At 66.8% G+C, this 56,616-nt stretch carries 52 protein-coding genes and 1 pseudogene (1 of these 53 only partly in view); 25 read left to right on the top strand and 28 right to left on the bottom strand.

Annotated elements, in window-relative coordinates:
- On the top strand, window positions 1-3,396 hold a 3,396-nt coding region (locus DIE13_RS24380; RefSeq protein ID WP_124829664.1), incomplete at its 5' end, for a GLUG motif-containing protein.
- Between the two features lie 176 nt (window positions 3,397-3,572).
- Window positions 3,573-6,626 carry a GLUG motif-containing protein gene (locus DIE13_RS24385; RefSeq protein ID WP_124829665.1) on the top strand — a complete coding sequence of 1,018 codons (3,054 nt, stop codon included), beginning with the start codon at window positions 3,573-3,575 and terminating at the stop codon, window positions 6,624-6,626.
- A 140-nt stretch (window positions 6,627-6,766) separates the two neighbouring features.
- On the opposite strand, the gene DIE13_RS24390 is transcribed toward DIE13_RS24385, so the two are convergent.
- From DIE13_RS24390 to DIE13_RS24420, 7 genes are all read right to left on the bottom strand, one after another.
- Window positions 6,767-9,802: a hybrid sensor histidine kinase/response regulator gene (locus tag DIE13_RS24390; protein ID WP_124829666.1), complete on the bottom strand. Its 3,036-nt coding sequence runs from the start codon at window positions 9,800-9,802 to the stop codon at window positions 6,767-6,769.
- Between the two features lie 81 nt (window positions 9,803-9,883).
- Window positions 9,884-10,543, bottom strand: a complete 660-nt coding sequence (locus DIE13_RS24395) for a response regulator (protein WP_124829667.1) — start codon at window positions 10,541-10,543, stop codon at window positions 9,884-9,886.
- Between the two features lie 336 nt (window positions 10,544-10,879).
- Entirely contained in the window at window positions 10,880-11,068 is a 189-nt protein-coding gene (locus tag DIE13_RS24400) for a hypothetical protein (protein WP_124829755.1), read from the bottom strand.
- 121 nt (window positions 11,069-11,189) lie between these two features.
- The gene (locus DIE13_RS24405; protein WP_124829668.1) at window positions 11,190-14,270 is read right to left on the bottom strand and encodes an ATP-binding protein; all 3,081 of its coding nucleotides are present in this window, start codon (window positions 14,268-14,270) and stop codon (window positions 11,190-11,192) included.
- A 404-nt stretch (window positions 14,271-14,674) separates the two neighbouring features.
- Entirely contained in the window at window positions 14,675-15,691 is a 1,017-nt protein-coding gene (locus DIE13_RS24410) for a hypothetical protein (RefSeq protein WP_124829669.1), read from the bottom strand.
- A 117-nt stretch (window positions 15,692-15,808) separates the two neighbouring features.
- Window positions 15,809-16,636 (bottom strand): hypothetical protein, encoded by an 828-nt coding sequence (locus DIE13_RS24415; RefSeq protein WP_124829670.1) that lies wholly within the window; start codon window positions 16,634-16,636, stop codon window positions 15,809-15,811.
- Between the two features lie 120 nt (window positions 16,637-16,756).
- Window positions 16,757-17,344 (bottom strand): tetratricopeptide repeat protein, encoded by a 588-nt coding sequence (locus DIE13_RS24420; protein ID WP_124829671.1) that lies wholly within the window; start codon window positions 17,342-17,344, stop codon window positions 16,757-16,759.
- A gap of 360 nt (window positions 17,345-17,704) precedes the next feature.
- On the opposite strand from DIE13_RS24420, the gene DIE13_RS24425 reads away from it, so the two are divergent.
- The 3 genes from DIE13_RS24425 to atsR are packed head-to-tail and all read left to right on the top strand — an operon-like array spanning window position 17,705 to window position 20,947.
- Window positions 17,705-18,577 (top strand): helix-turn-helix domain-containing protein, encoded by an 873-nt coding sequence (locus DIE13_RS24425; RefSeq protein ID WP_124829672.1) that lies wholly within the window; start codon window positions 17,705-17,707, stop codon window positions 18,575-18,577.
- 42 nt (window positions 18,578-18,619) lie between these two features.
- On the top strand, window positions 18,620-19,120 hold the full coding sequence (locus DIE13_RS24430) for a molybdopterin-dependent oxidoreductase (protein WP_124829673.1): 501 nt from the start codon (window positions 18,620-18,622) through the stop codon (window positions 19,118-19,120).
- Between the two features lie 15 nt (window positions 19,121-19,135).
- Window positions 19,136-20,947, top strand: a complete 1,812-nt coding sequence (gene atsR, locus DIE13_RS24435; RefSeq protein ID WP_124829756.1) for a hybrid sensor histidine kinase/response regulator AtsR — start codon at window positions 19,136-19,138, stop codon at window positions 20,945-20,947.
- 59 nt (window positions 20,948-21,006) lie between these two features.
- On the opposite strand, the gene DIE13_RS24440 is transcribed toward atsR, so the two are convergent.
- Window positions 21,007-21,426: a secondary thiamine-phosphate synthase enzyme YjbQ gene (locus DIE13_RS24440; RefSeq protein WP_124829674.1), complete on the bottom strand. Its 420-nt coding sequence runs from the start codon at window positions 21,424-21,426 to the stop codon at window positions 21,007-21,009.
- A gap of 10 nt (window positions 21,427-21,436) precedes the next feature.
- A complete protein-coding gene (locus tag DIE13_RS24445; RefSeq protein WP_124829675.1) occupies window positions 21,437-21,763 on the bottom strand; it encodes a thioredoxin family protein in 327 nt (108 codons plus the stop codon).
- A 300-nt stretch (window positions 21,764-22,063) separates the two neighbouring features.
- Here DIE13_RS24445 and DIE13_RS24450 point away from each other — a divergent pair, with 300 nt between their 5' ends.
- The 5 genes from DIE13_RS24450 (at window position 22,064) to DIE13_RS24470 (ending at window position 24,959) form a co-directional block, all read left to right on the top strand.
- On the top strand, window positions 22,064-22,396 hold the full coding sequence (locus DIE13_RS24450) for a DUF2322 family protein (protein ID WP_124829676.1): 333 nt from the start codon (window positions 22,064-22,066) through the stop codon (window positions 22,394-22,396).
- A gap of 50 nt (window positions 22,397-22,446) precedes the next feature.
- A complete protein-coding gene (locus DIE13_RS24455; RefSeq protein WP_124829677.1) occupies window positions 22,447-23,307 on the top strand; it encodes a PASTA domain-containing protein in 861 nt (286 codons plus the stop codon).
- A 176-nt stretch (window positions 23,308-23,483) separates the two neighbouring features.
- Window positions 23,484-24,116, top strand: a complete 633-nt coding sequence (locus tag DIE13_RS24460) for a LysE family translocator (protein WP_124829678.1) — start codon at window positions 23,484-23,486, stop codon at window positions 24,114-24,116.
- Window positions 24,117-24,316: 200 nt separating this feature from the next.
- Window positions 24,317-24,685 carry a type II toxin-antitoxin system RelE/ParE family toxin gene (locus DIE13_RS24465; protein WP_233410065.1) on the top strand — a complete coding sequence of 123 codons (369 nt, stop codon included), beginning with the start codon at window positions 24,317-24,319 and terminating at the stop codon, window positions 24,683-24,685.
- Window positions 24,672-24,959, top strand: a complete 288-nt coding sequence (locus tag DIE13_RS24470) for a helix-turn-helix domain-containing protein (protein ID WP_124829679.1) — start codon at window positions 24,672-24,674, stop codon at window positions 24,957-24,959. Before DIE13_RS24465 ends, DIE13_RS24470 begins: the two co-directional genes overlap by 14 nt.
- A 204-nt stretch (window positions 24,960-25,163) precedes the next feature.
- Here DIE13_RS24470 and DIE13_RS24475 read toward each other — a convergent pair whose 3' ends face one another.
- Both DIE13_RS24475 and DIE13_RS24480 read right to left on the bottom strand, forming a co-directional pair.
- Window positions 25,164-25,733, bottom strand: coding sequence for a hypothetical protein (locus DIE13_RS24475; RefSeq protein WP_124829680.1), 570 nt, complete (start codon window positions 25,731-25,733; stop codon window positions 25,164-25,166).
- A gap of 214 nt (window positions 25,734-25,947) precedes the next feature.
- Entirely contained in the window at window positions 25,948-26,406 is a 459-nt protein-coding gene (locus DIE13_RS24480; RefSeq protein WP_098554569.1) for an Lrp/AsnC family transcriptional regulator, read from the bottom strand.
- Window positions 26,407-26,529: 123 nt separating this feature from the next.
- Here DIE13_RS24480 and DIE13_RS24485 point away from each other — a divergent pair, with 123 nt between their 5' ends.
- The 3 genes from DIE13_RS24485 (at window position 26,530) to surE (ending at window position 28,548) form a co-directional block, all read left to right on the top strand.
- The gene (locus DIE13_RS24485) at window positions 26,530-27,267 is read left to right on the top strand and encodes an AzlC family ABC transporter permease (protein ID WP_124829681.1); all 738 of its coding nucleotides are present in this window, start codon (window positions 26,530-26,532) and stop codon (window positions 27,265-27,267) included.
- Window positions 27,257-27,559: an AzlD family protein gene (locus DIE13_RS24490; RefSeq protein ID WP_390679495.1), complete on the top strand. Its 303-nt coding sequence runs from the start codon at window positions 27,257-27,259 to the stop codon at window positions 27,557-27,559. Before DIE13_RS24485 ends, DIE13_RS24490 begins: the two co-directional genes overlap by 11 nt.
- 209 nt (window positions 27,560-27,768) lie before the next feature.
- Entirely contained in the window at window positions 27,769-28,548 is a 780-nt protein-coding gene (gene surE, locus DIE13_RS24495; protein ID WP_124829682.1) for a 5'/3'-nucleotidase SurE, read from the top strand.
- Window positions 28,549-28,665: 117 nt separating this feature from the next.
- Here the strand turns inward: surE and DIE13_RS24500 are convergent, their stop codons facing one another.
- The 3 genes from DIE13_RS24500 to DIE13_RS24510 form a co-directional block, all read right to left on the bottom strand.
- Window positions 28,666-29,487, bottom strand: a complete 822-nt coding sequence (locus DIE13_RS24500; RefSeq protein WP_124829683.1) for an SDR family NAD(P)-dependent oxidoreductase — start codon at window positions 29,485-29,487, stop codon at window positions 28,666-28,668.
- 144 nt (window positions 29,488-29,631) lie between these two features.
- Window positions 29,632-30,099 (bottom strand): cupin domain-containing protein, encoded by a 468-nt coding sequence (locus DIE13_RS24505; RefSeq protein WP_124829684.1) that lies wholly within the window; start codon window positions 30,097-30,099, stop codon window positions 29,632-29,634.
- A 127-nt stretch (window positions 30,100-30,226) separates the two neighbouring features.
- Entirely contained in the window at window positions 30,227-31,450 is a 1,224-nt protein-coding gene (locus tag DIE13_RS24510) for a Zn-dependent hydrolase (RefSeq protein ID WP_124829685.1), read from the bottom strand.
- Window positions 31,451-31,545: 95 nt separating this feature from the next.
- Between DIE13_RS24510 and DIE13_RS24515 the strand changes: the two genes are divergently transcribed.
- The gene (locus tag DIE13_RS24515; RefSeq protein ID WP_124829686.1) at window positions 31,546-32,469 is read left to right on the top strand and encodes a LysR family transcriptional regulator; all 924 of its coding nucleotides are present in this window, start codon (window positions 31,546-31,548) and stop codon (window positions 32,467-32,469) included.
- 57 nt (window positions 32,470-32,526) lie between these two features.
- Here DIE13_RS24515 and DIE13_RS24520 read toward each other — a convergent pair whose 3' ends face one another.
- Window positions 32,527-33,879: a pyridoxal phosphate-dependent decarboxylase family protein gene (locus DIE13_RS24520; protein WP_124829687.1), complete on the bottom strand. Its 1,353-nt coding sequence runs from the start codon at window positions 33,877-33,879 to the stop codon at window positions 32,527-32,529.
- Window positions 33,880-33,899: 20 nt separating this feature from the next.
- A complete protein-coding gene (locus tag DIE13_RS24525; RefSeq protein ID WP_040139054.1) occupies window positions 33,900-34,199 on the bottom strand; it encodes an ArsR/SmtB family transcription factor in 300 nt (99 codons plus the stop codon).
- 161 nt (window positions 34,200-34,360) lie between these two features.
- Between DIE13_RS24525 and DIE13_RS24530 the strand changes: the two are divergent.
- Window positions 34,361-35,182 (top strand): annotated as a pseudogene (locus DIE13_RS24530) (aldo/keto reductase); the annotation flags it as partial.
- Between the two features lie 38 nt (window positions 35,183-35,220).
- On the opposite strand, the gene DIE13_RS24535 reads toward DIE13_RS24530, so the two are convergent.
- The gene (locus DIE13_RS24535; protein WP_124829759.1) at window positions 35,221-36,699 is read right to left on the bottom strand and encodes a PLP-dependent aminotransferase family protein; all 1,479 of its coding nucleotides are present in this window, start codon (window positions 36,697-36,699) and stop codon (window positions 35,221-35,223) included.
- Window positions 36,700-36,826: 127 nt separating this feature from the next.
- On the opposite strand from DIE13_RS24535, the gene DIE13_RS24540 reads away from it, so the two are divergent.
- A complete protein-coding gene (locus DIE13_RS24540; RefSeq protein ID WP_124829688.1) occupies window positions 36,827-37,303 on the top strand; it encodes a GNAT family N-acetyltransferase in 477 nt (158 codons plus the stop codon).
- Between the two features lie 31 nt (window positions 37,304-37,334).
- Here DIE13_RS24540 and DIE13_RS24545 read toward each other — a convergent pair whose 3' ends face one another.
- Window positions 37,335-38,015: a bifunctional 2-polyprenyl-6-hydroxyphenol methylase/3-demethylubiquinol 3-O-methyltransferase UbiG gene (locus DIE13_RS24545; RefSeq protein WP_124829689.1), complete on the bottom strand. Its 681-nt coding sequence runs from the start codon at window positions 38,013-38,015 to the stop codon at window positions 37,335-37,337.
- A 218-nt stretch (window positions 38,016-38,233) separates the two neighbouring features.
- Here DIE13_RS24545 and DIE13_RS24550 point away from each other — a divergent pair, with 218 nt between their 5' ends.
- Window positions 38,234-39,247 carry a hypothetical protein gene (locus DIE13_RS24550; protein WP_124829690.1) on the top strand — a complete coding sequence of 338 codons (1,014 nt, stop codon included), beginning with the start codon at window positions 38,234-38,236 and terminating at the stop codon, window positions 39,245-39,247.
- Between the two features lie 221 nt (window positions 39,248-39,468).
- Window positions 39,469-40,278 (top strand): TlpA disulfide reductase family protein, encoded by an 810-nt coding sequence (locus tag DIE13_RS24555; protein ID WP_124829691.1) that lies wholly within the window; start codon window positions 39,469-39,471, stop codon window positions 40,276-40,278.
- Between the two features lie 113 nt (window positions 40,279-40,391).
- On the opposite strand, the gene DIE13_RS24560 is transcribed toward DIE13_RS24555, so the two are convergent.
- Both DIE13_RS24560 and leuA read right to left on the bottom strand, forming a co-directional pair.
- On the bottom strand, window positions 40,392-40,796 hold the full coding sequence (locus DIE13_RS24560) for a peptide ABC transporter ATPase (protein ID WP_098554555.1): 405 nt from the start codon (window positions 40,794-40,796) through the stop codon (window positions 40,392-40,394).
- A 281-nt stretch (window positions 40,797-41,077) separates the two neighbouring features.
- Window positions 41,078-42,787, bottom strand: coding sequence for a 2-isopropylmalate synthase (leuA, locus tag DIE13_RS24565; protein WP_175751160.1), 1,710 nt, complete (start codon window positions 42,785-42,787; stop codon window positions 41,078-41,080).
- 935 nt (window positions 42,788-43,722) lie between these two features.
- Between leuA and DIE13_RS24570 the strand changes: the two genes are divergently transcribed.
- From DIE13_RS24570 to DIE13_RS24580, 3 genes are all read left to right on the top strand, one after another.
- Complete coding sequence (locus DIE13_RS24570; protein WP_124829693.1) at window positions 43,723-44,112, top strand: fucose-binding lectin II; 390 nt, start codon at window positions 43,723-43,725, stop codon at window positions 44,110-44,112.
- 170 nt (window positions 44,113-44,282) lie between these two features.
- A complete protein-coding gene (locus tag DIE13_RS24575) occupies window positions 44,283-45,017 on the top strand; it encodes a fucose-binding lectin II (RefSeq protein ID WP_124829694.1) in 735 nt (244 codons plus the stop codon).
- Window positions 45,018-45,378: 361 nt separating this feature from the next.
- The gene (locus DIE13_RS24580) at window positions 45,379-46,584 is read left to right on the top strand and encodes an NAD(P)/FAD-dependent oxidoreductase (RefSeq protein ID WP_124829695.1); all 1,206 of its coding nucleotides are present in this window, start codon (window positions 45,379-45,381) and stop codon (window positions 46,582-46,584) included.
- A gap of 85 nt (window positions 46,585-46,669) precedes the next feature.
- Here DIE13_RS24580 and DIE13_RS24585 read toward each other — a convergent pair whose 3' ends face one another.
- From DIE13_RS24585 to DIE13_RS24595, 5 genes are all read right to left on the bottom strand, one after another.
- Complete coding sequence (locus tag DIE13_RS24585; protein ID WP_096500723.1) at window positions 46,670-47,191, bottom strand: RrF2 family transcriptional regulator; 522 nt, start codon at window positions 47,189-47,191, stop codon at window positions 46,670-46,672.
- A gap of 270 nt (window positions 47,192-47,461) precedes the next feature.
- Complete coding sequence (locus DIE13_RS33005; RefSeq protein ID WP_175751121.1) at window positions 47,462-47,599, bottom strand: hypothetical protein; 138 nt, start codon at window positions 47,597-47,599, stop codon at window positions 47,462-47,464.
- Window positions 47,600-47,784: 185 nt separating this feature from the next.
- A complete protein-coding gene (locus DIE13_RS33510; protein WP_233410064.1) occupies window positions 47,785-48,099 on the bottom strand; it encodes a hypothetical protein in 315 nt (104 codons plus the stop codon).
- The gene (locus DIE13_RS24590; RefSeq protein WP_233410063.1) at window positions 48,089-48,688 is read right to left on the bottom strand and encodes a DUF6402 family protein; all 600 of its coding nucleotides are present in this window, start codon (window positions 48,686-48,688) and stop codon (window positions 48,089-48,091) included. The genes DIE13_RS33510 and DIE13_RS24590 overlap by 11 nt, the downstream gene beginning before the upstream one ends.
- A gap of 503 nt (window positions 48,689-49,191) precedes the next feature.
- Window positions 49,192-50,562 carry a M23 family metallopeptidase gene (locus tag DIE13_RS24595; RefSeq protein ID WP_124829696.1) on the bottom strand — a complete coding sequence of 457 codons (1,371 nt, stop codon included), beginning with the start codon at window positions 50,560-50,562 and terminating at the stop codon, window positions 49,192-49,194.
- A 296-nt stretch (window positions 50,563-50,858) separates the two neighbouring features.
- On the opposite strand from DIE13_RS24595, the gene DIE13_RS24600 reads away from it, so the two are divergent.
- The gene (locus DIE13_RS24600) at window positions 50,859-51,740 is read left to right on the top strand and encodes a mechanosensitive ion channel family protein (RefSeq protein WP_124829697.1); all 882 of its coding nucleotides are present in this window, start codon (window positions 50,859-50,861) and stop codon (window positions 51,738-51,740) included.
- A 30-nt stretch (window positions 51,741-51,770) separates the two neighbouring features.
- Here the strand turns inward: DIE13_RS24600 and DIE13_RS24605 are convergent, their stop codons facing one another.
- Entirely contained in the window at window positions 51,771-52,916 is a 1,146-nt protein-coding gene (locus tag DIE13_RS24605) for a branched-chain amino acid ABC transporter substrate-binding protein (protein WP_124829698.1), read from the bottom strand.
- A gap of 72 nt (window positions 52,917-52,988) precedes the next feature.
- Window positions 52,989-54,026, bottom strand: coding sequence for a histone deacetylase family protein (locus DIE13_RS24610; protein ID WP_124829699.1), 1,038 nt, complete (start codon window positions 54,024-54,026; stop codon window positions 52,989-52,991).
- 125 nt (window positions 54,027-54,151) lie between these two features.
- Between DIE13_RS24610 and DIE13_RS24615 the strand changes: the two genes are divergently transcribed.
- Both DIE13_RS24615 and DIE13_RS24620 read left to right on the top strand, forming a co-directional pair.
- Entirely contained in the window at window positions 54,152-54,640 is a 489-nt protein-coding gene (locus DIE13_RS24615) for an Lrp/AsnC family transcriptional regulator (protein WP_124829700.1), read from the top strand.
- Between the two features lie 61 nt (window positions 54,641-54,701).
- On the top strand, window positions 54,702-55,022 hold the full coding sequence (locus DIE13_RS24620; RefSeq protein WP_124829701.1) for a hypothetical protein: 321 nt from the start codon (window positions 54,702-54,704) through the stop codon (window positions 55,020-55,022).
- Between the two features lie 200 nt (window positions 55,023-55,222).
- Here the strand turns inward: DIE13_RS24620 and DIE13_RS24625 are convergent, their stop codons facing one another.
- Window positions 55,223-55,501, bottom strand: coding sequence for a hypothetical protein (locus tag DIE13_RS24625; protein WP_124829702.1), 279 nt, complete (start codon window positions 55,499-55,501; stop codon window positions 55,223-55,225).
- Window positions 55,502-55,553: 52 nt separating this feature from the next.
- Between DIE13_RS24625 and mqo the strand changes: the two genes are divergently transcribed.
- Window positions 55,554-56,616, top strand: partial view of a malate dehydrogenase (quinone) gene (mqo, locus tag DIE13_RS24630; protein ID WP_124829703.1) — the 5' portion only. The gene runs 584 nt beyond the window's last position; 1,063 of the gene's 1,647 nt are visible here — the first part of the coding sequence; the start codon lies at window positions 55,554-55,556; its stop codon lies off the right edge, out of view.

Below are 56,616 nucleotides of genomic sequence, written 5' to 3' on the forward strand. Positions count from 1 at the left end.
TGGAACCCGACTCAGGGATGCTGGCGCGCCGTTGGGGAAACCGCGCGCCGGCGCGCCAAGCCCGGTAGCGCCAAGCGCGCCGCCGCCGCCCTCTCCCTGCTCGGCTTCACCGCCCTGCCCGCCTTCGCACTGCCCACCGGCGAGAACATCACCGCCGGCAAGGCCGACATCATCCGCGAGAACGACGGCAAGTCGATGTCGATCAACCAGCACACCGACAAGCTCATCACCAACTGGAACGACTTCAGCATCGCCGGCAACGAGCGCGTAGCGTTCCATCAGCCCGGCAAGCAGTCGATCGCGCTGAACCGCGTCGTCGGCAACAACGGCAGCCAGATCCACGGCCAGCTCGACGCCAACGGCAAGGTCTTCCTCGTCAACCCGAACGGCGTGCTGTTCGGCTCCGGCGCGCAGATCAACGTCGGCGGCCTCGTCGCATCCACCCAGAACATCGCCGACGCCGACTTCCTCGCCGGCAACTATCGCTTCTCCGGCAACTCCACCGCCTCCGTCGTCAACGACGGCCACATCACCGCCGCCGACGGCGGCAGCGTCGCGCTGCTCGGCGCGCGCGTATCCAACAACGGCGTGATCCAGGCGAAGATGGGCCGCATCGCGCTCGGCGCAGGCAACACCTTCAAGGTCAACTTCGACGGCAACGACCTGCTCAGCCTCCAGGTCGAAGGCGGCGCGGTCGACGCGCAAGCCAGCAACGGCGGCCTGCTCAAGGCCGACGGCGGCGAAGTGCTGATGACCGCGCGTGCGGCAGGCAACCTGCTGAACGCCGTCGTCAACAACACCGGCACCATCGAGGCCAAGGGCCTCGCCAGCCGCGCCGGCAAGATCACGCTCGACGGCGGCACCGTCAAGGTCGCCGGCACGCTCGACACGAGCGCGGCCGAAACCGGCGCGCCGGCCGGCTCCATCGTCACACGCGGCGAACGCGTCGACGTCGCCGCCGACACGCGCGTCGACACGCGCGCGGGCGACACCGCCGGCACCTGGACCATCGAAGCCGCCAATGCGGGCGTGAACGGCGATCGCTCGATCGGTGCCGACACGCTGTCGCGCAACCTCGGCACGACCAGCGTCGCATTGACGAACACGCAAGGCGACCTGACGGTCGGCGGCCCGGTGTCATGGAACAGCGATCGCTCGCTCACGCTCACGTCGCAGAAGGGCAACGTCGATCTGCAGCAGACGGTGTCGTCGACCGGTGCGAACGCGAGCCTGACCGTCAACGCCGCCGACAAAATCCGCATCAACGACGCGGTAAAGCTCACCGGCCGCAACGCGCACCTCGAGCTCAACTCGAAGAACGGCCACACGCTTTCCAACCGCAACGCCGTCGTCACGCTGTCCGGCGAGAACGCGTCGTTCCGCTCGAACGGCGAGGACTACAAAGTGCTGCACACGGTTGCCGACCTGCGCAGTGTCGATGCGAACCGGGGTGGCCGCTACGTGATCGGCAACACGATCGACGGCGCGAACACGAACTTCCGCAGCATCGGCGGCGACCAATCGTTCTACGGCAAATTTGACGGCCTCGGCAACACGATCACGCGTCTGCGGATCTCCAATCCGGGCAAGTTGGCCGTCGGCCTGTTCTCGCACAACGCAGGCAGCATCGCCAACCTCAACCTGAACGACATCGTGACGACCGCGTCGGGTCTGCCGTATGGCTGGCCGATTTCGGTCGGCACGCTCGCCGGCAGCAACTCGGGCCTGATCTCGAACGTGACGGCCACGAACGTGTCGGTCTCGGCCACGGGGCCGGCGATCATCGGCGGCCTCGTCGGCTCGAACTACGGCGGCACGATCGAGCGCGCCAGCGTGTCCGGCCGCATCGACGGCGATCGCTACGCGCAGGCGATCGGCGGCCTCGTGGGCGAGAACCTGACGCTGCTGAACAAGCCGCCGGTATCGGCAACGATCCGCGACAGCCATGCCGACGTCCGCATCAGCGCCGCGCACGACGGCGCCACCGGCGGCCTGGTCGGTCACAACACGGGCATGATCGAGCGCTCGTCGAGTGCGGGCTCCATCAACGCGACGGGCGCCAATTCGATGGTCGGCGGACTCGTCGGCTTCAACGACGGCAACGGCATCGTCAAGCAGTCGTCGTCGACCGCGAGCGTGACCGCGCGCAACAACGCCATCGCGGCCGGGCTCGTCGGCCTGAACCTGGGCACCATCGCGCAGTCGCGCTCCAGCGGCAAGGTGAGCGTCGGCGAGCGCAGCGTCGCCGGCGGCCTCGCAGGCGTGAACCTGGGCGAAATCGACGATTCCACATCCGACAGCGACGTGTTCGCAGCCGCGTCGAGCACGGTCGGCGGTCTCGTCGGCACGAACAGCGGCCGTATCCTGAAGTCGCAGGCCAACGGAACCGTGACGGCGGGCAACAAGACGGTGGCCGGCGGCCTGGTCGGCTACAACGACGGCGACATCGACCAGTCGACCTCGACGGGCAACGTCATTGCTGGCACCGAGAGCGTTGCCGGCGGCTTCGTCGGGCGCAACGGCACGGCGGGCCGCATCCATGCATCCAACGCGCAAGGCCATGTCCGCGCCACGGGCAAATCGACGCTCGGCGGCTTCGCGGGCGCGAACGACGGTTTCATCGAGACATCCCTGGCCAGCGGCAACGTGGCCGGCGACGACAACAGCACGGTCGGCGGTTTCGTCGGCGCGAATGCCGGCACCATCGAGGCATCCGACGCATCCGGCGACGTGGCCGCGGGCCACAACAGCACGGCGGGCGGCTTTGCCGGGACCAATGCCGGCACGCTCGACTCCTCCAACGCGTCGGGAAGCGTCACCGTTCTGAACGGCAGCACGGCAGGCGGCCTCGTCGGGCTCAACCAGGGCATCGTCCGCACGTCGAGCGCCAACGGCAAGGTCCGGGCCGGTCAATCCAGCTACGCGGGCGGGCTCGCAGGCCGTAACACGGGGACGATCGCCGATTCCCGCGCCACGGGCGAGGTAAAGGCAGGCGACTTCTCGTCGGCCGGCGGCCTCGTCGGCAGCAACGAGAACGGCACCGTCGCACGGTCGACGGCGTCGGGCAACGTCGAAGCCGGCATGCAGAGCAAGGTCGGCGGCCTCGTCGGCATCCTGACGGGGAAAGTCGATCAGTCGCGCGCGACGGGCTCCGTCAAGGGCGGCGACGCGAGCTACGTCGGCGGCCTCGTTGGCAGCAACGGCGGCACCATCACCGCCTCGTCGTCGAGCGGCACGGTATCCGGCGGCCGGTACGCGCGACTGGGCGGGCTCGTCGGCGGCAATTTCGGCTTCGTCTACGGCTCGTCGAGTACCAGCGTCGTCGATGTGAAGGCGGGCTATGACCAGTCCTACGGCGCGCTGGTCGGCGTGAACTATGGTCAGGTGAAGCCCTGACGTGAACCCGAACGGTTCCGGCTGCGCCGCCTGAACGGCAGACTGGATCCGTCGCCTGATACGAGCGGTCCGACCGCTCGTCGCCGGCGGCCGCGAGGCCGCCGGTTGCCTGCCTCCGGCCGATCTGCCGTCAAGATCGGCCGGACTTCCCGCAAATCAACCAGGAAGACCAAACGATGAACAAGACCTACGCACTGGTGTGGAACCCGACTCAGGGATGCTGGCGCGCCGTTGGGGAAACCGCGCGCCGGCGCGCCAAGCCCGGTAGCGCCAAGCGCGCTGCCGCCGCCCTCTCCCTGCTCGGCTTCACCGCCCTGCCCGCCTTCGCACTGCCCACCGGCGAGAACATCACCGCCGGCAAGGCCGACATCGTCCGCGAGAACGACGGCAAGTCGATGTCGATCAACCAGCACACCGACAAGCTCATCACCAACTGGAACGACTTCAGCATCGCCGGCAACGAGCGCGTAGCGTTCCATCAGCCCGGCAAGCAGTCGATCGCGCTGAACCGCGTCGTCGGCAACAACGGCAGCCAGATCCACGGCCAGCTCGACGCCAACGGCAAGGTCTTCCTCGTCAACCCGAACGGCGTGCTGTTCGGCTCCGGCGCGCAGATCAACGTCGGCGGCCTCGTCGCGTCCACCCAGAACATCGCCGACGCCGACTTCCTCGCCGGCAACTATCGCTTCTCCGGCAACTCCACCGCCTCCGTCGTCAACGACGGCCACATCACCGCCGCCGACGGCGGCAGCGTCGCGCTGCTCGGCGCGCGCGTGTCCAACAACGGCGTGATCCAGGCGAAGATGGGCCGCATCGCGCTCGGCGCAGGCAACACCTTCAAGGTCAACTTCGACGGCAACGACCTGCTCAGCCTCCAGGTCGAAGGCGGCGCGGTCGACGCGCAAGCCAGCAACGGCGGCCTGCTCAAGGCCGACGGCGGCGAAGTGCTGATGACCGCGCGTGCGGCAGGCAACCTGCTGAACGCCGTCGTCAACAACACCGGCACCATCGAGGCCAAGGGCCTCGCCAGCCGCGCCGGCAAGATCACGCTCGACGGCGGCACCGTCAAGGTCGCCGGCACGCTCGACACGAGCGCGGCCGAAGCCGGCGCGCCGGCCGGCTCCATCGTCACACGCGGCGAACAGGTTCGTGTCGCACGCGGCACCACGGTCGACACGCGTGCAGGCGACACCGCGGGCACCTGGACCATCGAAGCCGCCAATGCCGGCGTCGCAAACAACAACGCCGACAGCCTCTATCCGGCCGACGCGTCGATCGATGGCGACACGCTGTCACGCAACCTCGGCACGACCGACGTCGCACTGACCAACACGCGAGGCGACCTGACGGTCGGCGCCCCGGTGTCGTGGAACAGCGATCGCTCGCTCACGCTCACGTCGCAGAACGGCAACGTGGATCTTCGGCAAACGTTGTCGTCGACCGGCGCGAATGCGCGCCTGACCGTCAACGCCGCCGACAAAATCCGCATCAACGACGCATTGAAGCTCACCGGCCGTAACGCACACCTCGAGCTCAATTCGAAGAACGGCCATACGCTGAACAACCAGGCTGTCGTCACGCTGTCCGGCGAGAACGCGTCGTTCCGCTCGAACGGCGAGGACTACAAGGTGCTGCACACGGTTGCCGACCTGCGCAGTATCGATGCGAACCTCGGCGGCCGCTACGTGATCGGCAATACGATCGACGGCGCGAACGCGAGCTTCCGCAGCATCGGCGGCGACCGCGCGTTCTACGGCGTATTCGACGGCCTCGGCAACACGATCAGCCGGCTGTCGATCACCAATACCGGGCCGAACATCGGCCTGTTCGGGCAAAGCAGCGGCACGCTCGCGAACCTGACGCTCGATTCGCTCACCGTCGACGGCACGTCGGCCGCGCGCGCCGCGTACGTCGGCGGTCTGGTCGGCGACAACCTGGGCGGACGCATCACCAACGTCACCGCGAAAAACATGAGCGTCTCGTACCACGGCAGGAGCGCGGTCCTGATGGGCGGCCTCGTCGGCCGGAACCTCGGCGCGATCGACCGCGCGAGCTTCACCGGGCGGGTATCGGGCAGCAACAACACCGTCTCCGTAGGTGGCCTGGTCGGCAGCAACGCCGGCACGATCGCCGACAGCCAGGCTTTCGCCGACGTCACGTTGTCCGGCCGCCCCGGCACGCCGCTCGACGAATCGTTCAACCCCGAGGTCCAGAGCGCGGGCGGACTCGTCGGCATCAACCATGGGCTGATCGTTCGCTCATCGAGCAGCGGGCGCGTGTCCGGCCGCGACAATACGAGCACCGGCGGCTTCGTCGGTGTCAACGCCGGCACGATTCGCGACGCGTCGGCCAACGCCACGGTCACGGCAGGCAAAGGCGGGTACGTGGGTGGCTTCGTCGGCAAGAACCGCGACGGCGGCAGGATCGCGAACGCATCCGCATCCGGTCCGGTCTCGGCCAACGGTGCAATCGCCATCGGCGGCTTCGTCGGCGACAACGCGAGCGGCACGCTGGACGACGTGCAGTCGAACGGCGACGTAACGGATCTTGCCAGCGCCCATGTCGGCGGTCTGGCAGGCAGGAACGGCGCCACGATTCGGAACGCGCAGGCCAGGAGCACGGTAACGGCAGGCCGCCACAGCCACGCCGGCGGGCTCGTCGGCACAAACGACGGGACCGTGTCGAACGCAAGCGCGACCGGCAAGGTCAGCGCGGGCGATGGAAGCGATGCCGGCGGACTCGTCGGCCTGAATGCCGGCGTGCTGGATACCGTACGCGCCGCCGTCGACGTGACGGCCGGCAACGGCAGCCGCGCCGGCGGACTGGTCGGCGCGAACCGCGGCAACCGAGCGATCGTGCGCCATGCGTCCGCGTCCGGCAATGTCACGGCGAACGACTCGAACGTCGGCGGCCTGGTGGGGCTGAACGATCAGGGTGCCGTCATCGACGACGCGTCGTCCACCGGCACGATCGCGGGCCTGCGTTCGAACCTGGGCGGCCTCGTCGGCGAGAACGCCGGCACGATCCGCGCGTCGAAGTCGAGCAGCCGTCTCGACCTGGTATCGCCGATATACGGCCCGTTCTACTGGGGTACCCTGGTCGGGCTGAATACGAACACCGGCAACATCGAAACCAGTTCGGCCGAAGGTGCCGCCCAACCCTACACCACGGTCGGCATGAGTTTCGGCAAGATCGACGGGCAGTGGCGTTTCGGTCCGGTCAACTGGTAATGACGCGTTGAACCCGTCGGGTTCGGCATGACGACTCCCGCTCGCCGAACGAGCGGGAGCCGGAAAGACGATGGCGCTCGGCCAAGGCCGAACGGGGAAGCCCCATCTTGCCGATCGCCGCCCAATTCCGCGCGAACCGTTCAGATCTGGTCGCGCGACGTTCCCGAGCCGCTTCCGGCAAGCCGGTCGAGGGCGTCCTCGATCGCCGCCCGGCATGCGGGCCACGCCGGCATCAGTGCGTGCGCCCCGTCTCGCGACAACGCATGCTCGACTTGCGCACAGGCGTCGCACGCGTCGGTGTCGCCCACCAGCGCGAAACCTCCGCGCATCGAATGCAGTTCGATCCTGACCGGATCGATATCGCCGCGCGGCAGCGCGTCGTCGATCAAGGCGAGTGAGCGCAGCGTCGCGGTTCGCAACTTCTCGTGCATCTCGTCCGTGATCGCCGGGGCCGGCGAAGCCCCGCGGCCGGCCGAAGGCAGCGCAGCAGCCGCCCCGCGCGGCGCGTGCCGCCGCAACACCGCATCGAGCGCATCGATCGACAGCGGCTTGAGCACCACCTCCACCGCCCCCACCTGCGCACAGCGGTGCCGGTCCTGGTCGGTCGCATGCGCGGTCATCGCGATCACCGGCACGTTCGCGCCCTGCTCGCGCAGGAAATTCGCGAGCGCGAAACCGTCGAGTTCCGGCATGCCGAGATCGGTCAGCACGACGTCGAACGGCTGAGTAAAGAATGCGCGCATCGCTTCGATCCCGTTCGCGACGAGCGTCGCGCTGCAATGCAGCACCTCGAGCTGATCGCGCAGCAATGCGCGGCTCGCCGGATGATCCTCGGCAACGAGCACGCGTAGCGGCGTATCGCCGGCATCGCACGCCTGCGGCGCCGGGATCCCGGATTCCGGCTCGTCGAGCGCGGCCCGCCACGCGGACGGCGCCTCGGGCATCGGCAGCGATGCCACCAGCGTCGTGCCCGCGCCCGGCTGGCTCTCGACCGTCAGATCGCCATGCATCAATCGCGCGAGGCGCCGGCACAGCGGCAGCCCGAGCCCCGTGCCGCCGAAGCGCCGATAGATCGACGCATCGGTCTGGACATACACGTCGAACAGCGTCGGCAGGCTCTCCGGCGCGATACCGATACCGGTATCGCGCACCGCGATTTTGACGCCGCGCGCGCGATCCCCGGCAACAGACTGCCGCGCTTCGATCGTCACGCTGCCGCGTTCGGTAAACTTGATCGCGTTGCTGACGAGATTCGACAGGATCTGGCGCAGGCGGGTCGGGTCGCCGACGTAACCGTCGGCGAGTTCGGGTGCGATCCGGCATTCGAGTACGAGTTGCTTCGCGTCGGCGAGCGGGTGGAAGATCGCCGCGACGTCGTGCAGCACCGCACGCAAGTCGAACGGTACGGCCTCCAGCACCATCTGGTTGGATTCCGCCTTCGACAGATCGAGAACGTCGTTGATCACGCGCAGCAGCGCGTCCGACGACGACACGACCGTCTGCAGCCGGCGCTGTTCCACCGCGGGCAACGCCGCCCGCGCCATCAGTTCGAGATTGCCGACGATCGCGTTCAGCGGCGTGCGGATCTCGTGGCTCATCGTCGCAAGGAACGTCGATTTCGCCTTGTTCGCATCGTCTGCCGCCTCCCGGGCCTCGCGCAACTTGTCTTCCATCTGCTTGCGTGCGGTGATGTCGGTGAGCGTACAGAGCAGCACGTCGACGCCGCGATAGCGGGTGCGGACGATATCCGCAGCGAGATAGGTCGTGCCGCCGTCGGTGCGCTCGAGCGACAACTCGTGCGTAACGACACGTGGCACCGTCCCGCTCGCGATACTGCCCTGCCAAGCCTGCCAGATGCGTTTGCCGAACGACGGCGCCGTTCCGGTGTCGCCATAGGCCTGCGCGGCCTCGTTGCGCACCATGATTTCGCCGTTGGCCAGCGACAGCAGCATGATCCCGGCCGGCGCCGTGCGAATCAACGTGCGGTTCAGCGCCTCGCTTTCGATCAGCCGGATTGCGCGGCGGTTGGCGGGCCGCAGCGCGCGCCGGTCGAATACAACGATCGCGCACCACACTGTGCCGATGGCGAGCAACGCGAGACCGGCGGTAATGCTCAACCGCACCGCCATGTCGTCAAACAGGGCGCGCCACGTGATCGTCGCCGTCAGCACCTCGTCGAACCCCGGCATCCGGTCGCCGATCACGATGCTCGTGCCGACCCGATGTGCGACCGCACGCGCACCGCCCGCAGCCCGCGCATAATCGACCCCGCGGGCAATCATCGCGGCATCCGACTGACCACCGCTCAGCACGTTCGCGTGTGCATCGACCAGCGCGTACTCCATGCCGGCCGATGCCGGCGCGAGGATGGCGTCGATCTCCGGCCGGCTGACGACGACGAGCCACGCGACCAGCTTGCCGTGTGCGTCCCGGATCGATTGCACGAATCGCAGCACGGACCGTCCGGCGAGCGGATCGTCGCGTCTCTCGAGCAGAACCGTACGGTTGTCGGCGGTCGCGGATACCGGATACAGATCGGCCGGCGGCTGCAATTTCCGGATCAATGCTTTCACGTCGAAGCCTGCCGGCAGCGCGCGCGACTGCTTGACCAACGGATATCCGGTCACGATGACGAACGTCCCGTGCGGATCGATCAGATATCCGCCCATCCCCGGGTCGCCGGGTTGCCGCGGCGGCATCCTCCCCGTCACCTCGACGTGCTGAAGAAACTCGCCGAGAAACGGCGGATAATCACCCGCCGACCGCACGGACGGGGCGACCGCGAAAGCGGCAATCGCCACGCGCCCCATCCGACCCAGTATGTCCAGCCTGCCATGACCGTCGTCGAAGCGCTTCAGCGCATCCGGAGGCACGGCCGGCTGCTGGTTCGCCATCAGTTCCAGGGTCTCGGTATAACGGTTCTGGAGCGCCTTGATCACCTCCATTTCCGCCAACATATCGGCCTTGCGCACCAGAAATTCCGAGCGGTATTGCGCAACCGATTCGTGTATGTCGAGGCGCGCGACGAGTGCCGCACAGACGAGTACGAATATCGTGATCGCCACGCCGCTCCCGTATAACAGCCATTGCTGCTGCCGTCGAACGCGGCCAGGCTCGAACGGCTTGCGGCCCGCGGCGGTGGCGTGCGCGATCAGCGTTTTCAGTTTGGTCGGCATACGTATCGTCGAAATCGGATCGGCGCCGGCACGACGTCATGCGCCGTGCAACTCACCGAGTTCAGGCCCCGGGGCGTCCGTCTACGCCTCGGCCTCCGGCAATTCGGGCAATTGGCCCTCGCTCGCATAGCGGATCAGGTCTGCATCGCGCACGATGCCGAGCTTCTTCATCGCGCTCGACTTCTGCGAACTGATCGTCTGCTTGCTGCGATGAAGCTGGACGGCGATCTCGCCGACCGTCAGGCCCGCCCCGTAAAGCCGCACGACCTCGATCTCGCGGGCAGTCAGCGTACGGGTACCTGCCGACGGCCGGCAGTCCTCCAGCAGCTTCTTGACGAATGGAGACAGATAATTCGCGCCGACGAACGCCGCATGAACCGCGCCGACCAGGTGCGAAATCGCATCGGACTTGCTCAGGATGCACCCGACACCCTGCTTCTGGATCGCGAACAGCACGCTCGGATTGTCGATCATCGTGATCGTCACGAGACGAAGCGCCGGATAGCGCCGCTGGAGAAACGACAGCAGTGAAAGACCGTCGCCATACTTGCCGCCGGGCATGACATAGTCGACGACGAGCACATCGCTCTGCTGCTCGTCGAGCACCGCGACGAGGTCGGTCGAATTCGAGACGGTGCCGAGCAGCTTGATCGTGCTGCTGCCCGCGAGCGCCTGCGACATCCCGAGTGCGGACGAAGGATGATCGTCCGCCACCATCACCCGCACAAAAAATTCATCCATCTCTATTCTTCTCCCGATACACGCGGCCCGACGTGCCATGTTGTGCGACGCGCCGGGATTCGAATCGATCCCGCAACACGGTCGCGTTGCGGCGTCCAGCGAACCGGGCGGTGCGCAGTGTAATTTTAAGATGATAGACAGGTTCTGCGTCGCGGTGGTGGAGTCCAGGCTGCCTGCGCCCGTCCCGGTCCGGCGCACCTGCCTCGCGCCAGCCGAGGCGCGCGACACGGCGTTGCGGCACGAACCCTCGATGGTGCGCCGCCCACGCACATCCGATCGGCGGCGCTCCCGACGCCGTCGATCCATCCGGTCCCGCTGAGCGGCGGAAGCCGCTGCCTAACGCTTGACCGCGGATTTGTCCGGCTCGCCCGGCCCGTCATCCGCGGCGTGCTGCCACTCGGTGATGGCCCGTCGCTTCTGCGACGGCGACATCATCATGAATTCGTTCAGCTTCGTCAGGAAATCCCGTCTGGATTTCTCCGGCAACGTCGCGAATCCAAGCAGCAGCCCGAACACCTTTCCCATATAGCGCACGGCCTTACCCTTCCTTCTTCAGTCGAAATCACGCGACACCGGAGCGATGCGGCGTGTCTGCCTTCCCCGCTTTGACACCGCCGATCGACGTCGTCGTGGTGTCGCTTTTCTTTTATCGTCCCTGCCCGTGCACCGCCGCGGCCGCCATCGCTCTCGACGTCGACCGCTCGCCCTCCGCACCCGCAGGAAACGCGATTCCGCGCCGCCGCGCGATGCGCGCGACACTCTGGCGCAGGTCCGCCAGCGTCACGGGCTTGGTCAGCACGCATTCCACGTTCGATGCCGCGTAACGCCGGGCGTCGTCGGGCGCGAGATGCGATGCCACGACGATCATGTCGCACGGCACGGCGCGCGCACGAACCGCTTCCGCCAGTTCACGGGCCGACATGTCGGGCAGGTCGGCGCCGAGCAGCAGCGCGTCCCACTCGCCGGTCACGAGCGTGTCGAGCGCCGCGCCGCCGGACGACACGCATCGGACCATGCAGCCGAGCACCTCCAACTGCTCGCGGAAAATCGAGCCGTTGACGGCCGCATCGTCGGCAATCAGCACACGCGGCACACGCGTACCGGAAACCGCTCCGGGTCGACCGTCATCGGCTTCGCCGGTCGCCTGGCGCCGCTGTCCGACGCTCACGACGCGCGCCTGCTCGATCGCCGTGCGCAGCCCGTTCAGCGAATAGCTCGACACGCGGATCGTGCGGCCCGCGACGTCCGGCTGCAGCGGGCCGTCCGGCGTCGCCAGCACAATCGGCGCACCGCCGCCGAGGCTGTCGAGTTCCTCTCGCCGCCATTGATCGGAATCGCCGAAGAGCACGACCGCGTGGGCACGCGCGAGGCACCCGGCTGCAATTCCGATCGGATTCGGATGCATCACGACGTCGAAACCCCATGCGCGCAGGTGCGGAAATGCGAACGCACGCCAGGCGTCCTCCGGCGACACGACGATCAGTGTCCTGCCGGCGCCGGCACGCGCACCGACCGGAAGTTTCGGCGCAATACCCATGCGCAACGGCAAGCGTACGGTGAACAGGCTGCCGACGCGCGGCGCACTTTCGACAGAGATCGTCCCGCCCATCGCCTCGACCAGCCGATCGCACAGCGCGAGCCCGAGCCCCGTGCCGCCATAGCGTCGCGTGATCGAAGCGTCGACCTGCGAGAACGGCTTGAACAGCCTGGCCTGCTGCGCGACGTCGATCCCGATGCCCGTATCCTCGATGCCGATCGCGAGCTCGAGTGCACCGCGCGCATTGCGCCCGACCGCCACGCGCGCGACGATGCGACCTTCGCTCGTGAACTTGATCGCGTTGCTCAACAGGTTGCCGACCACCTGTGCGAGCCGCGTCGGATCGCCGCGCATCTGCTGGCTGCCGCTCGCATCGATATCGGCGAATAGCGGCAGCCCTTTCGCCCTGGCGACGGGCGCGAACGCCGCAAGCTCGCGCTCGATCACCGCGATCACGTCGAACTCGATCGACTCGACCGACATCGCACCAGCTTCGATCTTCGAGAAATCGAGAATATCGCTGACGATCGCGAGCAGACCTTCGGCCGATGCGCGCAGTGTCCGCACGCGGCTCTGCTGCGACGCATCGAGCGCCGTGCGTTCAAGTAGTTCGAGATTGCCGAGGATCACGTTCAGCGGCGTGCGGATCTCGTGGCTCGTCGCGGCGAGAAACGACGACTTGGCCGCATTCGCAGAATCGGCCGCGCGCACCGCCTCCTCGAGCTGATGCACGAGCCGGTGTTGCGCGCTCGTGTCGGCGAACGCCGCGATCAGCACGTCTTCGCCCTGGTAGCGCGCGCTGTGCGCGATGACCTCCAGATGCAGCGGCGCATCGCCGTGTGCATCGAGTGCGAACTCGGTCATCATCGTCCGGCCGGCACCCCCGTTCGCGACAAACGCGTCGTACTTCTCGAGCACCTGTGCGGACAGCGCATGGTGATCGCCGCCGTGCGGTACGAGCATCTGCGTCAGTGCGTCGCTCGCGAGCATCACGCGCCGGTCGGACAACGATACGAGACCGATGCCGACCGGCGCCATCGCGATCACGCTGCGACACAGCTCCTCGCTGTCGAACACGCGGGCCGAGCGCGCATAGACCGGCACGAGCACGCGCCGGTGAAAGCACACGAGCAACAGCCACATCACGACGATCGCGACGAGCGTCGCCCCCGCGAGCGCGCCGGCCTGCGCGCCGATGCCGGCCATGACGTCGGCCCAAGACAGCGCATAGGCGATCGTCCAGCCGGTTGCCGCGAGCTTGCTGCCGAACACGATCGCGCCATCGCGAAAGAACGGCTCGCCGGACGCGTGGCCATCGCGCGCGACGTCGAGACTCAACAAGCGCTCGGTCAGCGCGTTCGTGCGCTCGACGCCGGGATCGATTGCGATCAGACGGTTCTCCGTCGACACGATGAAGAACGTGCCGGCCGGCGCACGTCCCGACAGCCATGACAGCAGGTATTCCGGTGCGTATTCGGTGACCAGCACCGCAAACGGGTGGCCGCCGGCACGCGCCTCGGCGGCCACGCGGATGCGCGCCTGTCCGGTGACGGGATTCACGTAGGGCGGCAACCAGCGGACGTTCGGCCGCCCGTCGTTCGCGGCCGGCGGCGGCCCGTCGAAATCGATGCGGAGCGCGTCGAGCACATGCGCACGCGCGTCGGTCGACGCGAGCGCCGGATTGTCGCGCGCCAGGTGCGGCACGAAGCCGAACATCCCCGTGCGCGTGCTGTAGTGATAGCCCTCGAGCGTACGCCCGCGATTGATCGAACTCGCCGCGCAGATGCGCGACAGCAGGAACGACAGCGCGAGATAGCGCGCGACCTCGTCGCGCTGTGCGGTTTGCCCCGGCACGCCGACCACGAGCGACGGATACGGCTTGATCGCGAGCTGCTGGCCGTGGGCGAAGAATGCATTCGTGACGTCGGCCGGCGCCGGGCCGATCTCGCGCCAGATGAGTTGCGTGTTCGTGACGCCGTTGCGGAACGACGTCTCGGCCATCTGCACCTCGTCGGCGGCTTCCTCGAGGCCGTTCAGGAAATTGCGCCGCTCGCCGTCCAGGTAGCCGTATACGATCGACGTGATCCCGAGCCCGCAGGCGATCAGGATCAGGATCGTGACGACGATGCCGCCCCCGAACATCGAGATGCTCTGATAACGGCGAATCGACTGAAGCGTGCTGTATGGCATGGCTCGGCGTGACGGCGCCCGGCGCACGAACATGCAGCGGATTCCCTGCCGAACCGGCCGTCACGATGGAAACATTCGGGATAGTGATATCCCGATCATGCCAAACGGCACTGCGAAAATCAGGCGTGCATTACCCTTTTAGTACACGTCCGATTTGTTTGAAAGATTGTTTTGAACTTGAACGAAGGTTGTCGGCTAAATCGGGGGGCGGGCGCCTCCCCTGCCGGACAAGTCGCTTCGTCCAATCGCCACGGTCGCGCACGCGCACGCATACGAAACGCCATCCCGCCGGCGAAAGATGCGTCCGCGAACGAGACGGGCGCATCGCACGCACCCGATTCGGCATGCACAGGGCATCCGGACAGGATCGGCCCGCGCACCATCGTCGTGCCGGCAGCGCCAGCTCAGTTCTGCGTGAGCGGATTCAGCGCCGTGCACAGAAAGCCCGTGCAGTTCGTCGGCTTGAAATAGAACGACGCCGTCGCGAGCGGCGGCGTCGTACCGAACTCGATGTCGCTCAGGTAAGCCGAGCCCTGCGCACCGAAATCGTTCGCCTGCTGCACGTAGTTCGCGCCGGTCGACTGGATCGCGGCCGACTGGTACGTGAAGGTCGGCGATTGCGTCTGATCCTTCACGTAGATCCACGACATCGTGCTGCCGAACACCTGCCCGCCCTTCGCTCGATACCCTTTCGCGCCTTCGCTATTGGCCTGCGCGATGAAATCGTTGATGGTCGTCGCCGGGGCCAGCGCATCGTACGTATAGGTCGCGCTCGATGCGTTGTTCTTCATGTACACATTCGCCTGCACCGATCCGACGACCATCGCGCTGAAGAACCAGTAACCCGACTGGCCCTGCGCGTTCGCCTGGGTGAGGAACGCGTTCGGGTCGCCCGGAAGGCCCGTCGTCGTATACGTGTAGGTATCCGAAGAGCCGCCGTCCTTGCGATACAGATAGCCGAAACCGTACGGCCCTTCGTAACGGTAGCCGTTCGCGCCTTCCCCGTTGGCCTGGCTGAGGAAGCCCGACCAGTCTTTCGGCGGCGATTGCAGCTGATACGTATAAGTCTGCGCCGTGCCGTCGTTCACGAAGATCGAGCGCGTCCCGCCGTTGGTCGGGTCGTAGTAGACGTCGCCCAGATAGCGATAGCCCTTCGCACCTTCGCTGTTGAGAAGCGTCAGGAAGCCCGGGCCGTCCGTCGCAGGCGTCTGCGCGTCGTAACGCCACGTCAGCGTGCTGCCGCCCGAACCACCGGATTCGCCCGAGCCACCGGATCCGCCGTTGCCGCTGCCGTTACCGCCATTGCCGCCGTTGTTGCTCGTCCCCGATCCGCCGTCCGCGGCGGGCGAGGAATTGTCGTCGCCGCCGCCGCAAGCGGTCAGTGCGAGACAGGTCAGTGCGATCAATGCGGCAGCTTTCATCGGAATCACCTCGAAGCGAAAAGGACGAACGAAGCCGGTACGCGCGGACGGCGCCGCGCGCACGGACAGTCATGTATCGGAAATCGGCCGGCGGCACGCACCGCCGGCCCGGCAGCGTCAGTTGACCTGCAGCTGACCGCCGCGGCCAAGGCCGCCCTTGACGTCCTGCGCCTTGTAGCTGCGCAGGGCGACGACCATCTTGTTGTACGCGTCGATGAATGCGACGACGGTCGCCTTGCCTTCCGGCGTCGACGAGAAACCGGCGAGCGCACCGCCCACGCCGCCGCCGAAGCCGCCGAGCGCCGCACCGTAGTTGGTCGCCGTCGAACTGCCTTCAGACGCCGCGATCTGCACGGCCGAGCGCACGTCGAACAGCGTCAGCGTCACGACCGATGCCTTCGTCTGCAGGTGGCCGGCCACCGCCGCCACCGCGCTGTTGCCGATCAGCCCGCCGATCATGCTGCCGATACCGCCGATCGGCGAATCGTTGATGACGATCTGCGGTTCCATGTAGTAGTCGGCCGCGACGCGCTGGCCCTTCTGCTGCTTCGAACCCGCGCGGTATTCGCCCGAGTTGCGCTGCAGTTGCGTGATGCGCGACAGGCGTGCGTCGCTCTTCTGGTTGCCGATCGACGTGATCACGAAGCAGTTCGACTGCTGAACGGCCAGCCGCAGCAGCGGGTCGATGGTGGTCATCTTGGTCGCGCTGCCGAACGGGCCCCACCAGTCGGCATTGCGGCCGTCGTCGACGGCGATCGTGCCGAGCGGCGAAGTGCAGCGCTGCAGGCCCGAATCGGCACCGGCGCTGGTGCCGCCCGCGGCGGCGCCCGTCACACCGGCATTCTGGCCGCCGGGCATCACCATGCCGCCGCAGCCGGCGACGGACGCGCAAAGCGCTGCAACCAGCGCACCTTGAGTAAGACGTTGGGAAAGGATGGTCTTCATGTCGTTGTCGATCGATAGAGTCGTTGTTCGGCTTATGTGTCCGTGCGAACTTCGATAAGCCCCCCGGCGTGGCGCGCGATGGTGGTCTCCCCGCTGCAGCCCCCGTTGCTGTCGGTCCGGTCAGTAGTACCAGTACGTCTGATGCCAGACGCCGTAGTACGGATAGCCCGAATACCAGTAGCCGTAATAGACATCACGCCACTGCGTGCGCCATTTCCAGTCTTCTTCGTCTTCCTTCCTGGCCTTGCGGGCAAGCTCGAGCAGCTTCTTCGATTCCTTGTCGCCGCGGGCTGCCGCGATCGACAGCCACTTGTCCGCTTCGCGCGGATCGGAGCCCATCTCCTCGAGGCCGAACAGATAGAAACTGCCGAGCGCCTTCTGCGCCTGCAGGTCGCCCCGCTCGGCTGCGTCACGCATCCACTTGAGTGCCTGGTAGCTGTCCTGACGTACGCCGTCGCCGCGGAAATAACGCAGGCCGAGGTCGTAGGCAGCCTTCGGCTGGGTCTTCGCGGCCTGCTTCAGCGATACGATGCGCGGGTCTTCACGGTCGTCCGAATCGTCCCTTTTTTGATAGGAGACCTGATCTTTTGGACGATCAGAACAACCGGTTTCGTCGCAGATCCGCACCGTGTTGCTCGTGACGGACGGATCCTGCGCGCACGCGGCCAATAGCAACAGCAGCCCCGGTGCAAGTAAACGGCGAACCATCTTCTTTGCCTTCCCAACGTTTTATCTGCGCCGCACTGCCTCGCGCCCCATTCACCCCCGCGAGCGCTCACCCGGTTTGCGCGCGGCGAGGCGAATACAATTCGCCAACGCCGACACGCAGTCCAAGGCTCTCTCAGGTTCTCTTTCGAATCGTTCAGTCACTTCGTCGCAGCCGCTTTTCGCTGTGCCGACCAGTGTCGACATCGGCCTCCAAACCTGACGCAGCAAACAATAGTGACGTGGTGAGCAATAATAATGGAGAAATATGGCATGTCAAGGTGATTTGCGATTTCGAAGTTTGCGTATCGCGTCACTTTTGAATATCCTCTTCGTCGCTGAAACCCGGGAGACCCCTTCAAGATGTCCAATAGCGAGCAGGCCAACGTCGATCTCATCACCGCCACCAAGGTGCGCGATCTGCTGACGCGCAACGGCATTCCGCCGCGAAGTCACAACACGACGATCGCGAACGTGCTCGGCCTGAGTTTCTCGGTCGTCACGCGCAAGATGAAAGGCCTGATCCCGTGGAACCTGTCGCAACTGCAGGACATCGCGACGCACTTCGGCGTGCCGCCCGCGTTCCTGCTCGACGACAAGGGCGCGCAGCCCGCCGCCGCCGAGATGATCGACGCGACGCTCGTGATCGAGTCGCGCCGCTTTCGCTGCCGCGCGGCGATCTCGACGAAGGCCAGCAGCCAGATCGAAACGGACTTCGTCGCGCTGCAGTGGCAGGGCGAATGGATCGTCACCGAACGCGAGCATGCGCGCGAAGGGCGCACGTACCCGGTCGACGTCATCGAGCTGCGCTCGAGCCAGCCGAACGTGTATGCGGCGCGCATCGCGGTGGTCGACGATTCGCGGGACGTCGCCGAAACCCTATGCGAATACTTCATCGAAAAAGGCGTGAACGCGATCCCGTACCATGACGGCGCATCGTTCCGCAAGGCGCTGGAGGTCGAGGATTTCGACGGCTACATCCTAGACTGGATGCTTGGCGACCAGACGGCCGCCGATCTGGTGCGCGGCATCCGCTCGAGCGAGAACGGCGGTGCCCCGATCTTCCTGCTGACCGGCAAGATCTCGACCGGCGAAGCGAGCGAGGACGAGATCGCGCATATCGTGTCGCACTACAACACGCGCTGCGAGGAAAAACCCGTGCGCCTGCCGATCCTGTTCGCCGAAGTGGCGCGCGAACTGAAGATCGCGCTGCCGGCCGTCGCCGCGGCGAACTGACGCCGCAACGAAAACCTACCATTACACCAACGAGGAAAAGACATGCGAGTTTCGACGATGTGGATAAAGAGCGTGGCCGCCGCGGCCCTGCTCGGCATGGCCGCCGCGAGCTGGGCCGCGTCCTTCACGTTCACCGTCGACGGCAACATCGGCCGCAGCAACCAGCCCGACAAAACGTCGTTCGTCTTTTCCGAGCAGGCGCTGATGGCACTGCCGCAGCACACGATCGTCACGTCGACGAGCTGGACCCCGACGGCGACCTTCACCGGCCCGAGCCTGTCCGACGTGCTGAAGACGGTCGACGCGCACGGCACCGAGATCGAATTCCGCTGCATCGACGAATACACGTTCACGATCCCCGTCTCGGACGCCGACAAGTACGGCGTCATCCTCGCGCGCACGATGAACGGCAAGGTGCTCGACAACGACAACTACGGTCCGCTGTGGGTCATGTATCCGCGCGACCAGTATCCCGACGAGCTGAAGACGCCGCTCGGCGAAGCGAAGTTCGCGTGGCAGATCATCGGCCTGACCGTGAAGTAAGCGCACGACATGAGGCTGAGGCGCGGACGATGGAAAAACCAGAAAATCATCGTGGTTCTGGGAACGCTGTGGATCATGGGATTCGCGGCGTGGGCGTTCCTGCTGTCGGACCTGCTCGCGACATCGGTCAACGAAGGAGTGCTCGAAGGGCCGCGTGAAGGCGTGTTCTGGACCGCCGCGCAATACCGGAACGTCTATACGCGCTTCGACCGCCAGCTGATCCTCTACGCGACACGCGTGGACGACAACTTCGATCACGTGCAGATGCAGCTCGACAGCCTGTCGGTGTCGTTCGGGTTCCTGCAGCGGCCTTCCGAGGTGTCCGAATACTGGCTGCGCATCCCGCGCGCGCGCGACGAAATCGCTGTGCTCGGCGAATTCATGACGCGCCTGAAGCATGACGTGGCCTCGCTGCGCGACGCGCCGAACGGCGCGCCGCGCGTGATCGACGAGGTCGACCGGTACTGGCCGAAGGTCAACGGCCTCGCGAACTACTTCCGCGCGATCGAGATGGCGCAGCGCGACTTCACGTTCCATCAGCTGAAGGAAAAGCAGCGGGCGATCCTGTCGCTCGGCATCATCCTCGGCGTGATCCTGTGTGCGCTGTTCCTGCTGCTGTTCTATACGATGCGCACGCGCGACGATCTGCTCGAGCGGCAGGACGCGGCGCTCGACGCGGAACGCAAGGCGTCCGATCGCGCGTTCGAGATGATCGAGGCAAAGAACGCGTTCCTCGGAATGGTCAGCCACGAACTGCGCACGCCGCTGCAGGCAATCTGCGGGTCGATCGAGATCCTGCTCGCGCGGCCGCAGTCCGACGCGAACCTGAAGACGATCCGGCGGCTGCAGAATTCCGCGTCGTCGCTCGAAGCACTGGTCAAGGACCTGACCGACTACATCAAGCTGCGCTCCACCAAGCGCCACGCCAAATCGGAGACGGTCGGCATGGCGTCGCTGCTCGCCGAGGTGCTCGATCCGCTGCGCGAGAAGATCGCGGCCAGGCGGATCGAGGTCGTGCAGCAGGTCGAGCCGCATGATCTCGCGATCCGCTCCGATCGCAAGCTGTTGCGGCAGGTGTTGTCGAACCTGATCGAGAATTCGGTCAAGTACACCATCGACGGATCGGTCCACATATCGATCGCGCTCGCCGATGCGCCAGCCGGCCGGCAACTGAAGCTCGCCGTGCGCGACACCGGCGCCGGCATCGCAAAGCAGCATCTGCCGAAAATCTTCGAGCCGTTCTATCGCGCGAACGATGCGGTGGGCCTGCATGTGGACGGGATCGGCATGGGCCTCGCCGTCGTGCGCGAGATCGTGACGACGCTGCGCGGTCATGTGGACGTGCGCAGTGTCGTCGGCGAAGGCAGCGAGTTCGTCGTGACGCTGCCGGCCGACGCGCCCGATGCCGCCGAAACGGCCGGCGACGCGCCCGCATGGACCGCGGTCGCCACGCATCGCGAACGGCGTGCGCTCGTCGTCGACGACAACGACAACGCGCGCGAGACGCTCGGCGCGATGCTGTCCGCGCTGGGCCTCGACGCCGATCTGTGCGGCACCGGGCACGCGGGCGTCGCGCGCTTCAACGATGCGCATTACGACCTCGTCGTGCTCGATCTCGAACTGCCGGACCTGAGCGGCTTCGAAGTCGCGCGGCGGATCCGCATGGCCGCCCAGCCGAACGACGACGGGAAGTTCCCGGCGCTCCTGGGCGTCAGCGCGTACGAATCGGCCGCGCTGCGCGAGAACCAGCGGGTGTTCGACGCATTCCTGCCGAAGCCGGTTCACTTGAGCGAACTCGGCGCACTCGTCGAGAAGCTGCTCGGCTGATCGAGGCGGGCATGGCTGCGTGCGGCGTTGGCCGCCCCGCTTCAGCCCGGCGCCCGCGCCTACTCGCCGATCAGATGCAGCACGATGTCGCGCCGGTGCGGCGCGCGGCGATGCTCGAACAGGTAGATGCCCTGCCAGGTGCCGAGCACCATGCGTCCGTGCTCGACCGGGATCGACAGCTGCACCTGCGTGAGCGCCGTGCGCAGATGCGCGGGCATGTCGTCGGCACCTTCGGTGTCGTGCTCGTAGCGCGTATCGTCCTCGGGCGCGAGTGCCGCGAAGTAGCGTTCGAGATCGCGCTGCACCGACGGATCGGCGTTCTCCTGGATCAGCAGCGACGCGGACGTATGGCGGCAGAACACGGTCAGCAGGCCGGTGCGGATCGCATGCTGGTCGACGAATGCCCGCACCTGCGGCGTGAACTCGACGAGGCCGCTGCCGCGCGTATCGACACCGACGTGCGTGATGGCCTGTTGCATGATCGCGACCTCAGGCGAGCGCGGCGAAGCCGTCGGCTTCGATCTGCTTCGCGTCGGCCGGGCGCACCACGCGCGCGACTTCGACTCCGTCGCGCAGGAACACCAGCGTCGGCCACAGCTTCACGCCGAACGAGCGACCGAGCGGGCGGCCCGGGCCGTCCTCGATCTTCAGGTGCCGCACGGCCGGATGCGCGGAGAACGATGCGACGATCGCGGGCTGCGTGCCCGCGCAGATGCTGCACCAGTTCGCGCCGAATTCGATGACGGTGGCACCGGTCAGTGCGTCGACTTCCGCGCGTGTCGGTGCGTTGGCGGTGTAGCGTTGCTCAATGTCCATCGGGCCCTCGTGTGCAATGGCGGCGTGGCCGCTGCACGCCCGTGCGGGCTGCGTTCGCGGCCGGCGGTCTCCCACTCTAGCGGAAAAGCGCGCGCGATGCCGAGGGCGCGCGTGCCGTGCCGTCCGGGCGGCACGACCGGAATCCGGAGCGCCGCGCGGACGGGCCAGGATGCGCGCCGACACGAACCAGACCCGCCGGACCGCCGGCGAAACGCCGCGCGGCACGGTCCGCCACGCCATCGGATAAGATACGGCCGGCCATGCTGATTGGCCCATGACCGAACCGACGGAGTGTTTCCAGTGATTCAACCGACCCAAGTATTCAAGGACAATCTCGCGCAACTGCCGGCCATCGACGGCGTCGCGCGCATCGATCTCGTCGGCGCGAACGGCGACGTGGTCGCCAGCATCGAGAACCAGCCGGGCAAGCAAGGCTCGCTCGCGGTGTACAACTATCTGAAGCAGGCGTTCGGCACGCTCGACGCGAAGGCCGCGGAGCACGGCCTCGCCGTGTTCGCGGAACACACCGCCGACGCACGCAACCGCCCCGGCGCGCACCCGAACGTCGATCGACTGCTGGCGATCGTCGACGGCGGCGAAGCGCTGCGGATCGACGTGGTCGCGAAGGACTGAGCCGCGCGCGACGGGCAGGCACCCTGCCACCCTCTTTTCCCGGAGATCACGTGCCCCGCATTCATGCCCAGCCGTTTGCCCGCCGCTTCGCATCGATCGCGGCACTCGCGTGCATTGCGGTCAGCGGCGCGGCGGCGGCCGATACGCTGCGGACGGCGTCCGATATCGCCGGCGCGTCGCTGGTTCCGCTCGGCGCACTGCCGCGCTCGCCGGAGAACGGCTCGCTCGACGAATTTTGCGCGCGATATCGCGTGAAGGCCGCTACCGCGGCCGGCCGCGACGTCGCGAAGCTCGGCTGGCTCGTGACGTCCGAGGCGCCGCTCGGCCGCTACACGGTCGTCACGTTCGCGAGCGGGTTCAAACCGGGAACGAGCGCGATCTGTTATGCGCGCAACGCCAACATCGGCGTGTTCGACGGCACGGCGCTCGTCGCGCTCGGCTACACGGCACGGGCGGCCCACTGGCAACTCGGCTCGGTCGATCAGCTCGAAAGCGGCGCGCTGCTGGTCTGGGGCGGCGACGGCCCGGCGCCGCCCGTCGGCGAGCTGCGCGAAGAGAACGGCGGCTTGCGGCTGACCGCGGTCTCCGCCGAACGCACGTACTGTCACGGGCGTGCGGTCGTGCCCAACGTGTACGGCAAGCCGCTCGATGCGGCACGCAAGATCCTGATCTCGCATGGCTGGCAGCCGCTGCGCCCGCATGAGACGCCGGACTCGATGGACGGCGCGGCAACGCTCGCGAAACACGGGATCATCGAAGCCGAAGCATGCTCGGGCACCGGCATGGGCTATTGCGCGCTGCGGTATCGAAGCACGGCCGGCGTGCTCGGCGTGACCACGGTCGGCGGCGAGCCGGACACGCCGTCCGCGAATACCGTGATCGATTACCAGGTGGCTTGCCGGAAGCGGTAACCGGCGCGGACGATCGAGCCGGCGTCGTGCGGGCACCGTCCCGGCAATCAGCGGAATCCATCGGACACCCGCCGTGCCGGGGTGTCGAACCATCGACCGCTCGGTCGATTGACCCTCGTCACCGACGCTCCTAAACTGACCTCCCTTTCACGCCTCTCCAGCCAAAAGGGACTCCGATGCTCGACCTCTCCACGCTCGCGCTGTTCTCCGGCGCGTGTCTCGCGCTGACCGCCACACCGGGCCCCGACATGCTCCTGATCGCATCGCGCAGCGTCAGCCAGGGCCGCCGAGCGGGATTCGCCACGCTCGCCGGCATCCAGGCCGGCACGTACTGCCATGCCCTCGCGGCCGCGCTCGGGCTGTCGCAGCTCTTCGTCGCGGTGCCGATCGCCTATGACGCCGTGCGCTTCGCGGGCGCGGCCTATCTGCTGTATCTCGCATGGAAGACGTTCCGCTCGGATGCGACCGCGCTGTCCCCCGTTGCGTCGAAACGCCGCCGCTCGACCGTCGCGATTTTCCGTCAGGGGCTGACGACGAACCTGCTGAATCCGAAGATGGCGCTGTTCGTGCTCGCGTTGTTCCCGCAGTTCGTGCGGCCGGAGCACGGGTCGATCGCCGTGCAGATTCTCGTGCTCGCGACGGTGCTCAACCTGATCGGAATCGTCGTCAACGGTGCGGTGATTCTGTCCGCGAGCCGGCTGAGCCAGCGGATCGGCGCGCGCCGCCGGCCGTCGAAGCTGCCGCAGTATCTGCTCGGCACGGTGTTCGTGGGGTTGGCCGCGCGGCTCGCGGTGGCCGGGCGGCACTGACGCTGTCGCCGGCTGCAATCGCCCCGGGGCGGTTCTTTCAACAGGCGTTGTCCGCGCTGACACCGCATCGCGCCTCGCGCGCTTCGGTCCGCACGAATGCAGCCGGGCCTTTCCCCTTTTAGTCGAGCCCCCCGAGCGACCTAATAACGTCTGGAACGCGACCGGCCGCCTGCATTCGCAGTCGCGGCCGGAAATCGCGCTTGCGCCTGCATAACATATTTGTTACTGCGCTGGCTACTGCGTATGAGATTCAGTTCTTCAATGCGCGCGTAGAAACGGGCGTTATCACGTTACCGAAGACACTGCTCGCCCGTTTTTTCGCGCTCGCCGACCGCATGGAGCAGTACGGCCCGAACCTCCGCGAGCCGCACACCCAGTCGATGGGCAACGGGCTGTACGAAATGCGACTCAAGGGCGCCGAAGGCATCGCCAGAGTGTTCTACTGCGCGATCGTCGACCGGCGTATCGTCATGCTTCATTGTTTCGTGAAGAAGACGCAAAAGACGCCACGGAAAAAACTGGAAACCGCGCGCCGCCGACTGAAGGAGGTTCAAGATGGCAACGTATAAGGCACTGCGCGAGCGCGCTTTGTCCGACCCCGAGGTGCACGCCGAATACGAACGACTGAACCGCGAAGACCTCACACTGCTCGACGCGATGCTGGCTGCGCGGCGCGACGCCGGGCTGTCGCAAGCCGATGTGGCCAAGCGCATGGGCACGAAGGCACCGGCGGTGACGCGCCTCGAGCGCGCGCTCGCAACGGGCCAGCATTCACCGTCCATCGATACGTTGCGCAAGTACGCAACCGCTTGCGGCAAGAAACTCGTGATCTCGTTCGCTTGAGTCGCCGCACCCGGCCGGCGGATCATGAACGACGAAGCATCCGGGTCGACAAGCAAGCGCACCTCGCGCGAGTGGTGATGGCCGCGAGCATGTCAGCCGCCGTGTCGCACATCCGCTGCATGCGGGAGAGGATCGATCCGCGTCGCCGGGTAGCGGATTCCGATGCCGGCGCACGACAAGCAACAGGCAACGAGCGAACGGCGTTCAGCGATTTGCGCCGAGCGCGACGCGCAGCCGCTCCATCAACCGCGTGTAATGCTCCAGCACGTCGGCCTTGTCGGTCACGTTCGCGGTCGAGAAACGCTCGGCCCATGCCGGCTTCCATTCATACGTGCCGTGCACGCTGCGGTCGCCGTCCGGCGCCTGGATCAGCGAACGGATCCGCGCATCGCGGCCCGGCCCCGTGTGCATCTCGAACAGCGCGTGAATGAACGTGTGATACGCGTCGTACACGTCGTCGTCGAACAGGTAGCGATAGATGTGAAACGTGCGGTCGAGCTCGCGCTTCGCGCGAATCACGTCGTCCGGCGAGATGTCTTTCCAGTAGCCGATCCACGTGTAGAAGCACAGCAGCGCATTGAGTTGCGGCGCGACCGTGTCGTACAGCGTGAGCCGCTTCTCGATCAGCCGCTGGTTGGTCCACTGCACGAGTTCGAGCCGCTTCAGCCGGCGCGCGACGAGCCAGCCGAGACACGCGACCGACAACGGCGTCAGCACGCCGAGCACGAGCTTGACGATTTCCAGCGAATTCCACGGACTGTTGAATGGCTGCATGCGCGACCCGACGAGAAAACGCACCGACCTGCGAAGAACGTCGCGCATCGCGCCCGTCCGATCGCCACGCGGTTGACCGTTAGTTGCTTGCGCGCGGAACGCCGGAGAGCGATGCATCCGGTGTGCGGCGAAGCGGCTTGTCCCGCCAGTTTATCGGGCGATTGTCACCGGCCGATGACCATGCTTGCCGCCTTCGCCATCCGCCCGCAGCGCGTTACGTCGGCAGCGCCGACGTGAGTTTGATCTTCTGCATCGGGATGTCGGTCTTCACGCTCAGCACGCCCGGAATGCGCGTCAGGTATTCCATCTGGAAGCGCCGATAGTCGTCGATGTCGGCCGCCACCACGCGCAGCAGGAAATCGCAGTCGCCGGCCATCAGATGACACTCGACGACTTCCGGCATCTGCTGGACGGCCTCGGCGAAGCGGTTCACGGTTCCCGCGTCCTGCCCCTTCAGCCAGACGCGCGTGAAAATCGTCAACCCCTTGCCGACCTTCGCCGGGTTCAGCACGGCCACGTATTTCTCGATCACGCCCGCTTCCTCGAGCAGCCGCACGCGGCGCAGGCACGGCGACGGCGACAGCCCGACCTCGTGCGCGAGTTCCACGTTCTGCATGCGGCCGTCGCGCTGCAGCGCGCTCAGGATCCGGCGGTCGATAGCGTCAAGCTTCATTGGCACCAAATTCCAAAAAAATCTCGAATTACACATTCAATGCCAAATTCTCCGGAATATCTGGCCACAACGCAATCCGATTCGAGTCAAAAAAGCAGACAATCCTCCCCCCAAGGAGGAGTAATGAGCAGTAGCGTTTCAACGTCGTCCGGGCTTCGCGACAAGCCCGCCTATGTCGCCGAGATGGGTCGCGGATTGCGCGCCGCGCTGCCCGTCATGCTGGGTTTCGTGCCGTTCGCGCTGGTGCTCGGCGCGCAGGCCGCGCAAAAAGGGCTGAGCCTGTTCGAAGTGCCGATGATGACGGGCCTGAACTTCGGTGGCGGCTCCGAATTCGCGGCGATCCATCTGTGGACCTCGCCGCCGCACATCGCGCTGATCGTCGCGATGTCGTTCCTCGTGAATTCGCGCCACATCCTGATGGGCGCGGCGTTCGCACCTTACATCCGGCGCCTGCCGCGCCGCCGCGCGTTCGCCGCGCTGTTCTTCATGTGCGACGAGAGCTGGGCGATGTCGCTCGCCGACGCGCGCTCGCGCTCCGCCACGCATATCAGCGTCCCGTATTACGCCGGCGTGTGTTCCGGGCTGTACCTGACGTGGATCTCGATGACGACGCTCGGCGCGGCGGTCGGCCCGACGATCGGCAACGTCGAGCAGTACGGCTTCGACATGGCGTTCACGGCCGTGTTTCTGGTGCTGCTGCGCGGGATGTGGAAGGGCCTGCGCGCGAGCCGTCCGTGGTTCGTGAGCCTCGTCGTCGCGGCGGCCACGCATCTGGCCGTGCCCGGTGCGTGGTACGTCGCGGCCGGCGCATGCGCGGGCCTGATCGCCGCGCTGCTGTGGGAGCCGCGCGATGCTGCCTGATTTCGCGACGGTGGCGACCATCGTGCTGATGGCGTCGACGACCTACCTGTCGCGCGTGCTCGGCTACGTGCTGCTGCGCAACCGCACGCTGAGCCCGCGGATGGCGTCGGTGATGGAGAACGTGCCGGGCTGCGTGCTGATCTCGGTGATCGCGCCGGCCTTCGTGTCGACGCGTCCGGCCGACCTGCTCGCGCTCGCCATCACGCTGCTCGCGGCGACGCGCCTGTCGATCCTGCCGACCGTGATCGTCGGCGTCGCATCGGCCGGCCTGCTGCGGCATGTGCTCGGGTAACGCGCGAAACGCGGTTCCGACCCGCCGGACGGGCGGTTTTTCGAATCGGGGAACGGGCGCGCCATGCGCCCGTTTTCGCATGCAGGTGCCGCGTGCGGCCGCGCTCGACACGACACGCGTCGCGACGGGATGCTAGCCTTGCGGATGTACCCGCGATGCCTTTCCCCTCTCACTGCCTATCTCACCGCCTATCCGCGAGGATCGTCCCGATGCAAGAAACCCGCCCGCTGTTCGACCGCGTCCTGCTCACCAACGACGACGGATTCGACGCCCCCGGCCTTGAAGTGCTCGAGCAAGTCGCCACGCAACTGGCACGCGAAGTCTGGATCGTCGCACCGGCCGAGGACCAGAGCGGCACGTCGCATTCGCTGAGCCTGCACGAGCCGCTGCGCGTGCATCGCAAGGGCGAGCGCCGCTTCGCGGTGCGCGGCACGCCGGGCGATTGCGTCGCGATCGCGGTCAGCCACCTGATGAAGGACGCACGGCCCGACTTCGTGCTGTCCGGCGTGAATCGCGGCGCAAACCTCGGCACCGAAACAGTGTTCTCCGGCACGGTCGGCGCCGCGATGACGAGCATGCTGGTCGGCGTGCCGGCGATCGCACTGAGCCAGGCGTTCAGCGACCGCAACGCGGTGCCGTGGAATACGGCGCTCACGCATGCGCCGGACGTGATTCGCCGGCTCGTCGCGGCCGGCTGGGACAGCGACGCGTGCCTGAACGTGAACTTCCCGCCGCGGCCGGCCGACGACGTGCGCGGCCTGAAGGCGACGAATCAGGGCGCCGGCACGCTGCAGGGCGTCGAGATCGTGTCGGGGCGCGATCCGCGCGACATCGAATACCACTGGCTGAAACTGGCCCGCGGGCCGCGCGACGACGATGCGAATTCGGAAACGGTCGCACTCGGCGAAGGCTACATCGCCGTCACGCCGCTGAAGTTCGAACGCACGCACGACCAGGCGCTCGCGCGGCTGCGGTCGAATCTCGGCTGACCCCGGGACCTGCGATCGGTGAAACCGCCCGGCGGCTCCGCCGCCGGCGGTGACGCGGGCACGAGGCGGCCGCGTCGCATCAACCGCCCTGATCGCGCCGACCGCCTCAACCCTCGGTCACGTCAGGTTCATTCCCCCGTCGAGCATCACGATCTCGCCCGTCACGTAATCGGACGCGACGAGCATCGCAACCGTCTGCGCGACGTCGTCCGGCGTCGCCGCGCGGCGCATCGGTGCCCGCTCGCGCCAGAGTTGCTGCGCTTCAGTCCAGTCGGCAGTCAGCGGCGTATCGACGAGCCCCGGCGCGACCGCATTGACGCGAATCGCCGGCGCGAGCGTGCGCGCCAGCAAGCGTGTCGTGTGATTGAGCGCGGCCTTGGCCGCCGCATACGGAATCGACGCGCCCTTCGGCCGCACGCCCGCATGCGAGCTGACGTTCACGACGCAACCGGCACGCCCGCTCGACGCCGCTTCGAGCAGCGCAGGCTGCGCTTCGGCGACGAGCCGGAATGGCGCGATCACGTTGATCTCGTGCATCTCGCGCCATACGTCGGGCGTCGCGGCGGCGAGATCGTCGTGCGGAATCACGCGGCTGACGCCCGCATTGTTGACGAGCACGTCGAGGCGGCCGTGCACGGCGAGCGCGTCGCGGATCAGCCGCACGCGTTCCGCATCGTCCGCGAGATCGGCCTGCACGTAGGCTGCACCGAGTTCGCGCGCCATCGCGCGGCCCGTGTCGGCGGAACCGCGCGAATGCAGGATCACAGCGTAACCGTCCGCCGCCAGGCGGCGCGCGATGGCCGCGCCGATCCCGGACGTCGATCCGGTGACGAGCGCGACGGGCCGCTGCACGCGCGCCGCACGCGGCTCGGCGACGGTTTCGGTGTCAGGTTCCGTTTCGGGAATCGGTGCGTTCATCGGCGGGTGCGGCGCGTCCATGGCATGAAATCCTGTCGGTGGCGTTCCCGCATCATAAGCGCGACGCCGCGAGCGCGAGCGAACGTGCCGGCAACTGCCATCCGGATCGCGCGGAAGGGATCGCGCGGGAAACGGTGCGCGCCCGGCGGGCAAGCGAACGCGCGCTCAGGACTGCGCAGGCAGTTCGACGAAGTCTTCGAGTTCGCCGGCGATATGCAGCCGCTTGCCGATTCGCGGGTATTCGCACACGTCGTGTTCGAGACGCTGCCCCACGATCAGCAGTTCGAGCGGCGCATCGCCCGTGTTCTCGAGCATGTGTGCTTCGCCGCCGCGCGGGAAGCCGAGGAAGTCGCCCGCGCCGATGTCGTGACGGCGCTCGCCGATCGTGACGACGCCCGTGCCGGACAGCACGTAGGCGCATTCCTCTTCGTACAGGTGACGGTGATACTCGGACGACTCGCTGCCCGGCATCAGTGTGAGCAGATGGGTACCGATCTGCGTGAGACCGGTCAGGTCGCTGAGCGGTCTTTTGAGGAGAACGGCATTGGGATTCAGCGAATGCACTGCGCGCGTCGGCTCCATCTTCGCGATGTCAGCAGCTTTCAGCAGTTCCCGGGGAGGTGTCGTGGACATGGGGATCTCGCCAGCGTGAATGCAGCGGTTGAACGCGCCGCCCGGGCGGGCACGGCACACATGCCGCGCCATTGTCCGACATTTTCACGCAGACGAGAAACGCGTCCGCACGCGTTGCCGCGCCCCGCTACCGCGCGCAATCGGCCAGCAGGTTCGCGAGCACCGACGCGCCTTGCGCGAGGTGCCGCGGATCGGCATCCTCGGCCTCGTTGTGGCTCAGGCCCGCCTTGCACGGGACGAACACCATCGCGCTCGGCGCGACGTACGACAGGTTCACCGCATCGTGCCCCGCGCCGCTGCACATCTCCAGATACGGATAACCGGCGGTCACCGTCGCCTGCCGCACGCGCTCGACGCAATCGGCATCGAACACCACCGGCTCGTATTCGGCGATGGTCTGCACCTGAACCTGCGTGCCGCGCAGCGGGATGCGCTCGCGGCAGATCGCCTCGATATCGGCGACGAGCCGCTGCAACGCCGGCTGCGACGGATGGCGTACGTCGACGCTGAAGCGCACCAGCCCGGGAATCGTGCTCGGCGAATTCGGCTGACACGCGACGTGGCCGACGGTCACGCGCGCATCGGCATCGAACGCGTGCCCATGCTCGACGATCGCGGCGATCATCGCGGCCGCCACGCCCATCGCGTCCCGGCGCACGCTCATCGGCGTCGTGCCCGCATGCGACTCGAAGCCGGTCACCGTGACGTCGAGTTCGTAGATGCCCTGCACGCCGGTCACGACGCCGATCGGCACACCGGCATTCTCCAGCACCGGGCCTTGTTCGATGTGCGCTTCGAAATAGGCCTTCGGCATCTGCCGCTCGCGCTCGCAGCCGGCGAAACCGGTGCGCGAGAGTTCGTCCCCCAGCAGCACGCCAGTCTGCATGCACGGCCGGGCCAGCGCGTAGTCGAGATCGAGCGTGCCCGCATAAACGGCCGAGCCCATCATGCCCGGCGTGAAGCGCGAGCCCTCTTCGTTGGTCCACGCGACGACGTCGATCGGATGGCGCGTGACGACACCATGCTCGTTCAGCGTGCGAATCGCTTCGAGCCCGGCCAGCACGCCATAGACGCCGTCGAAGCGGCCGCCGAGAGGCTGCGTGTCCAGATGGCTGCCGCACATCACGGCCGGCGCGTCGGGCTGCGTGCCGGGCCGGCGCGCGAACACGTTGCCGATCGGATCGATGCGGATTTCACACCCGGCTTCCTCGCACCAGCGGATGAAGCGTTGCCGGCCGAGCACCTCGTCGGTACTCAGCGCCAGTCGGCAACTGCCGCCGCGCGCGGTCGCACCGATCGTCGCCATCTCCATCAGCGAATCCCACAGCCGTTGCTGGTTAACGAGAATCATCGTGGCCGCTCCTGAAAAGCTCCGAGCATATACACTCGATTCGATAAGAAAAATCCAAGATTTCGTTGTGTGCGATAACTTCCTCTTGTCACCCCATGAAGCTCAAGCAGCTCAATGCGTTTCTCGCGGTCGCGGAACACCGCACCATCCGCGGCGCGGCCCGCGTGCTCGGCGTTACGCAGCCGGCCGTCAGCAGCATCGTGCGCGAGCTCGAAGCGGAGCTCGGCGTGCCGCTCGTGATGCGCAGCGTCAAGGGCGTCGCGCTGACCGACTACGGCAGCGCGTTTGCGATTCGCGCGCGGCTGATCGTCGAGGAGATCCAGCGCACGCACGACGAAATCGAGCAGTTGCGCCTCGGCACGAGCGGATCGGTGGCGATCGCGGTCAGCCCGACCGTCGCGCTCACCATCCTGCCGCGTGCGTTCGACGCGTTCACGCGCAAGCTGCCCGGCGCGACCGTGAACGTCGACGATGCGCTGACCGCGACCGATCTCGCGCGGCTGCGTGACGGTTCGCTCGATTTCATCGTTACCCATCAATTGTCGAACGCGCTGCCGGATCCCGACGAATTCGCGAGCATCGCGCTGTTTCGCACGGCGTTCGTGGTCGTCGCCCGAGCCCGGCATCGGCTCGCGCGTGCGCGTTCGCTGCGCGAGCTGGGCGACGCGCAATGGTGTGTGCCGCGTTACGGGGAAGGCGGCGACGATCTGGTGCACTCGATCTTCACGCCGCACGGGCTCGAAATACCGAAGCGGGTGCTGCACTGTCCGTCGTTTGCCGCGACGCTCGGGCTCGTGTCGCAGACGGACGCGCTCGGCGTGTTCGCTCGGCCGCTGGCGGACGTCGAGCGCAAGTCGCGCGGCATCGTCGCGCTCGATCTCGCCGAGCCACTGCCGGCGTTGACCGTCGCGATCGTGATGCGGCGGCATGCGTTGCTGACGCCGGCCGCGCTGCATCTGATCGAATGCCTGAAGGCGGCCTCGGCGAGCCTGCCGGGGAAGGATGGCGACGGCGCATAACCGACGAAGCGCGACCGAAGCGCCACGCCCGGGCCGCACGCACCGCCACCGCCCAACTCAACCCGTGTGCACGCCGCGCAGCTTCGTCAGCAGTGCGACGAGACGATCGACGTGCTCGTCCTCGGTGCGCCACGACGACACGCTGATCCGGAACGCCGGCCGCCCCTGCCACACGGTTTGCCCGAACCACACGTCGCCCGAATCCTGCGCGGCCTGAAGGATCGCGAGCGTCTCGTCGTCGGTGCCGGCGCGCACGAGCACCTGATTCAGCACCACGCGATTGAGCACGTCGTAGCCGGCCGCGCGCAGCCCGTCCGCGACGCGCGACGCCTGCGCGCAATGCCGCTCGACCATCGTCGCCACGCCGGCGCGGCCGAGCGAGCGCAACGCGGCCCAAACGGGAATGCCGCGCGCGCGCCGCGAAAATTCGAGGTTCAGGTTCTTCTGCGCATCCTGCGCGCCGCTCAGGTAGACGGCGTCGCTATTCATCGCGGTCGCGAGCGCGGCCGCGTCGCGGCAGATCGCCATCGCGCCGTCGTACGGCGTGTTCAGCCATTTGTGGCCGTCGGTCGTCCAGCTGTCCGCGCCGTCGATGCCGTCGGTCAGCGCACGCTTCGCCGATGCGCGCGCCCACAGGCCGAACGCGCCGTCCACGTGCACCCATGCGCCGGCGGCTTTCGCGCGCGGAATCAGCGTCGCGAACGGATCGAACTCGCCGGTGTTCACTTCGCCGGCCTGCACGCACAGGATCGTCATGTCGTCGAGCGGCGGCAATTGCGCGGGATCGATGCGGCCATGCGTGTCGACCGGTGCGACGATGAGGCGCTTCATCCCGAAACCGAGCACGCGCAGCGCCTTCTTCACCGTGATGTGCGCGAGTTCGGAGAGCACGACCTTCACTTCGGGCGCGCCGATCAGGCCGTCCTCGTCGACATTCCAGCCCTTGCGCGCAAGCAGCGCGCGCCGCGCGGCGACCAGCGCGACGAGCGTACAGGCCGTCGCGCTCGTGCCGAAGCCGACCGCGCTGCCTTCGGGCAGCCCGAGCACGTCGACGACCCAGCGCGCGGCCTGCCGCTCGATCGTCGCGGCCACCGGCGAATTCGCGAACGACGACGCGCACTGGTCCCACGCGAGCATCAGCCGCTCGGCGGCGGCCGCCGCGGGCAGCGTCGCGCCGATCACGAAGCCGAAGTAGTTCGGGCCGTTCGATGCGACGGTCGCGGGCGTGCCCTGCTCGTCGAGCAACCGCAGCACGTCGTCGGCCGGGCGGCCCGTATCGGGCAGCGGCTCGTCGAATGCGGCCAGCCCGGCCAGCGCGGCGGCGTCGGGATACACGCGCCGTTCGTCCGTCGATGCGAGGTAGTCATGCGCGCGCCGGTCGGCGTCGGCCAGCAGGGCGAGTTCATCCATGTCGATTGCCTCTGTGAGGATCAGAGTTGCAGGAGGTCGCGGCCCAGTCGATGCAGCGCATCGTCGATCCGCTTGTAATACGTGAACTTGCCGACGCGCGTCGCCCGGACAAGCCCGGCATCCGCGAGGATGCGCATGTGGCGCGTGGTCGTCGCCGGCGCGATGCCGAGCTTCTCGGTGATGTAGGTGCAGCACACGCCGAGTTCGTCGAAGTCGCCGTGCGGCTGCGGCGGAAAATGCTTGCGCGGCTGCTTGAGCCAGCGCATCACGGCCAGGCGGCTTTCGTTGGCCAGTGCGCTGATGCGGGTGACGTCGTCCATGGGTTCGGCCTCGTTTAACGTTTTTAATATTAGCTAAATGACGAAACGTAAGCAACGGGTTGTGTGGATGGTGTGTACGTTCGTCGCCGGGGTCGGGCCGGGCCGGACGTCGAAGCATCGCATCCGACACGGTGACGTCGAAAACCGGCATTGGAGCGCGCCGGATCCGGCGCGACCGGGTGCTGATCTCGACCAAGACGGGCCTGCCGACCGGCGACGGCCCGAACGACGCCGGCACGTCGCGCGCGCGGCTGATCCGTGCGGTGGACGACGCGCTGCGCCGCCTCGACACCGACTACATCGACCTGCTGCAGCTTCACGCATTCGACCGGGCCACGCCGGTCGAGGAAGCGATGTCGACGCTCGACGACCTGGTGCGCGCGGGCATGCTGCGCTACATCGGTGTGTCGATTTTTGCCGGCTGGCAGATCATGAAGTCGCTCGCGGCGGCCGATCGCCACGGCTGGTCGCGCTGCGTCGCGAGCCAGGTCTACTACTCGCTCGTCGGCCGCGACTACGAATGGGACCTGATGCCGCTCGGCGCGGACCAGGGTCTCCGCGCGCTGGCGTGGAGCCCGCTCGGCTGGGGCCGGCTCACAGGCAAGGTCCGGCGCAACGCGCCGCTGCCCGAAGGCAGCCGTCTGCACGACACGGCCGGCTTCGGCCCGCCGGTCGACGAAGGACGGCTGTACGACGTGGTCGATGCACTCGATGCACACGATGCGATCACCGCGGAAACCGGCAAGACCGTGCCGCAGATCGCACTGAACTGGCTGCTGCAGCGCCCGATCGTGTCGTCGGTGATCATCGGCGCGCGCAACGAGGCACAGCTGCGCCAGAACCTCGGCGCGGTCGGCTGGTCGCTGACCGACGCGCAGATCGCGACGCTCGACGCGGCGAGTGCGGTCGGAGCGCCGTATCGGTACTTCCCGTATCGCCGGCAGGACGCGTTCGCGCGGCTCAATCCGCCGATGCGCGGGTAAGCCGACGAGCGCGCCGCGGCACCCCTACGCGCCAGCCATCACCGTCCGGCCAGCACGCGGTCGATCATCTCGCCGATCCGGCGCGCGAGCGCGTCCATCCGCTCGGCCGGCACGCCGCCGTAACCGAGCACGAGCCCGTTGTAGTCGTGCGCGGTGCCCGGCAGGCAGAACGATGACAGCGGCCGCAGGATCAGCCCGTGCGCCTGCGCGACGCGGCTCAGTTCCGTGTCGGCCACCGGCACGTCGAGCCGCGCGGACAGGTGCATGCCACCCGCGCCGCCCGACACCGTCAGCCGCGTGCTCAGCCGCCGCGCCAGCGCGTCGTGCAGCGCGTCGCGCCGCTCGGCATACACGCGGCGCATACGCCGCAGATGCCGCGTGAAATGCCCGGCGCCGATGAAATCCGCGAGCGCGCGCTGCTCGACCGCGCGGCCGTGCAGCATCGTCGCGCCGGCCGCGTCGCGCAGCGGCTGCGCAAGCGCTGGCGGCACGACCATGAAGCCGAGCCGCAACGCGGGAAACATCACCTTGCTGAAGGTGCCGAGATAGATCACCGGCGCGTCGTCGGCGAGCCCCTGCACGGCCGCGTGCGGCGTGCCGTGGTGGCGGAACTCGCTGTCGTAGTCGTCCTCGACGATCCACGCGCCGGCCGCACGCGCGTGCGCGACGAGCGCGAGCCGCCGCTCCAGGCTCATCACCGCGCCGAGCGGATACTGGTGCGACGGCGTGATGTAGACGAGCTTCGGCGCACGAGCGCGCCAGTCGTCCGGATGCGGCGCGAGCCCCTGCGCATCGACGCCGATCGGCTCGACGCGCAGGTCGGCCGCGAGAAACGCGTTGCGCGCGCCGTGGTAGCCGGGGTTCTCGATCCACGCGACATCGCCCGCGTCGGCCAGCGCGCGGGCGCACAGGTCGAGCGCACCCTGCGTACCGTCGGTGACGATCACCTGCTCCGCGTCGCAGCGCACGCCGCGCGACGCGCGCAGATAACCGGCGATCGCGTCGCGCAGCACCGCATCGCCTTCCGCCGGCTGGTAGCCGAGCTGCGCCGGCCCGGCCGCGCGCCATGCGCGTTCGATGCAGCGCCGCCATTGCGCAAGCGGAAATTCGTCGACGGCCGGCGCGCCCGGCATGAACGGCAGCGACTCGTCGAGACCGCTCGTCGCGCGCTCGGTCCGTGCGACACGTCGCGACAGCACCGTCGTATCGCCGGCCCGCGCCGCGGCAGCGGCCTGCGACCCGCGCAAGCCCATCCGCGCCACCACCGTACCCTGCCGCGTACCGGCCACGAACCCTTCCGACGCGAGCCGCTCGTACGCGTACAGCACCGAATTGCGCGCGATGCCGAGTTCTCCGGCCAGCGTGCGCGACGCGGCGAGCCGCGCGCCTTCGGCGATCCGGCCGCTCAGAATCGCATCGCGCAAACAGGCATACAGCCGCTGCTGCTGCGACATCCGCGTGACCGTGTGCGGCCCCGCTTCACGCTCGAAGGTCGACAGCAGCACCGCGTAATCCATCGTGGCTCCAGAAAGGGGAAGTGTCATGGGTCTACACATGGTGCCACGAACTTTCTATCGTAGATGCCTGCTCCCGTTTCCGGCCACGCCGGGAACGCTTGATTCCATCCTCGAGAGGTTCGCGACCATGAACGCTACAGACACCAGCCTGACCGTACGCCCGGTGCGGGAAGACGATTTCGACAACTGGCTGCCGCTGTGGGACGGCTACAACCGCTTCTACGGCCGCTTCGACGACACCGCGCTGCCGCGCGAGATCACGCAGCTCACGTGGTCGCGCTTCTTCGACGGCTACGAGCCCGTGCATGCGCGTGTCGCGGAACGCGACGGCCGCCTGGTCGGGCTCGTGCATTTCCTGTATCACCGCAGCACGACGCTCGCCGGCCCGACCTGTTACCTGCAGGATCTCTTCACGCTCGACAGCGAGCGCGGCAAGGGCGTGGGCCGCGCATTGATCGAAACCGTGTACGACGCCGCCCGCGCGCATCGCGCCGAGCGCGTGTACTGGCAGACGCACGAAACGAATCACACCGCGATGCGGCTCTACGACACCGTCGCGGAGAAAACGGGATTCGTGATCTATCGAAAGGTGTTGCCGCGTTGATCACGCAGCACGCTGCGCGGCCGCGGGGAATTCAATCCAGCGGCCGTGCCTTGATCCACAGAAACAGCGGCACGCGCGACCACTGCTTCAACGGGTCCGTATCCGCGCGGTCGGGCAACGGCTCGCGCAGCGACACGATCGCAAAACCGGCCGCCTCCAGCGCATCCATGTAAACCTGAAGCGGCAACGACCAGCCCGCGAAGTGCATCGACAGTCCATCGCGGGTTTCCACACCCTCGAAATGCGCGCTGCCGAAATACGTGCCTTCGAGCACGAACGGCGCGTCGGGCTGCGGCCCCGCGAAGCGGCCGCGATCGCGAAACGGATGCACGAGCGACACGAACAGCAGCCCATCCGGCTTCAGCACGCGGCGCGCCTCGCGCAGCGCAGCCGGCATGTCGTCGAGATCCATCAGCACGTTGTACGCCATCACGATGTCGAAGCCGGCCGGATCGAACGGCAGCGACGCGGCGTCGAGCATCGCGGGAACCGCATCGCTCGCCGTCACGTCATAACCGAGCGCCTTCAACTCGCGGCTCACGCGGCCCTCGCCGCAGCCGATCTCCAGCGCGCGGCCGGTTCCGCGACCGATATATGCGGCAAGCCCCGCCCGATATGTCCAGAACGCATCGTGGCCCGGTCTGCCGGCCCAGTCGATCCATTGGTCGGCGACATACGTCCAGTGTTCGGTGATGGTCTTCGTGTCGGTCATCTGCGCTTCGGTTCAGTGTAAGGTGCGTCGGCCCGGAAGGCGATGGTAAGCCGGAGCGGCCGCGCGCGTGCGCGCGGTTCGAGCGCGGCCCGGCTTGCGTCGGCTCGCGCCGGCCGGTTTCCGTTTCCGGGGGCGACGTTCTACAGTTACGAGAAACCCCGTGCTCCATCGCTCATCGTCGCCGCTCGACGATACGCACCCGATTTCGAGGAAAGTCCATGCCGAGTATCGTCTCCGGTCCCGCCAGTCTCCCGCCGAGCCCCGTCGCCGCCGAAACGCGCATGGTGCACGACGTCGCCACGCTGCAGCCGTCCGACTATCGTTCGCCCGACGGTGCGTCGTGGGTCATCGCCACCGTCACGCCCGCCAGGGACAGCGGCGAGATCGTCACCGGCAACACCTACTTCGACACCGCGAAACAGCAGACCGTCGCGGTGCCCGATGCACGCCGCCGCTACGCGAACCGCGGCACGTGGCAGGTCGTCGCCAGTTCGAGCCCGTCGGTGCCGGCCACCGGCCGTTACGACTGGCTGACGCTCGCGTGGCTGGCGATCAACCGGCGGCCGCTGCCGCAAACGCCCGAGCATCTGTATTCGCCGTTCATTCACGGCGGCACGATCGTCTATCGGTGGGACCCGGCCGCACAGGGCGGCGAGCAGTTCGGCAACGTGCGGATGATTTTTCCGGAATGGCAACAGCAGGTGGCGGCGGTGCTGCAAGCCGCTCCCGCCGACGGCGCGCAAGCGGCGCTCGCGTCGCAGGTATCGGCGCTCGACCGCGCGAAGCAGGACAGCAATCCGATGGCCGCCGTGCTCGACTTCGGCAAGGCCGTACAGGAAGAACCGGCCGACCGGATCGCGTCGAAGCTGCCGGCATTGCTGCGCGCGAACGATCTGCACGAGGTATCGGCAATCGTGTACCAGTGCCTCGCCGCGTCACGCGAGGAGGACCGGCCGCGCCTCGTCGAAGCGATCAACGGCTCGATCTTCTCGTTCGACGACAGTGCGCGCCTGCTCGCGATCGCCTACGGTGCGTTCGCAGCCGGCCGGGTGCGGCCGCGGCCGTTCAACGATCCCGCGCAGACGGCGCGCATCAACGACGTATTTACCGCGTTGAAGCAGCGAACGGCAGCGCTGCACGTGCCGGTTGCCGCCGGTTCGCCGTGGGCCGAGTTCTTCACCGCGTACCGGCTCGGCGGCTCGGCGGCTCGCTCCAACGGCCACGGGATGTGACCCGCGCGGGCATGCACGATCTTCGGTTCGACCCGATACTCGGGATGCCTGCTTGAATGCGACGTCGTCCTGAATGCCGGAGCGCGCATACGCGCGTCTCATCCGTCGAACGATGCGCGCCGCGCGCCGGCGCAGGAAAAACCCGGAACCCGCGCGCATGACGCGGGGTCGAAACGTGACATGACCGCCGGTCGATCCCCCATCCCCAGCCTTTCCTTCCCATGTTGAGCATCGGTCCCTTTTCGATCCGCGTCGTCGCGGTAGCCGCCGCCGCGCTGCTGGCGTGGCTCGTCGCGCGCTTCATGCAGCGCCGCCCGCCGGACGGCCAGCACAAGACCGCGTCGAGCCTGATCCTCGACGTGCTGCTGTTCGGGCTGATCGCCGCGCGTGTCGGCTACGTCGCACAGTGGTGGCGCGACTATGCGGCCGCGCCGCGATCGATCGTCGCGCTCGGCGACGGCGGCTTCGACTGGCGCATCGGCATCGCGGCCGCGCTGGTGTTCGCCGCGTGGCGGCTGCATCGGCTGCCGGCGCTGCGCCGCCCGGCGGCAGCCGGCATTGTCGTGGGGCTCGCGGCATGGGGCATCGCACAAGGCACGCTCGCGACGCTGCAGCGCAGCGCGCCGCCGTTCACCGCGATGCGGCTCGACGCGCTCGATGCGACGCCCGTGCTGCCGCAACGCTATGCCGGCAAGCCGGTCGTCGTGAACCTGTGGGCGACGTGGTGTGCGCCGTGTCGGCGCGAGATGCCGATCCTCGAGCAAGCGCAGCGCGATCACCCGGACATCACGGTGCTGATGCTCAACCAGGGAGAAGACGCGCAAGCGGTGCGTGCGTTCCTCGAGCAGCAGGGTTTGCGCTTCGACAACGTGCTGCTCGATCCTTCGCTGCATGCGATGCACGCGTACGGATCGCGCGGATTGCCGACGACGCTGTTCTTCAACGCGAACGGCGAACTCGTCGAGTCGCACATGGGCGAGATCACTGCCGCGCGGCTGAAGGACACCCTCTCGCGGCGATTCGGGCGGTGATGCCCTTCGGCCGCGTAAATACAGCCACGTGCGCCAAACGGCCGTTCACGATCGAATGCGTGAAACCGCCCACGGCAGCGTAGCGGCGCATGGCCCTGCGCGCGCCGCGTGCCTCAGGGCCGCGACAGCACCATCACGCGCCCCGACACGCGCTGAAGCTTCAGCCAGCCCGTGTCGGCGGTAAACCGAAGCTGCTGCAGCGGAAAATCGAACCCGGCCTTCTGCGCGGCGCCAACCACGGCATCGGCGATCCAGCGGATCAGTTCCTTCCCTTCGTCGGTCGTCTGGTGGCCGTTCTGAACGCCATAGAAGTAGCGATTGCCGGCGTTGACCTCGTTCTGCAACTGCATCCAGTGCCCCGGCAGGCCGGGCAGGGTTCTGAACAGGTCGGCCACACGCTGCGTCGTCAGGCCGCGCGCCCACAACGCACCGTTGACGTTCGGCCGTGCCAGGTTGTGGCGGTCGGCCTGCTGCGCCTGCTCCTTGACCTCGCCTTTCAGGGAATCGGGTTTCGTCATGATGCTTGCCTCGCGATGGGCCCGGCAGCGGGCCGATTGAATGGAAGAACCACGGAGCGGGCGGCCGGAAGCACGGAGTTCACAACCCTGACGCGCCGGGCCGCCGCGAATGCCATGCCGGCGACACGCGCGCGGCACGGCTCATGGTATCGGCAGACGATTCGTTCCGCCTGCGCCGGGGGAACGATACGCGCATCGCCGGAATTCTTCCCCTGTCAGGTATGTCAGGCGCGATATCGAGCAGCCGTGCCGATCGCGCGGCACGGCCGCCACCGCCGTGCTTACGCGGCGGCCTCCGCCGCGGGCTGCGCGGCAAAAAACGTCGCCTGCGCCGCTTCGTCCGCACGCACATACGCGCGATTGACGCCGCTGATAACCGCGCGAATCGACGCAGTCGTCAGGTTCGCATCGATGCCGACGCCGAACGCGCTGCCGCGCACGCCCGCACCGGCCAGCTCGGCGATCGCGATCGCCTTCGCATCGGCGCCCTGCGACAGCGCGCGCTCCTCGTAGTGCTGGATCCGCAGCGGCGTGCGCAGCGCGTGCATCAGCGCGTCGAGCGGGCCGTTGCCTTCGCCGCGCAGCACGCGGCGCTCGCCGTGCACATCGGCGGTCAGCGCGATCGTCTCGCGGCCGTCGCGCTCGGTCAGTTCATGGCCGACGTAACGCAGCGGCGCATCGCCTTCCACGTATTCCTGCTGGAACAGCGACCAGATCTGCGCGCTCGTCACCTCGTGGCCGCTGTCGTCGGTCAGGCGCTGCACGGCCGCGCTGAAATCGACCTGCAGACGACGCGGCAGCGCGATGCCATAGCCCTGCTCCAGCAGGTACGCGATGCCGCCCTTGCCGGACTGGCTGTTCACGCGAATGATCGAATCGTAGGTGCGGCCCAGATCGCTCGGGTCGATCGGCAGGTACGGCATTTCCCATACGGCGTCGGGGCGCTGCACCGCGAAGCCCTTCTTGATCGCATCCTGGTGCGAGCCGGAGAACGCGGTGAACACCAGGTCGCCAACGTACGGATGGCGCGGATGGATCGGCAACTGCGTGCATTCCTCGGCCGTGCGCGCGACTTCGTTGATCTGCGAGAAATCGAGGCCCGGATCGACGCCCTGCGTGTACAGGTTCAGCGCGAGCGTCACGAGATCGACGTTGCCCGTGCGCTCGCCGTTGCCGAACAGACAACCCTCGATACGGTCAGCACCGGCCATCACCGCGAGTTCGGCCGCCGCGACCGCGGTGCCGCGGTCGTTGTGCGGATGCACGGACAGGATCAACGCATCGCGGCGCGCGAGATTGCGGTGCATCCATTCGATCTGGTCCGCATAGAAGTTCGGCGTGCCGACTTCGACGGTGGCGGGCAGGTTCACGATCGCCTTGCGCTCGGGTGTCGGTTGCCAGACGTCGAACACGGCGTCGCATACTTCCTTCGCGAAATCGAGCTCGGTCGCCGTGAAGGTTTCGGGGCTGTATTGGAGCGTGAACTGCGTATCGGTTGCCGCATCGGCGAAACGCTTGATCGTGCGCGCCGCGTTCACCGCAAGCTGCTTCACGCCGTCGCGCTCGAGGCCGAACACGATCTTGCGGAATTCCGGCGCGGTCGCGTTGTACAGGTGCACGATCGCGCGCTTCGCGCCGCGCAACGCGTCGAACGTGCGCTCGATCAGGTCGTCGCGCGCCTGCGTGAGCACCTCGATCGTCACGTCGTCGGGAATATGGCCGCCTTCGATCAGTTCGCGCACGAAGTTGAAGTCGGTCTCGGACGCAGACGGGAACGCCACCTCGATCTCCTTGAAGCCGATCGCGACCAGCGTCTTGAACATCCGCATCTTGCGCGCGGCGTCCATCGGCTCGAACAGCGCCTGGTTGCCATCACGCAGGTCGGTGCTCATCCAGATCGGCGCCTGCGTGATCGTGCGCGACGGCCAGGTGCGGTTCGGCAAGTTGACGGGCGTGAACGGTCGGTACTTCGTCGCGGGGTTCTTCAGCATCATGATGTTCGGTCCTCGGTCGGTGGGTCGGGTAACCGCCGCGCGGCAGCCGTCACGGATGGCGGCCGGCTGCGCGCGCGGCGGTAAAAACGGCAAAAGGCGGCACAACTGCAAAGCGGTACGGCGAACGACGGCCTTGGCGGTTGAACGACCGGGACGGAGCGGTACGGAAGAAGGACGAACTCAGACGCCGGTCGATAACCGGGGCCAGGTCGGTGATACGGGGGAAATCTGGCGCTTCAGGAAAGAAGCAGATGGAAAGCGCGCAGCCGCAGACCCAGCCCGGAAGAACGGGCTAGTAGTCGTAGCGAGAAGAGCGGCTGGGCGGCTTGCATGGCCGGAATCAAATCACAACGCGGCGTAGGCTGTCAATGGGCGCTGCGCGAGGTCGCGGGTTTCCAGCGGCCGCAAAATCAGTCTCGTCCGATAGGCGCGGCAAGCGCCGGTCGCTATGCTTTCGCGGGTGCGGTGCCGGTGGCGTGTCCTGTTCGAGTTCGGGAGAACGAGCCGGTCCACGATCTCCGTCGGCGCCGCACCCCTCCTTGTCTCGATCCGGTTTCGGCGTGGGCGTTCGGCGGTGGCCGGTGGGCGCGGCCACGACAGAGAAAGACGACGTTGAAACAACACGCTGCCATATGCGAACACCGAGCGTCTGCCCCGAAGCCGGATTCCCCTGCCCTCCCCTGCGTACCCGCCCATTATTCAAAAAATCGCATCACACCTCGATATAGTTCAATGGATATATCGATTAACAAGCATTTGAATTTGCGCCATTAAATCGGACTGTTTCGCTTTTCGATTTACTGGTCAATTTCCATTCCTTGCCGAATATTTTTCCATTTATTTTTTGCCATGCTTGCCTCGCCGCGTTTGAAACAGCAAACGTTTGCGCATCGCGGCAGCGCGCCTTATTGATCCACCTTCAGGAGACATGCATGGCCGACTCTCAAACGTCCTCGAACCGCGCCGGCGAATTTTCGATTCCGCCGAATACCGACTTCCGCGCGATCTTCTTCGCGAATGCCGCCGAGCAGCAGCACATCAAGCTGTTCATCGGCGACAGCAAGGAACCGGCGGCTTATCACAAGCTCACCACGCGCGACGGCCCGCGCGAAGCCACGCTGAATTCGGGCAACGGCAAGCTGCGCTTCGAAGTGACGGTGAACGGCAAGACGTCGGCCACCGACGCTCGGCTCGCGCCGATCACCGGCAAGAAATCGGATGGCTCGGCATACACGGTCAATTTCGGGATCGTCGTATCGGAAGACGGTCACGACAGCGACTACAACGACGGCATCGTCGTGCTGCAGTGGCCGATCGGCTGAAAAAGCCTGTCGATGCCGCGGGGCACGTCAGCCCCGCAGCCGGCATCGCAATGGCGACGGGGCCAACGTATCGCCGATTGATTGCTGTTCCACGTATTGCCGCATACGCGACCCCTTGAACGCGTTCACCGGCCGCACACAGACGGACACTCCATCAAGACGAGGACGACATGCAACAACCGTTTACCCATGACGACCTGTACGCGCTCCTGCAACTCGCCGGCAACGACGCCACCGCCGTGCAATCGAACGGCGATCAGGCGGTGCTCGACCGCATGCGTCAGTTCATGACCGCGCAACTCGTCGAGAAGCTGCCGCAGTACGACGTGTTCGTCGACATCGCGACGATTCCGTACAGCTTCGACGTCGGCAGCTGGCAGAACAAGGTGAAGACCGATGCGGCGGGACAGGTGGTCGCCTGCACGGTGACGTGGGCCGGCGCGCCCGGCGTGCTGCCCGCCGCAGCGGCGAAGTTCGGTGTCGGCGCAGTGGTCACTTACTTCTTGAAGGCGACGCCGCAACCCGTGCAGCCCGATCCCGCGACCACCGGTGGCGGCGAACGCGACGGCGTCTTCAACCTGCCGCCGAACATCGCGTTCGGCGTGACCGCGCTCGTCAATTCGGCCGCGCAGCAGACGATCGACGTCTATGTCGACGACAACGCGAAACCGGCCGCGACGTTCCAGGGCGCGGGCACGCAGGACGCGAACCTGAACACGCAGGTCCTGAACTCGGGCAAGGGGAAGGTACGCGTGGTCGTGACAGCGAACGGCAAGCCGTCGAAGATCGGTTCGCGCCAGGTCGACATCTTCAAGAAAACCTATTTCGGGCTCGTCGGCTCGGAGGACGGCACCGATGGCGACTACAACGACGGGATCGCGATCCTGAACTGGCCGCTGGGCTAAGCAGCCGCACCCGGCCAACCGACCCTCGCCACGCCGCCCGGCGTGGCGGCCTGTGCGGGTACGCCGTACCGCCCTCGGCGCATGCTCCCCGCCGCCATGGCAAATCGGCACATCCGGCCCACCGCAGCAAGGCTGCGCGACTTGTGCGACCGCACGTCGATCGCCGTCACGGCAACGCAACGTCCCGTTCTCGCCGCGACCTCTCGCCGGGTCATTCCCCGATTTCTCAGCCGCCAGTTCCGAACACGGGACTTGCGCTCGATAACTACGACTCATAGAATCGTAGTTATCGAGCGCATCGATGCATCAGGCAAGGCCGGTGTTCCACCGGCCTCAGGCATCACTCAACCGGAGTTGAGCAGTGGCAAATCGCATTCTTGTTATCGGAGCCGGCTTCGCCGGCATGTGGAGCGCACTGAGCGCGGCGCGCCTGCTTGACGAGCAGCGCAGGACCGACGTGGAAATTACCGTGGTGGCGCCGGATGCCCATCTGCACGTTCGGCCGCGCCTTTATGAGGAAGGCCCGGCGAACTTCCGCGCGCCGCTCGGCGAGATCTTCGATGCGGTCGGCGTGAAGTTCGTCCAGGGCACGGTCGAGCGCATCGACGTGACGCGCCGGACTGTCGACGCACTCGGCACGAACGGTCACGCGTCGACGCTCGACTACGACCGCCTCGTGCTGGCTGCCGGCAGCCGTCTGTTCCGCCCGGCGATTCCGGGTCTCGCGGAGCACGCGTTCAGCGTGGACCAGACCGACGAAGCCGTCGAACTCGAAACGCACATTCGCGCCCTGGCGCGACAGCCGGCATCGACGGCACGCAATACGATCGTGGTCGCGGGCGGCGGCTTCACGGGCATCGAAACGGCGGCGGAAATGCCGGCGCGCCTGCGCGCTGCGCTGGGCGAGGAGGCGGACGTGCGCGTCGTGATCGTCGAGCGCGGCGACGCAATCGGCCCCGACCTGGGCGCGGGCCCGCGCCCCGTCATCGAAGAAGCGCTGCGCACGCTCGGCGTAACGTGGCAGCTCGGCTCGGGTGTCGCCTCGGTCGACGCGGGCGGCGTCACGACGGCAGACGGGGAGCGCATCGAATCAAGCACGGTGATCTGGACGGCCGGCCTGCGTGCGAGCACGTTGACCGAACAGATTCCGGGGCGCCGGGACGCAACAGGGCGCCTGCACGTCGATCGCAACCTCGCGGTCGACGGCGTGCCGGGCGTCTACGCGACGGGCGACGTCGCGTATGCTGCAACCGACGACGACGGCAACCATACGATGATGTCGTGCCAGCACGCGATGAACCTGGGCCGTTCGGCCGGGCACAACGCGGCGGCGGACCTGCTGGGGCTGAAGCAGATTCCGTATAGTCAGCCGAAGTACGTGACGTGCCTCGACCTCGGCCCGTGGGGCGCGGTTTATACGGAAGGCTGGGAGCGCGAAGTAAAGCTGACGGGCACGGAAGCGAAGCAGCTCAAACACCGGATCAATTCCGAGTGGATCTATCCGCCGCATGCGGATCGCGCCGAAGCGCTGGCCGCCGCGGATCCGCTGCGGATCGTCGTGGCCTGAGCGGCGCGCCGGCGCCGACGATGCGCGGGCGGCGACAGGCGCGCCCCGCGGGTTGTCGCGCCATCCCGCGCCACCACGGCGCGACTCAGCGCTCGCCGCCGCGGCTCGCGGCGCGATCGGCAAACCAGTCGATCACTTTCGGGCCGTAGCTGGCCGGCGCTTTCGACCAGGCGCGCGCGGCGAGATCGGCGAGCGATTGCTTCTCGAGCTCCGCGCGCATCGCCTGCTCCGCAACCTGCATCACCGCATGAATCGAACAGGTGCCGCGCGTAGCCCACGCGGGTGCGTCGCCTTCGAACACAGCGCATTGGCCGCGCACCTCGCGGCAGTCGAACAGTCGCTTGTCGCCGTCGATCGCCGCGACGACGTCCTGCACGGAGATGTCCCGTGCTGGCTTCGCCAGCGTGAAGCCGCCGCGAATGCCCTCGCTGGAGACGACGATCCCGGCCTTCGCGAGACGCGTGAACAGCTTCGCCGCGTAATCGACGGACACGCCCTGCATCTCGGCCAGATCGCGCACGCTCGCATCGCGCACGCCGGTGGAAGTGTCGGCGAGATAGAGCAGGCAATGCAGGCCATACTCGACACCGGTGCTGATGAACGACATGATATTGCGACTCGGGGTATCGGAGTTGGGAGCGTAGCGCAGGATGGCGACAAAGTCATCCGTTCTGCTTGCATCGATCGCACGGCGGCAATCCGGGGTCGCGCCCCTGCAAAAACGATCGAATGCCCGCGCCGATCCGCCGATCAACGTATCGCCTTCGCCGCCATCCGATCACCACGCTCACCGCACGCTTCCATTCCCGGTAATCGTGCACTGATGCTCACTGCCGAGTCACGGTGTACCGCGATCAAAATTCAGGTTTCCTGATTATCAACCGAATGCATTATCGACAGCCACCGACAGCGTACCTTTCGTGATCGTCGTACCGCTGGAATACGCGTTGCCGCCCGCGGCGGAAGGGGTGACCGTCAGCGTGCCCGTGAGGGTGTCGGCCGGTCTATACGTCATCGGTGGCACGCGCATTTGATCGTTCTTGCGAGACGCGCCCCCGGAGGCCGACGTGGCCGGTGATTTTTTGAATGGCGGGCAGGCCTCGTAGGTAGGATTGGCGGGGGAATCCGCCTATGCGATGGCACTGGCCAAGGACGCGGCGACACCGCCTGCAGCAGTCCTGAGGATGATGGGGAGCGCCTTCACCGCTCAATCCATTGCTCTCTGATTCTCAATCTCATGAAAAGGCCGCGATCAGTCGTTGCAGCAACGGTATTCTCGCCGTCAACCAGTCCATCCTGGATGGCGGCATGGCAATGAAGCGCAACGGAGAAGACTTCGATTGGTCGTAGTAAAAAATAGTGTCGCCCCGTACTCCAGTTTCCTGGGTGCTGCATCGTTAATTGTGCGCACCGCAAAGTATCGAAGCTGGACACACTCACCAGTTGAAATTGCCACTTCTTGCAAAACTCGACGAGATTGCCTTTGTCGCCAACCGTCTGAAAATCAAAATCCACCGAAGATCTGAATTTTTCTTTTACCGCGTGATGCAGCAGATCTTTCAACCTTGCCCCGGGCATTTTTGTTGTAGATATTTTTCGAGATGAGCTGGTTATATCGTGCCTTGACCTTCCCAAACTTGAGGGCCCACTCAAGGGTGACGGTGGTATTGTCAAACGGCTGGTTCGTCTTGAAGCTGTTATCCCAAACGTGCTTGGGGCCACCAAACCATCGCCTGGCAAGCTTGGCCGCAACAGGCCATTTCATTCGTTGCATTGCCTCAGGGACATCCAGTAAGTCAAAGGGAGGAGGATTTTCGCAGTCTTCTGCGTCGACTGGCTCGGACGGCTTGGGAGGCGTGGCCTGCTTTGCTGGCGGAGCCTTTGCTGGCTCCGGTGTTTTCATCGACTCATGCGTCGATGGCTTGGGATCTAGAAGCTTGAAAAGCTTGGGTTCGCCAGGAGCAAGCCTGTCCATGCAAACACCTTGCGGTGTATTCAAAGGAATGCATCCGTTGGCGCCAGCGTGCTCCTTCCACTTCGGCAGCGAAAATGGAATCGGCGACGTCTTGATTTCGTAATACGGTACTTTTTTGACGTCTGGCATAGTCTTGCTGTGTCGTGAAGGCAATACGTTGCTGACACGTCCGCAGCATGGACACTGGCTAAGCCGAGCAAGCAAATGCTGCGCTCATCGTCTTGCTCCGGTTTCGGCGCAGGCGCTCGGCGCTCGCATATGGCAGCGTGCTGTTTCAACATCGTCTTTCTCTGTCCTGGCCGCGCCCACCGGCCACCACCGAATGCCCACGCCGAAACTGGATCGCAACTGGGATGAGGTGCGGCGCCGGCGAAGATCGTTGACCGACTCACTCCGAACATGAACAGGGCACCCTCACCGGCACCGCACCCGCGCAAGCATAGTGACCGGTTGTCACGGTGCCTATCGGACGAGACTGATTCTTGCAGCCAATATCGCACTGCACTGGCCTGATACACCTGACTGACACTCAATTTGGAGATGAGGAGTACCGTGCAAACGGCATGCGCGCTCGAAGTTCGGCGGCTTTTTCATTTAACCGGCCCGTTGCCGGCCCTTCACGAGCAAAGCAGTCAGCCGGCCGGCGACGCACCCCGCCGCGCGGCCGCCACCGGCTGCGACCACGCAGCCGACGCGAGCCGTGCGTGCGCACCCTTCGCGACACGCTCGAACGCCACGCGCTGCGGCCCTTTCAGCGCGTCCGCCTTCGCGGCCCGCACCAGCGCGACCGGATCGACCGGCCGGTTGTGCCGCCGCACCTCGAAGTGCAGATGCGGGCCCGTCGCCGTCCCGGTGCTGCCGACCGCACCCACGCGCTGCCCGCGCGCGATCCGCATGCCGGTCCGCAGCGTCGGCTCGAACGCCGACAGATGCGCGTAATACGACGCATAGCCGCCATCGTGCCGCACCACCACGTACTTGCCGTAGCCGCCCGGCTCCGTGCCGATGAACGACACGACGCCGCGCTCCGATGCACGGACCGTGCGGCCCGCCGGCGCGGCGAGATCGACCCCGGAGTGCACGTGACGCGCACCCGTCACCGGATGCACGCGCGTGCCGAAACGCGAACTGGTGCGCGTCGCGCTGACCGGCTGCGCGAACCGGGTGCCGGCGAGCGGCACGCCGTCGAGATCGTAGTAAGCGCCCGGCGATCGCGCATCGGCGGCAAACCACACCGCCGCGACGCGCTGGCCGCGAAAGCGGATATCGAGCGCGGTCACGCGCGGGTCGCCGGATAACGATGCGTCGTCAGTCGGTTCGAAGGCCACGCGGAACGTATCGCCCACGGCACCCTGTTGCTTCAGGTCGAGCCGGCCGGCCAGCATGCGCGTGACCTGTGCGGCGACGCCGGCCGGCAGATCCGCACGCGCGAGCGAGGCACGCAGGCTGCCGGCGATCGCGCCGACCCGCGCACCGCCCGCCGGCTCCACGAGCATGAACGGCTCGGCCGATGCCAGGCCGGCCTCGCGCGACGCAAATGCGAACGGCACGCCGATCGCGGGCAACGGCGATGCAATACCGTAGTCGAAGCGGCCCGCGTAATCGCGCTCGATCGCATCGCGCGCGGCGTCGCAGAGCACGACATACGGTGCGCATGCGCCGGCACGAACGACGAATGGGCCAGGTCGGTCGTCCGTCCGCGCACCCGCCGCATCCGACGCGTGCACGACACGCGGCACCGTCGTCGAGGCGAGCAGACCGCCCCAGACGGTGCGGGCGGAATTGAAAAAGGGCACGTCGAAGAGGTCGGCCGCCTGCGCCAGCGCGGGCATGACAGGCGCGGCGCCGGATGATGCCAGCGCCACCGCGCCCTGCGCGCCGGCAAGCCACGCCGCCGCGACGACACCGCGCAGCAGCGCGCGGTGATTCGGCAAGCGGACGGCGCCGCGTGGCGCGCAACGACCTCGTTCGCGTGCGAGACGTAAACACAGGTCGAACCGCATCGCGTCGTCACTCGCTATCAATGAAAAATCGGGTAAGCGCCGGATCTCGCGGAGGAACGATCATCGCGATCCGGCAATGAGGAATCGAGTGTATCGACGCACCCTGCTTCACTGAATAAGACCAATCCTATTTGGTCCGATATCGGCTTCGTACTCGAACGAAATCGCGATTGCATCGCCGGACCGCGCGCAAATCCGGCCTGGTGTGCTCGCTCGACACTCGGCGTGCCGTGTACAGTCGAGGGCTGCCGACACGCTGCGTGCCGCACTCTCTTTCTTCAAACCGGAATCCCGTCATGTTTCTCGACCATCTTCATCCGGAACGCTGGACGTTCCTGTGGAACGCGTTGTCCACCCTCTCGATCAGGCTCTGCGGCGCGCTCGCGCTGCTCGTCGCCGGCTGGTGGCTGTCGAAGCGCATCGGCAACTGGCTGAGCCGTCTGCTCGCGAACAAGGAGCGCGTCGACGACACGCTGCGGCCGATTCTCTGCGACGTCGCGGTGTGGGGCATCCGCATCGTCGCGATCGTCGGCGCGCTGTCGCAACTCGGCATCCAGACCGCGAGCATCGTCGCGGTGCTCGGCGCGGCCGGCCTCGCGATCGGGCTCGCGCTGCAGGGCACGATGCAGAACATCGCGGCCGGCATCATGCTGTTGCTGCTGCGGCCGTTCAAGGTGGGCGACTACATCGACGGCGGCACGGGCGTCGCGGGGACGGTGGACGAGGTCGGGCTCTTCATGACGCGGCTCACGAAACCGGACGGCATCTGCGAGTACGTACCGAACAGCGCGCTGTGGGGCAGCGCGATCCGCAACTACACGCGCAATCCGACGCGTCGCCTCGATCTCGAAGTGGAAGTGTCGGTGCACGACGACATCGATCGCGCACTCGACGCGCTGCGCGCGCTGGCCGCGGCCGACCCCGACGTGCTGCACGATCCCGCGCCGGACGTGATGGTGATGCGCTTCGACGACAGCACGGCGATCGCGAACATGCGCGTCTGGACGCATACCGACAAGTTCTGGGCGATGCGCTGGCGTCTCGCGCGCCAGGTGCGCAAGACCCTCGCCGATGCGGACTGCGCGCTGCCGATCCGCACGCGCGAGCTGCATATCGTGCACGACGTCGAACAGCAGCAGCGGCCGCCGGCCGAACCACGTCGCGCGCAGGCGTCGTGACGCAACGGGGCGCGGCGCGCCCCGTTGCCATTACATCCTGACGATGTCGAGCAGCGCCTTCCTGCCGCTCTTGTAGGTGAACACCGAGATCGCGCCGTGCTTCAGGTCGCCCTGCGGCGTGAAGCTCGTTTCGCCGATCACGCCGTGATAGTCGGTCGCCGGCATCGCGGCCAGCACCTTCGCCGGGTCGGTCGAATTCGCGCGCTTCATCGCGTCGACGATGATGTACACCGCGTCGTACGAGAACGGCGCATACACCTGCATCGGCTGGTGGTAACGCGCTTCGTAGCGCTTCACGAACGCCGCGCCGCCGGGCATCTTCTCGAGCGCGATGCCGGCTTCCGAGCACACGACGTTGTCCGACGCCGGGCCCGCGAGCTTCGGCAGGTCGGTCGAGCAGACGCCGTCGCCGGCGAGCACCTTCGCGCGCAGGCCGAGCTGGCGCGCCTGCTTCGCGAGCGGGCCGCCGGTGGCGTCCATGCCGCCGTACATGATCGCGTCGGGGTTCTCGCCCTTGATCTTCGTGAGGATCGCGCGGAAGTCGATCGCCTTGTCGTTGGTCGCGTCGTGCGAGACGACCTTCATCCCCGACGCCTTCGCCGCCTTCTCGAACTCGGTCGCGAGGCCCTGCCCGTAGGCGGTCGAGTCGTCGATCACGGCGACCGTCCTGACCCCCATGTTCCTCGCCGCGTAACTGGCGAGCGCGGGCCCCTGCTGCGCATCGGTCGCGACAACGCGATAGGTCGTCTTGAAACCCTGTTGCGTGTACATCGGGTTGGTCGCGGCCTGCGAGATCTGCACGACGCCGCCGTCGCGATAGACGCGCGATGCCGGAATCGACGTGCCCGAGTTGTGGTGGCCGACGACGCCGACCACCTTGTCGTCGACGAGCCGCTGCGCGACCTGCGTGGCCTGGCGCGGATCGCCCGCGTCGTCCTGCGCGTCGAGCTGCAGCGTGACCTTCTTGCCGCCGATCACGAGCCCCTTCGCGTTGATTTCCTCGACCGCGAGCCGCGCGCCGTTCTCGCTGTCCTTGCCGAGATGCGCGATCGCGCCGGTCAGCGGCGCGACGTGCCCGATGCGCACGATTTCATCCGCCCGCGCGGAAAACGCGGACAGTGCGCACGCCAGCCCGACCGCGGCCGCACATGCCGTCTTCTTCTGATGCCGATTCATGTTCGTCTCCTTCGTTGTCGCTCTTCGTTGGTGATCAGGACCATCGTTCATGGGAGGCAAAGCGAGATGCGCTCACGCGCGCCCTTCGAATCCGAGCAGCACGTTCACCGCATTGATGCCGATTTCGTCGACCATGTAGCCGCCTTCCATCACGAACAGCGTCGGCAGCTTCAGGCGCGCAAGCGTTTCGCCGATGCGCAGATAGTCCGGCGAGCGCAGGCGGAAATGGCTGATCGGATCGTGCTCGAACGTGTCGACGCCGAGCGACACGACGAGCAGGTCGGGGGCATGCGCGGCGATCGCGGCCGCAGCATGGTCGAGCGCCGTCGCGTAGGTGCTCCACTGGGTGCCCTTCGGCAGCGGCAGATTCAGGTTGAAGCCTTCGCCCGCGCCGGCGCCGCGCTCGTCCGCATAGCCGGAGAAGTACGGGTACGACACCGGCGGCTCGCCGTGGATCGATGCGAACAGCACGTCGGAACGGTCGTAGAAGATGTCCTGCGTGCCGTTGCCGTGGTGGAAATCGACGTCGAGCACCGCGACACGCGCCGCGCCGCTCGCGATGCCGTGCTGCGCGGCGATCGCCGCGTTGTTCAGGTAGCAGTAGCCGCCCATGTATTCGCGGCCCGCGTGGTGACCGGGCGGCCGGCACAGCGCGAACGCCGCGCGCGCGCCGCCATTCGACAGCAGGTCGGCGCCGGTCAGCGCCGAGTTCGCGCTCGCGCTCACCGCGTCCCACGTGCCGGCGTTGATCGGCGCGCCGGCATCCATTGCGAAGAAGCCGAGCTTGCCGTCGATGAACTCGGGCAGCGTCGCCGCCGCCGGCATCGCGCGCACCGGCCACACGAGCGGCAGCGCCTGGCAGGTGCGGCCGGTCGCGGTCCATTCGTCCCATGCGCCGGCGAGAAAGTCGACATAGCGCGCGCTGTGCGCGCCGGCATAGCTCGCTCGACCGAACGCGCGCGGCGCGATCACGTCGCCGAGGCCGGCCGCGCGAACCTGTGCGAGCACCGTCTCGGCGCGAAGGGGATTCTCGAACGAATCGGTGATCGCGCCGTCTTTCAGTTCGACGCCGCGATGCAGATGATGATCGCTGCTGTAGACCGTGAGCATGGTTGACCGTTGCAGTGAGGGCTGTGAGGGGTGGCAACAGTCTATTGCCGCCTACCGGCAATAGCTTTGCTTTTCACCTCTCCGTTTCGTACAATTTTGAGAAAACCGCCTACGGAGACCCTGGAATGAGCAAAAATCGCGCTTCAGTGGAGCTGGACGGCGTCGACCGCGCGATGCTGCGCCTGCTCCAGGAAGACGGCGCGCTGTCGAACGCGACGCTCGGCGAGCGGCTGTCGCTGAGCGTCACGCCGTGCTGGCGGCGGCGCAAGCGGCTCGAGGACGAAGGCGTGATCACCGGCTACCAGGCGAACCTCGACCGCCGCGCGCTCGGAATGAACGTGTTCGCGTTCGTGCAGGTCACGTTCAACATGCATTCGGACCAGGATTCGGATCACTTCGAGGATGTGATGCGGCGTCACGACGAAGTGACGTCGTGCCACAAGATCACCGGCGCGGCCGACTACATCCTGCAGGTCGTCGCGGCCGATCTCGACGCGTATGCGGAATTCGTCGAGCACGTGCTGCGAAAACAGGCCGGCGTGTCGTCGATCCAGTCGAGCCTCGCGTTACGCGAGATCAAGTTCTCGTCGCGCGTGCCGGTACCGGATGCGTGAACGCCTCTTCGCCCGTGCGCGGGCATCCATTGCCGATCGTCATCCCATGGAGCGCTACGTAATGAAACCCTTCATTCCTTCCGTGTCGATTGCTACCGCGATCGCCATCGCATTTGCATTGAGCGCATGCGCGACGCAACAGCCTCCCCCTCTCCCGGCCGATATCGCCGGGCAGGATACGCAGGACACGCAGACCGCGCAGGCCGCCCCGCCGATCGTCGGCGGCGACCGCGATGCGCACGGCTGCATCGGCTCGGCCGGTTACGCATGGTGCGAGCGCACGCAGCAATGCGAGCGCCCGTGGGAACTCGCGAAGGCGCATGGCTTCGCGAATTCCGCGCAGGTGTACGAGCAGTTCTGCCGAAACGGCGGCGGGAAGTGATGCGGTAACCGGTCGCGGTGCAACGCCGTGACCGGATGAAGAACCGGCGGTGCGCGCGGCGCACCGATCGCATGCGGGGCACCCCCTCGTGCCGGCGAATTTTCCCGTGCCGCGCACCGTCATTCCGGAAACCCGGACACGCAAAAATCCCCACGAAAACCAGGGCTATTTGGCACCGGCGACACACTAATCGAGTTCGGTTACATTACGCGCCCCTTTCTGTCCCGCCCCCGCTCGACGCGTCGCGCGCGGCCTCTTTCCACGCAGCCCGCAACGCCGAACGGCAAGGCCTGCGGCAAGGGCCGATGCGCGTCGCGCATGCCTGCGGCGCGCGCAACGGCATGACCGGCGGGCACCAATCCGAAGGTGTCCTGCGCAATGACTTCGCGTGCGCAAATACAACAGCGAGCAGGGCCGATCCGGAATTCCGGATTCGCGATCCGGATCTCCGGATGGGCGAGCCGGTCGCGATCGAGCATCGCCGGGCGGGATGGCAAGCCGATGCATTCAAGTTGAAAAAGAGGATCTGCTGTGATCAAAACGTTACGGGTAATTCTGTCGGCGCTCGCGCTGTGCGTCGCCGCGTCGTCCGCGCATGCCGCCGATACGAAGAAGGTCGACGTCCTGCTGGTGGGCGGCGGCATCATGAGCTCGACGCTCGGCGTATGGCTGCACGAGTTGCAGCCCGACTGGTCGATGACGATGGTCGAGCGCCTCGACGGCGTGGCGCTGGAGAGCTCGAACGGCTGGAACAACGCGGGCACCGGCCACTCGGCGCTGGCAGAGCTGAACTACACGCCGGAGAAGGCGGACGGCAAGATCGACATCTCGAAGGCGATCGAGATCAACGAGTCGTTCCAGATCTCGCGCCAGTTCTGGGCGTGGCAGGTCCGGCAGGGCGTGCTGAAGAACCCGCATTCGTTCATCAACTCGACGCCGCACATGAGCTTCGTGTGGGGCGACGACAACGTCCGTTTCCTGAAGAAGCGCTACGAAGCGCTGCAGGCGAGCCCGCTGTTCCGAGGGATGCAGTACTCGGAAGACTACGACCGGATCAGGCAGTGGGTGCCGCTGATGATGGAGGGCCGCGACCGCAACCAGAAAGTCGCCGCCACCTGGACGCCGATCGGCACCGACGTGAACTTCGGCGAGATCACGCGCCAGTTCGTCGGCTACCTGAAGACGCAGCCGAACTTCACGCTGTCGCTGTCGAGCGAAGTGCGCGAGATCTCGCGCAACGCGGACGGCACGTGGCACGTGTCGTGGGTCAAGCTGCATTCGGATGAACCGCCGCAGGCCGTCGACGCGAAGTTCGTGTTCATCGGCGCGGGCGGCGGTGCGCTGCACCTGCTGCAGGCGTCGGGCATCCCCGAGGCGAAGGATTACGGCGCGTTCCCCGTCGGCGGCTCGTTCCTCGTGACCGACAACCCCGACGTCGTGAAGCAGCACCTCGCGAAGGCGTACGGCAAGGCGTCGGTCGGCTCGCCGCCGATGTCGGTGCCGCACCTCGACACGCGGATCATCGACGGCAAGAAGATCATCCTGTTCGGGCCGTTCGCGACGTTCTCGACCAAGTTCCTGAAGAACGGTTCGT

It is taken from the genome of Burkholderia sp. Bp9016 (genome assembly GCF_003857765.1).
Classification (GTDB): domain Bacteria; phylum Pseudomonadota; class Gammaproteobacteria; order Burkholderiales; family Burkholderiaceae; genus Burkholderia.

What these genes read in the sequence shown, in the direction of transcription:
- DIE13_RS24385 (WP_124829665.1), top strand. Translation starts at nt 3,573, where the DNA reads ATGAACAAGACCTACGCACTGGTGTGGAACCCGACTCAGGGATGCTGG.
- DIE13_RS24390 (WP_124829666.1), bottom strand. Translation starts at nt 9,802, where the DNA reads ATGCCGACCAAACTGAAAACGCTGATCGCGCACGCCACCGCCGCGGGC.
- DIE13_RS24395 (WP_124829667.1), bottom strand. Translation starts at nt 10,543, where the DNA reads ATGGATGAATTTTTTGTGCGGGTGATGGTGGCGGACGATCATCCTTCG.
- DIE13_RS24400 (WP_124829755.1), bottom strand. Translation starts at nt 11,068, where the DNA reads ATGGGAAAGGTGTTCGGGCTGCTGCTTGGATTCGCGACGTTGCCGGAG.
- DIE13_RS24405 (WP_124829668.1), bottom strand. Translation starts at nt 14,270, where the DNA reads ATGCCATACAGCACGCTTCAGTCGATTCGCCGTTATCAGAGCATCTCG.
- DIE13_RS24410 (WP_124829669.1), bottom strand. Translation starts at nt 15,691, where the DNA reads ATGAAAGCTGCCGCATTGATCGCACTGACCTGTCTCGCACTGACCGCT.
- DIE13_RS24415 (WP_124829670.1), bottom strand. Translation starts at nt 16,636, where the DNA reads ATGAAGACCATCCTTTCCCAACGTCTTACTCAAGGTGCGCTGGTTGCA.
- DIE13_RS24420 (WP_124829671.1), bottom strand. Translation starts at nt 17,344, where the DNA reads ATGGTTCGCCGTTTACTTGCACCGGGGCTGCTGTTGCTATTGGCCGCG.
- DIE13_RS24425 (WP_124829672.1), top strand. Translation starts at nt 17,705, where the DNA reads ATGTCCAATAGCGAGCAGGCCAACGTCGATCTCATCACCGCCACCAAG.
- DIE13_RS24430 (WP_124829673.1), top strand. Translation starts at nt 18,620, where the DNA reads ATGCGAGTTTCGACGATGTGGATAAAGAGCGTGGCCGCCGCGGCCCTG.
- DIE13_RS24440 (WP_124829674.1), bottom strand. Translation starts at nt 21,426, where the DNA reads ATGCAACAGGCCATCACGCACGTCGGTGTCGATACGCGCGGCAGCGGC.
- DIE13_RS24445 (WP_124829675.1), bottom strand. Translation starts at nt 21,763, where the DNA reads ATGGACATTGAGCAACGCTACACCGCCAACGCACCGACACGCGCGGAA.
- DIE13_RS24460 (WP_124829678.1), top strand. Translation starts at nt 23,484, where the DNA reads ATGCTCGACCTCTCCACGCTCGCGCTGTTCTCCGGCGCGTGTCTCGCG.
- DIE13_RS24470 (WP_124829679.1), top strand. Translation starts at nt 24,672, where the DNA reads ATGGCAACGTATAAGGCACTGCGCGAGCGCGCTTTGTCCGACCCCGAG.
- DIE13_RS24475 (WP_124829680.1), bottom strand. Translation starts at nt 25,733, where the DNA reads ATGCAGCCATTCAACAGTCCGTGGAATTCGCTGGAAATCGTCAAGCTC.
- DIE13_RS24480 (WP_098554569.1), bottom strand. Translation starts at nt 26,406, where the DNA reads ATGAAGCTTGACGCTATCGACCGCCGGATCCTGAGCGCGCTGCAGCGC.
- DIE13_RS24485 (WP_124829681.1), top strand. Translation starts at nt 26,530, where the DNA reads ATGAGCAGTAGCGTTTCAACGTCGTCCGGGCTTCGCGACAAGCCCGCC.
- DIE13_RS24490 (WP_390679495.1), top strand. Translation starts at nt 27,257, where the DNA reads ATGCTGCCTGATTTCGCGACGGTGGCGACCATCGTGCTGATGGCGTCG.
- surE (WP_124829682.1), top strand. Translation starts at nt 27,769, where the DNA reads ATGCAAGAAACCCGCCCGCTGTTCGACCGCGTCCTGCTCACCAACGAC.
- DIE13_RS24500 (WP_124829683.1), bottom strand. Translation starts at nt 29,487, where the DNA reads ATGGACGCGCCGCACCCGCCGATGAACGCACCGATTCCCGAAACGGAA.
- DIE13_RS24505 (WP_124829684.1), bottom strand. Translation starts at nt 30,099, where the DNA reads ATGTCCACGACACCTCCCCGGGAACTGCTGAAAGCTGCTGACATCGCG.
- DIE13_RS24510 (WP_124829685.1), bottom strand. Translation starts at nt 31,450, where the DNA reads ATGATTCTCGTTAACCAGCAACGGCTGTGGGATTCGCTGATGGAGATG.
- DIE13_RS24515 (WP_124829686.1), top strand. Translation starts at nt 31,546, where the DNA reads ATGAAGCTCAAGCAGCTCAATGCGTTTCTCGCGGTCGCGGAACACCGC.
- DIE13_RS24520 (WP_124829687.1), bottom strand. Translation starts at nt 33,879, where the DNA reads ATGGATGAACTCGCCCTGCTGGCCGACGCCGACCGGCGCGCGCATGAC.
- DIE13_RS24525 (WP_040139054.1), bottom strand. Translation starts at nt 34,199, where the DNA reads ATGGACGACGTCACCCGCATCAGCGCACTGGCCAACGAAAGCCGCCTG.
- DIE13_RS24535 (WP_124829759.1), bottom strand. Translation starts at nt 36,699, where the DNA reads ATGGATTACGCGGTGCTGCTGTCGACCTTCGAGCGTGAAGCGGGGCCG.
- DIE13_RS24540 (WP_124829688.1), top strand. Translation starts at nt 36,827, where the DNA reads ATGAACGCTACAGACACCAGCCTGACCGTACGCCCGGTGCGGGAAGAC.
- DIE13_RS24545 (WP_124829689.1), bottom strand. Translation starts at nt 38,015, where the DNA reads ATGACCGACACGAAGACCATCACCGAACACTGGACGTATGTCGCCGAC.
- DIE13_RS24550 (WP_124829690.1), top strand. Translation starts at nt 38,234, where the DNA reads ATGCCGAGTATCGTCTCCGGTCCCGCCAGTCTCCCGCCGAGCCCCGTC.
- DIE13_RS24555 (WP_124829691.1), top strand. Translation starts at nt 39,469, where the DNA reads ATGTTGAGCATCGGTCCCTTTTCGATCCGCGTCGTCGCGGTAGCCGCC.
- DIE13_RS24560 (WP_098554555.1), bottom strand. Translation starts at nt 40,796, where the DNA reads ATGACGAAACCCGATTCCCTGAAAGGCGAGGTCAAGGAGCAGGCGCAG.
- leuA (WP_175751160.1), bottom strand. Translation starts at nt 42,787, where the DNA reads ATGCTGAAGAACCCCGCGACGAAGTACCGACCGTTCACGCCCGTCAAC.
- DIE13_RS24570 (WP_124829693.1), top strand. Translation starts at nt 43,723, where the DNA reads ATGGCCGACTCTCAAACGTCCTCGAACCGCGCCGGCGAATTTTCGATT.
- DIE13_RS24575 (WP_124829694.1), top strand. Translation starts at nt 44,283, where the DNA reads ATGCAACAACCGTTTACCCATGACGACCTGTACGCGCTCCTGCAACTC.
- DIE13_RS24585 (WP_096500723.1), bottom strand. Translation starts at nt 47,191, where the DNA reads ATGTCGTTCATCAGCACCGGTGTCGAGTATGGCCTGCATTGCCTGCTC.
- DIE13_RS33005 (WP_175751121.1), bottom strand. Translation starts at nt 47,599, where the DNA reads ATGACGTATAGACCGGCCGACACCCTCACGGGCACGCTGACGGTCACC.
- DIE13_RS24590 (WP_233410063.1), bottom strand. Translation starts at nt 48,688, where the DNA reads ATGCCAGACGTCAAAAAAGTACCGTATTACGAAATCAAGACGTCGCCG.
- DIE13_RS24595 (WP_124829696.1), bottom strand. Translation starts at nt 50,562, where the DNA reads ATGCGGTTCGACCTGTGTTTACGTCTCGCACGCGAACGAGGTCGTTGC.
- DIE13_RS24600 (WP_124829697.1), top strand. Translation starts at nt 50,859, where the DNA reads ATGTTTCTCGACCATCTTCATCCGGAACGCTGGACGTTCCTGTGGAAC.
- DIE13_RS24605 (WP_124829698.1), bottom strand. Translation starts at nt 52,916, where the DNA reads ATGAATCGGCATCAGAAGAAGACGGCATGTGCGGCCGCGGTCGGGCTG.
- DIE13_RS24610 (WP_124829699.1), bottom strand. Translation starts at nt 54,026, where the DNA reads ATGCTCACGGTCTACAGCAGCGATCATCATCTGCATCGCGGCGTCGAA.
- DIE13_RS24615 (WP_124829700.1), top strand. Translation starts at nt 54,152, where the DNA reads ATGAGCAAAAATCGCGCTTCAGTGGAGCTGGACGGCGTCGACCGCGCG.
- DIE13_RS24620 (WP_124829701.1), top strand. Translation starts at nt 54,702, where the DNA reads ATGAAACCCTTCATTCCTTCCGTGTCGATTGCTACCGCGATCGCCATC.
- DIE13_RS24625 (WP_124829702.1), bottom strand. Translation starts at nt 55,501, where the DNA reads ATGCTCGATCGCGACCGGCTCGCCCATCCGGAGATCCGGATCGCGAAT.